The sequence below is a fragment of the Brevibacillus sp. BC25 genome, assembly GCF_000282075.1.
Lineage (GTDB): Bacteria > Bacillota > Bacilli > Brevibacillales > Brevibacillaceae > Brevibacillus.
Genome location: NZ_AKIX01000006.1, coordinates 1 through 57,671 on the forward strand (window position 1 = coordinate 1; position 57,671 = coordinate 57,671).

General features: G+C 48.5%; 53 protein-coding genes and 1 other annotated feature (1 of these 54 running past the window's edge). Of the genes, 18 read left to right on the top strand and 35 right to left on the bottom strand.

What is annotated here, in order from left to right; translation table 11 throughout:
* Positions 1-487 (top strand): DUF92 domain-containing protein (locus PMI05_RS00800; RefSeq protein WP_007716009.1); only part of this gene is annotated, 487 nt, incomplete at its 5' end.
* A gap of 69 nt (positions 488-556) precedes the next feature.
* Here PMI05_RS00800 and PMI05_RS00805 read toward each other — a convergent pair.
* Positions 557-1,759 carry an MFS transporter gene (locus PMI05_RS00805; RefSeq protein WP_007716012.1) on the bottom strand — a complete coding sequence of 401 codons (1,203 nt, stop codon included), beginning with the start codon at positions 1,757-1,759 and terminating at the stop codon, positions 557-559.
* A gap of 133 nt (positions 1,760-1,892) precedes the next feature.
* Between PMI05_RS00805 and PMI05_RS00810 the strand changes: the two genes are divergently transcribed.
* Complete coding sequence (locus tag PMI05_RS00810) at positions 1,893-2,777, top strand: LysR family transcriptional regulator (protein WP_007716015.1); 885 nt, start codon at positions 1,893-1,895, stop codon at positions 2,775-2,777.
* Positions 2,778-2,789: 12 nt separating this feature from the next.
* Here PMI05_RS00810 and PMI05_RS00815 read toward each other — a convergent pair whose 3' ends face one another.
* Positions 2,790-4,172 (bottom strand): MFS transporter, encoded by a 1,383-nt coding sequence (locus PMI05_RS00815; RefSeq protein ID WP_007716018.1) that lies wholly within the window; start codon positions 4,170-4,172, stop codon positions 2,790-2,792.
* A gap of 112 nt (positions 4,173-4,284) precedes the next feature.
* Between PMI05_RS00815 and PMI05_RS00820 the strand changes: the two genes are divergently transcribed.
* Entirely contained in the window at positions 4,285-5,172 is an 888-nt protein-coding gene (locus PMI05_RS00820) for a LysR family transcriptional regulator (RefSeq protein WP_007716021.1), read from the top strand.
* Positions 5,173-5,507: 335 nt separating this feature from the next.
* Here PMI05_RS00820 and PMI05_RS00825 read toward each other — a convergent pair whose 3' ends face one another.
* From PMI05_RS00825 to PMI05_RS00855, 7 genes are all read right to left on the bottom strand, one after another.
* A complete protein-coding gene (locus PMI05_RS00825) occupies positions 5,508-6,398 on the bottom strand; it encodes an ABC transporter ATP-binding protein (RefSeq protein ID WP_007716028.1) in 891 nt (296 codons plus the stop codon).
* A 4-nt stretch (positions 6,399-6,402) separates the two neighbouring features.
* Positions 6,403-9,285: an ABC transporter permease gene (locus PMI05_RS00830; RefSeq protein ID WP_238543229.1), complete on the bottom strand. Its 2,883-nt coding sequence runs from the start codon at positions 9,283-9,285 to the stop codon at positions 6,403-6,405.
* 18 nt (positions 9,286-9,303) lie between these two features.
* On the bottom strand, positions 9,304-10,482 hold the full coding sequence (locus PMI05_RS00835) for an efflux RND transporter periplasmic adaptor subunit (RefSeq protein WP_007716032.1): 1,179 nt from the start codon (positions 10,480-10,482) through the stop codon (positions 9,304-9,306).
* Positions 10,445-11,119, bottom strand: a complete 675-nt coding sequence (locus PMI05_RS00840) for an ABC transporter ATP-binding protein (protein WP_007716035.1) — start codon at positions 11,117-11,119, stop codon at positions 10,445-10,447. Before PMI05_RS00840 ends, PMI05_RS00835 begins: the two co-directional genes overlap by 38 nt.
* 196 nt (positions 11,120-11,315) lie before the next feature.
* The gene (locus PMI05_RS00845) at positions 11,316-12,533 is read right to left on the bottom strand and encodes an amidohydrolase family protein (protein WP_007716037.1); all 1,218 of its coding nucleotides are present in this window, start codon (positions 12,531-12,533) and stop codon (positions 11,316-11,318) included.
* A 34-nt stretch (positions 12,534-12,567) separates the two neighbouring features.
* Positions 12,568-13,791 (bottom strand): amidohydrolase, encoded by a 1,224-nt coding sequence (locus PMI05_RS00850; protein WP_007716040.1) that lies wholly within the window; start codon positions 13,789-13,791, stop codon positions 12,568-12,570.
* Between the two features lie 16 nt (positions 13,792-13,807).
* On the bottom strand, positions 13,808-15,043 hold the full coding sequence (locus tag PMI05_RS00855; RefSeq protein WP_007716042.1) for an amidohydrolase: 1,236 nt from the start codon (positions 15,041-15,043) through the stop codon (positions 13,808-13,810).
* 180 nt (positions 15,044-15,223) lie between these two features.
* Between PMI05_RS00855 and nikC the strand changes: the two genes are divergently transcribed.
* The 10 genes from nikC (at position 15,224) to PMI05_RS00905 (ending at position 24,455) form a co-directional block, all read left to right on the top strand.
* Positions 15,224-16,123: a nickel transporter permease gene (gene nikC / locus PMI05_RS00860; RefSeq protein ID WP_007716045.1), complete on the top strand. Its 900-nt coding sequence runs from the start codon at positions 15,224-15,226 to the stop codon at positions 16,121-16,123.
* A gap of 13 nt (positions 16,124-16,136) precedes the next feature.
* Entirely contained in the window at positions 16,137-17,057 is a 921-nt protein-coding gene (gene nikB / locus PMI05_RS00865) for a nickel ABC transporter permease (protein WP_007716047.1), read from the top strand.
* A gap of 12 nt (positions 17,058-17,069) precedes the next feature.
* The gene (locus PMI05_RS00870) at positions 17,070-18,092 is read left to right on the top strand and encodes an ABC transporter ATP-binding protein (RefSeq protein ID WP_007716049.1); all 1,023 of its coding nucleotides are present in this window, start codon (positions 17,070-17,072) and stop codon (positions 18,090-18,092) included.
* Between the two features lie 2 nt (positions 18,093-18,094).
* Positions 18,095-19,090 (top strand): ABC transporter ATP-binding protein, encoded by a 996-nt coding sequence (locus PMI05_RS00875; protein WP_007716053.1) that lies wholly within the window; start codon positions 18,095-18,097, stop codon positions 19,088-19,090.
* Between the two features lie 95 nt (positions 19,091-19,185).
* The gene (locus tag PMI05_RS00880; protein ID WP_007716056.1) at positions 19,186-19,974 is read left to right on the top strand and encodes a sensor histidine kinase; all 789 of its coding nucleotides are present in this window, start codon (positions 19,186-19,188) and stop codon (positions 19,972-19,974) included.
* Between the two features lie 4 nt (positions 19,975-19,978).
* Positions 19,979-20,683 (top strand): AraC family transcriptional regulator, encoded by a 705-nt coding sequence (locus PMI05_RS00885; protein ID WP_007716058.1) that lies wholly within the window; start codon positions 19,979-19,981, stop codon positions 20,681-20,683.
* Positions 20,680-22,008, top strand: a complete 1,329-nt coding sequence (locus tag PMI05_RS00890; RefSeq protein ID WP_007716060.1) for a transporter — start codon at positions 20,680-20,682, stop codon at positions 22,006-22,008. The genes PMI05_RS00885 and PMI05_RS00890 overlap by 4 nt, the downstream gene beginning before the upstream one ends.
* Positions 22,009-22,030: 22 nt before the next feature.
* Positions 22,031-22,924 carry a DMT family transporter gene (locus PMI05_RS00895; protein ID WP_007716062.1) on the top strand — a complete coding sequence of 298 codons (894 nt, stop codon included), beginning with the start codon at positions 22,031-22,033 and terminating at the stop codon, positions 22,922-22,924.
* A 133-nt stretch (positions 22,925-23,057) separates the two neighbouring features.
* Positions 23,058-23,504: a hypothetical protein gene (locus tag PMI05_RS00900; protein ID WP_007716070.1), complete on the top strand. Its 447-nt coding sequence runs from the start codon at positions 23,058-23,060 to the stop codon at positions 23,502-23,504.
* 72 nt (positions 23,505-23,576) lie between these two features.
* Positions 23,577-24,455, top strand: a complete 879-nt coding sequence (locus PMI05_RS00905) for a phosphotransferase family protein (protein ID WP_007716079.1) — start codon at positions 23,577-23,579, stop codon at positions 24,453-24,455.
* Here PMI05_RS00905 and PMI05_RS00910 read toward each other — a convergent pair.
* From PMI05_RS00910 to PMI05_RS00920, 3 genes are read right to left on the bottom strand one after another with little or no spacing between them, the layout of a single operon-like run.
* The gene (locus tag PMI05_RS00910) at positions 24,452-25,285 is read right to left on the bottom strand and encodes a carbohydrate ABC transporter permease (RefSeq protein WP_007716080.1); all 834 of its coding nucleotides are present in this window, start codon (positions 25,283-25,285) and stop codon (positions 24,452-24,454) included. The two genes, PMI05_RS00905 and PMI05_RS00910, sit on opposite strands and share 4 nt — an antisense overlap.
* Positions 25,285-26,235 carry a carbohydrate ABC transporter permease gene (locus tag PMI05_RS00915; protein ID WP_007716081.1) on the bottom strand — a complete coding sequence of 317 codons (951 nt, stop codon included), beginning with the start codon at positions 26,233-26,235 and terminating at the stop codon, positions 25,285-25,287. The genes PMI05_RS00910 and PMI05_RS00915 overlap by 1 nt, the downstream gene beginning before the upstream one ends.
* A gap of 18 nt (positions 26,236-26,253) precedes the next feature.
* Entirely contained in the window at positions 26,254-27,573 is a 1,320-nt protein-coding gene (locus PMI05_RS00920; protein ID WP_007716082.1) for a sugar ABC transporter substrate-binding protein, read from the bottom strand.
* Positions 27,574-27,781: 208 nt separating this feature from the next.
* Between PMI05_RS00920 and PMI05_RS00925 the strand changes: the two genes are divergently transcribed.
* A complete protein-coding gene (locus PMI05_RS00925) occupies positions 27,782-28,207 on the top strand; it encodes a MarR family winged helix-turn-helix transcriptional regulator (RefSeq protein WP_007716083.1) in 426 nt (141 codons plus the stop codon).
* Positions 28,208-28,293: 86 nt separating this feature from the next.
* Positions 28,294-28,629 (top strand): DoxX family protein, encoded by a 336-nt coding sequence (locus tag PMI05_RS00930; RefSeq protein WP_007716085.1) that lies wholly within the window; start codon positions 28,294-28,296, stop codon positions 28,627-28,629.
* A gap of 108 nt (positions 28,630-28,737) precedes the next feature.
* On the opposite strand, the gene PMI05_RS00935 is transcribed toward PMI05_RS00930, so the two are convergent.
* The 8 genes from PMI05_RS00935 to PMI05_RS00970 all read right to left on the bottom strand — a co-directional run bounded on the left by PMI05_RS00935 (position 28,738) and on the right by PMI05_RS00970 (position 38,968).
* Positions 28,738-30,063, bottom strand: coding sequence for a serine hydrolase (locus PMI05_RS00935; protein ID WP_007716091.1), 1,326 nt, complete (start codon positions 30,061-30,063; stop codon positions 28,738-28,740).
* A gap of 88 nt (positions 30,064-30,151) precedes the next feature.
* Positions 30,152-32,089 carry a sigma-54-dependent Fis family transcriptional regulator gene (locus tag PMI05_RS00940; protein WP_007716094.1) on the bottom strand — a complete coding sequence of 646 codons (1,938 nt, stop codon included), beginning with the start codon at positions 32,087-32,089 and terminating at the stop codon, positions 30,152-30,154.
* A gap of 336 nt (positions 32,090-32,425) precedes the next feature.
* The gene (locus PMI05_RS00945) at positions 32,426-33,886 is read right to left on the bottom strand and encodes an aldehyde dehydrogenase family protein (protein WP_007716104.1); all 1,461 of its coding nucleotides are present in this window, start codon (positions 33,884-33,886) and stop codon (positions 32,426-32,428) included.
* Positions 33,887-33,904: 18 nt separating this feature from the next.
* A complete protein-coding gene (locus tag PMI05_RS00950) occupies positions 33,905-35,002 on the bottom strand; it encodes an NAD(P)-dependent alcohol dehydrogenase (protein WP_007716108.1) in 1,098 nt (365 codons plus the stop codon).
* 425 nt (positions 35,003-35,427) lie between these two features.
* Positions 35,428-35,952 (bottom strand): hypothetical protein, encoded by a 525-nt coding sequence (locus tag PMI05_RS00955; protein WP_007716111.1) that lies wholly within the window; start codon positions 35,950-35,952, stop codon positions 35,428-35,430.
* Between the two features lie 105 nt (positions 35,953-36,057).
* Positions 36,058-36,867: an alpha/beta fold hydrolase gene (locus PMI05_RS00960; protein WP_007716114.1), complete on the bottom strand. Its 810-nt coding sequence runs from the start codon at positions 36,865-36,867 to the stop codon at positions 36,058-36,060.
* 72 nt (positions 36,868-36,939) lie between these two features.
* Positions 36,940-37,998: a P1 family peptidase gene (locus PMI05_RS00965; protein WP_007716117.1), complete on the bottom strand. Its 1,059-nt coding sequence runs from the start codon at positions 37,996-37,998 to the stop codon at positions 36,940-36,942.
* Positions 37,999-38,032: 34 nt separating this feature from the next.
* Positions 38,033-38,968, bottom strand: a complete 936-nt coding sequence (locus tag PMI05_RS00970) for a dipeptidase (protein WP_007716120.1) — start codon at positions 38,966-38,968, stop codon at positions 38,033-38,035.
* Positions 38,969-39,215: 247 nt separating this feature from the next.
* Between PMI05_RS00970 and PMI05_RS00975 the strand changes: the two genes are divergently transcribed.
* Entirely contained in the window at positions 39,216-40,109 is an 894-nt protein-coding gene (locus PMI05_RS00975; RefSeq protein WP_007716122.1) for a LysR family transcriptional regulator, read from the top strand.
* A gap of 48 nt (positions 40,110-40,157) precedes the next feature.
* Positions 40,158-41,723: a hypothetical protein gene (locus PMI05_RS00980; RefSeq protein ID WP_007716125.1), complete on the top strand. Its 1,566-nt coding sequence runs from the start codon at positions 40,158-40,160 to the stop codon at positions 41,721-41,723.
* Positions 41,724-41,746: 23 nt separating this feature from the next.
* Here the strand turns inward: PMI05_RS00980 and PMI05_RS00985 are convergent, their stop codons facing one another.
* Positions 41,747-42,385, bottom strand: coding sequence for a DUF2306 domain-containing protein (locus PMI05_RS00985; RefSeq protein ID WP_007716127.1), 639 nt, complete (start codon positions 42,383-42,385; stop codon positions 41,747-41,749).
* A gap of 149 nt (positions 42,386-42,534) precedes the next feature.
* Between PMI05_RS00985 and PMI05_RS00990 the strand changes: the two genes are divergently transcribed.
* Positions 42,535-43,125: a TetR/AcrR family transcriptional regulator gene (locus PMI05_RS00990; RefSeq protein ID WP_007716128.1), complete on the top strand. Its 591-nt coding sequence runs from the start codon at positions 42,535-42,537 to the stop codon at positions 43,123-43,125.
* A 79-nt stretch (positions 43,126-43,204) separates the two neighbouring features.
* On the opposite strand, the gene PMI05_RS00995 is transcribed toward PMI05_RS00990, so the two are convergent.
* From PMI05_RS00995 to PMI05_RS01060, 14 genes are all read right to left on the bottom strand, one after another.
* Positions 43,205-44,179: a Gfo/Idh/MocA family protein gene (locus tag PMI05_RS00995; protein WP_007716131.1), complete on the bottom strand. Its 975-nt coding sequence runs from the start codon at positions 44,177-44,179 to the stop codon at positions 43,205-43,207.
* A gap of 215 nt (positions 44,180-44,394) precedes the next feature.
* Positions 44,395-47,475: an isoleucine--tRNA ligase gene (gene ileS, locus PMI05_RS01000; RefSeq protein ID WP_039959937.1), complete on the bottom strand. Its 3,081-nt coding sequence runs from the start codon at positions 47,473-47,475 to the stop codon at positions 44,395-44,397.
* 69 nt (positions 47,476-47,544) lie between these two features.
* Positions 47,545-47,803, bottom strand: a binding site (T-box leader).
* Between the two features lie 55 nt (positions 47,804-47,858).
* Positions 47,859-49,064, bottom strand: a complete 1,206-nt coding sequence (locus PMI05_RS01005; RefSeq protein ID WP_007716137.1) for an MFS transporter — start codon at positions 49,062-49,064, stop codon at positions 47,859-47,861.
* A 32-nt stretch (positions 49,065-49,096) separates the two neighbouring features.
* Positions 49,097-49,660, bottom strand: a complete 564-nt coding sequence (locus PMI05_RS01010; protein WP_007716140.1) for a thioredoxin family protein — start codon at positions 49,658-49,660, stop codon at positions 49,097-49,099.
* Positions 49,661-49,689: 29 nt separating this feature from the next.
* Positions 49,690-50,079 (bottom strand): IDEAL domain-containing protein, encoded by a 390-nt coding sequence (locus PMI05_RS01015; RefSeq protein WP_007716141.1) that lies wholly within the window; start codon positions 50,077-50,079, stop codon positions 49,690-49,692.
* 62 nt (positions 50,080-50,141) lie between these two features.
* Entirely contained in the window at positions 50,142-50,579 is a 438-nt protein-coding gene (locus PMI05_RS01020) for an Rrf2 family transcriptional regulator (protein ID WP_007716142.1), read from the bottom strand.
* A 232-nt stretch (positions 50,580-50,811) separates the two neighbouring features.
* Positions 50,812-51,075: a GNAT family N-acetyltransferase gene (locus tag PMI05_RS01025; RefSeq protein ID WP_369751178.1), complete on the bottom strand. Its 264-nt coding sequence runs from the start codon at positions 51,073-51,075 to the stop codon at positions 50,812-50,814.
* A gap of 58 nt (positions 51,076-51,133) precedes the next feature.
* Entirely contained in the window at positions 51,134-52,114 is a 981-nt protein-coding gene (locus PMI05_RS01030) for an NADPH:quinone oxidoreductase family protein (RefSeq protein WP_007716147.1), read from the bottom strand.
* A gap of 32 nt (positions 52,115-52,146) precedes the next feature.
* Positions 52,147-52,734 carry a DUF1802 family protein gene (locus PMI05_RS01035; RefSeq protein WP_007716148.1) on the bottom strand — a complete coding sequence of 196 codons (588 nt, stop codon included), beginning with the start codon at positions 52,732-52,734 and terminating at the stop codon, positions 52,147-52,149.
* A gap of 62 nt (positions 52,735-52,796) precedes the next feature.
* Positions 52,797-53,834 (bottom strand): multifunctional transcriptional regulator/nicotinamide-nucleotide adenylyltransferase/ribosylnicotinamide kinase NadR, encoded by a 1,038-nt coding sequence (gene nadR, locus PMI05_RS01040; protein WP_007716149.1) that lies wholly within the window; start codon positions 53,832-53,834, stop codon positions 52,797-52,799.
* Positions 53,822-54,535, bottom strand: coding sequence for a nicotinamide riboside transporter PnuC (gene pnuC / locus PMI05_RS01045; protein ID WP_007716154.1), 714 nt, complete (start codon positions 54,533-54,535; stop codon positions 53,822-53,824). Before pnuC ends, nadR begins: the two co-directional genes overlap by 13 nt.
* Entirely contained in the window at positions 54,532-55,392 is an 861-nt protein-coding gene (locus tag PMI05_RS01050; RefSeq protein ID WP_007716156.1) for a TIGR02452 family protein, read from the bottom strand. The genes pnuC and PMI05_RS01050 overlap by 4 nt, the downstream gene beginning before the upstream one ends.
* Positions 55,393-55,416: 24 nt before the next feature.
* Positions 55,417-56,325 (bottom strand): NUDIX domain-containing protein, encoded by a 909-nt coding sequence (locus PMI05_RS01055; protein WP_007716157.1) that lies wholly within the window; start codon positions 56,323-56,325, stop codon positions 55,417-55,419.
* 453 nt (positions 56,326-56,778) lie between these two features.
* Positions 56,779-57,671 carry the 3' portion of a cation:dicarboxylate symporter family transporter gene (locus tag PMI05_RS01060; RefSeq protein WP_007716158.1) on the bottom strand. 382 nt of this gene lie beyond the right edge of the window, so only the last 893 of its 1,275 coding nucleotides appear in the window; the start codon falls outside the window, past its right edge; it ends in the stop codon at positions 56,779-56,781.

Genomic DNA, 57,671 nt, shown 5'->3' on the forward strand with positions numbered 1-57,671 from the left:
CCCAGCCGATACATGGGCGACAGAAATCGGTGGCTTGAGCCGGAAGCCTCCGAGATCGATCAAGACGGGTCAGCGTGTTCCGCCCGGCACTTCCGGCGGCGTTTCTAGCCTGGGCATGGGTGCTTCGCTTGCAGGTGGACTATTTATCGGCGGTGTAGCGTGGTTGCTGCTTGCGATACCCGGTCAACCCGCGCCGGATGTGATCACATCTGCCTTTAGACTGGCAGCTTGGATCGGGATAGCAGGACTGGCGGGCCTCGTAGGGTCACTGGTTGATTCGTGGATCGGTGCGACATGGCAGCAAATGTACCGTTGCGGCGCTTGCGGTCGTGAAATCGAGCAGGCTCTTCACTGTGGCAAGCCAGCCGTACGAATCCGCGGTCGTGCTGGTTGGAACAACGATGCCGTCAATGTCGCTGGCTCGCTTGCAGGTGGTGCTTTCGCCGTCTTATTGGCGCTAGCAATCGGCTTATCGTTTGACCTATAAAGAAACGGAAAGACTTCGTATCACCAAACGATACTGAGTTTTTCCGTTTCTTTATTTTGGGGCACAAGTCTAGGCTATTTTCGTCACTTTCTTCGTGTTCTGTACCATTTTTGAGACGTACGCCCAAAGGATGAAGCCAATTAGGAGAAAGCCGACATTCATGCTGATGACGCCTCCCCATCCATATGCGGACCAAAACAATCCTCCGAGTGTTCCTCCTACACTTGAACCCGTATAGTAGAAAAACAAGTACAAAGAAGAGGCTTGTGCTTTGTTCTGTAAAGCAAGCTGTCCTACCCAACTGCTTGCTACGGCATGCGCTCCAAAAAATCCAAACGTAAAAAATCCAAGTCCTGCTATCTTCATCATGAGATTCGCTTCCCACGTCAAACAGACACCGATCAATGCAAGGAATAAGCTTGTGAATAACAGCCTTTGCTTACCGTGACGATCTACTAATTTTCCTGTCCAGACAGAGCTGAACATTCCGATGATCATAATTAAAAATGTCCAACTTATATATGTTGGGCTGAGCGAATAGGGCTTTTCGAGCAATACATAAGCGATGTAATTGAACAACGCTACATTACTTCCTAGAAGTATAAAGCCGATGACAAATAAACAAATGAGACTTGGAACCTTTAGATGGTCCATTAAAGACAGACCTAACTTTCTCATTACGAATGGGCGTGCTTTGAAATTTTGTGAGGGTGGTAAGGTGTTCCAAAAAATAAGTGTGGCAGCCAAACTGATGAGACCAATCCCCCCTATTGCGATCTGCCAGCCGAAGTAGTCACTCATCATTCCTGAGAAAACCCGGCCAAACACAGCCCCAATTGAATTGCCGCATATATAGAGACCCATAGCCGCTCCCAGACTTTTGGATTCGATTTCTTCTCCAAGATAGGCCATTGCGATGGAGGGTAAACCCGCCAATGAAATTCCTTCAATCGTTCGCAATACCAGGAGAACATGAAAATCCGAACTGAATGCTGTGAGAATACAAAACACAGACGAAGCGAGCATGGAAACGATCATGATTGGCTTGCGTCCCCATACTTCTGACAGCGACCCAAAAATGAGCATACTGACGGCAAGAACCATCGTTGTAATGGAAAGGGAAAGGCTTGCTGTCGTTGGACTAACCGAAAATTCTTTCGAAAATTCTGGCATCAATGGCTGTACGCAGTAAAGAATAGCAAACGTATTGAAACCAGCGGCAAAGAAAGCAAAGCTGGTTTTGCGGAAGAGTGGCGTGCCTTGTTGTATCATGTGATCACCATATCATTTCAGGATGATTATGGTTTCATGGTATCACCATTTATCTATGATGTATAATTCATTATAATCATGTTTTCCATGCATTTATGTAATGAAAAATCCGAACAGAAGGTGGTGCTTTCGAATGGAATGGCAACAGTTCGAATATTTTCAAACCCTGGCAAGAATCCAACACGTGACACATGCTGCCGAAGCTCTCTCAATTTCCCAGTCTGCCCTTAGTCGTTCGATTGCCCGATTTGAGGATGAAATAGGCGTCCCCTTGTTTGACCGTCAAGGACGTTCGATTCGGCTCAATAAATATGGTCATCTCTTTTTAAAGCGAGTCGAAAATATGATGAAGGAATTTCATGAAGGAAAACAAGAAATCATGGATTTACTTGATCCAGATAAGGGAGAAGTGTCTCTTGGGTTTCTGCACACGTTAAGTACCAGTCGTATCCCTGATTTACTGGCTTCTTTTCGCTCCCACTACCCAAGCATTCATTTTCGACTCGGACAAGGTCCCTCCCATACGCTTATGAATCAGTTGCAAGGAGGAGAATTTGATCTTTGTCTACTTGCTCCTATGGATATGAAATCTCCCTTTGTATGGAAGCCGCTTTGGAATGAAGAACTTTTTGTGATTGTCCCCAAAGACCACAAGTATGCAAATCGCACCTCGATTACTTTGGAAGAGATTGCAGATGAATCATTTATCCATTTAAAACAAGGGTACTCCCTTCGCATCACCGTTGAGCAATTGTTTCAAGTAGCGGGAATTAAACCTCCCATTACATTTGAAGGAGAAGAAGCAGATACCGTTGCAGGACTGGTCGCTGCTGGACTGGGAATCTCCCTTTTGCCCAATTTAAAGGGAACGGACCAGAGTAAGATCACACAAATCCCTGTCAAAAGTCCGAAGTGCCAACGAACTATTGGAATTGCTTGGGTAGAAGGGAGATATTTATCACCTGCCACTGAAAAATTTAAACAATTTGTTATGAACCATGCCTGCGATTTTGAATAGGGATGGGTGAAACTACGACTCTCCCCATTGCCTTGATTCCCGTCGCCAACTCATGAGTACCAAAGACAACGCGATTGTCGTGAGGATAATGCCAAGCACTTGCAAACCCTCGGCGCTAAACTTATCTCCCATTACAATGCCGATTAATAATGAAGAGAGAATGGTTCCCAGGTATCTGGATGTTTGAAATAATCCGGATGCTACACCGATGATTTCTTTTGGAGAACTTTTGAACAAGGCTGCTTGCATTCCGACATTGTTTAACCCGTTGCTAATACCGAATGCCGCTAACGCCACACACACACTGATCACATGTGAATCTTGCTTTAACGTCACCAGCCACAATGACCCAAATGTCATAAGCATGGCGGATGTGAACAATGCCGGCCGAGGTCCTGATTGATCAATCCACCGTCCTGCTAGTGGAGACACAATGAGTGAGCATAAACCTAAGCTGAGCATGAGCATTCCTGTATGAAACTCGCTGACATGACGAACCATTTGCAAGTAGGACGGAAGCCCGAAAAAGAGCGAATAAAAAAGGACGTTAACGAGCATGAATTCAATATTGACCCACGTCATCGCAGGGTACTTGGCGAATGTCCGGAAAGGAATAAACGGAGACGTCGTTTTTAACTCATGTCGTACGAAAGCCCCCAGTGTAACGAGGCCGATCCCTCCAACCATGATATGCCACCATGAGACATGCCCCGATGATTTTGCTGAAAGCAATCCAACGAGCAGTGCAACCAGACCGACTGCGAAGAGCACGATTCCTGTTGCATCAATCAACTCTAACCATTTTCGAAAGGACATGTTATGTGTAACAGATGCTGCCGATTCATCCTTTGGAATCATTCTCCAGGCTAACAGCAAGCTCGCCACCACGAACGGAATATTAATGAGAAAGATAGCAGACCAATCCCAATAATGAATCAATACCCCGCCAATAAAAGGTCCAATCGCTGCTGCTCCGGATAGGAATATGGACAGTACGGAAAGCGCAGTTGCTTGTTTCTCCGTAATATGAATTCGTACAATGGCCATTCCAACCGCAACCATCATGCTTGTTCCGATCGATTGCACAATTCGGAACACAATGAGCCACCCAAAGCTTGGTGATAATGGAGCCAATAACGAGGTAACGAAAGATACGACAAGCCCGGTAAGAAATATCTTCCTGCGGCCGAACAAATCACTTGCCTTTCCCATGACAGGTTGAGTGATCGCACTCGCAATGTAGAACGAGAAAATAATCCACGAAACAACCGTGAAATCAAGACTGTACACACTTTGCAGCCTTGCAATCGCTACAGAAATCATCGAAGAATTTAATGGGTTCAACAATATCCCTAGTCCAACGGAAATCATCAACCACCTGTTGTGAGCCCCCATTTCCAGCCCTCCTTAAAGCGTTTTGATGATATCGTACTGGAAACCAAACATTTACTCCAACGCATTTCATGTTATGATTTCATTGATTGAAAGGAATGAATGGAGGAGCTAAATGGAACTTCTTCAACTGCAATACTTTCTTACCGTAGCTCGTATGGAGCATGTGACCGAAGCTGCACGAAGTCTGCATGTGACCCAATCGTCTCTAAGCAAAACGATTCAACGATTAGAGGAGGATCTGGGAGTCCCGCTATTTGATCGAAAAGGGAGAAAGCTACGTCTGAATGAATTCGGAAGCAAATTCCTTTGCCGTGTGGAAAGAGCTTTATTTGAATTAGAACAGGGGAAGCTGGAGCTTAGCGATTTGTCCAACCCGGAACATGGCACACTTGAATTGGCGGTGACTACTGCAAGCACGCTACCCAATATCCTTCGAGAGTTTCGGAAAAAGCGGCCCGATATCCAATTTCATGTACAAATGCTGACCACCCAGGAAATGGTTACGCTTCTTCATAGAGGCGAAGTCGATTTTGGCTTGTCCTCCCCTCCTATCCAAGACGATGACATTGAATGCCAAATCGTCTTCATTGACCCTATCCTCGTAGCTGTTCCAATGGGACATCGACTAGCAGACCGAAGTATCGTATCTTTGACAGAGCTGAAGGATGAATCGTTTGTCGGCGTAAAGAAAGGGTACGGTACACGCGATTTCGTAGACGCTATATGCCAGTCAGCTGGATTCGCACCTACATATGTGTATGAGGGAGATGAACCTGCAAGGCTAATCCAGCTGGTGGAAGCAGAAATTGGCATAGCCTTCATACCAAGCACAGCAAGAAATTCTCGTGAACAAATCAAGTATCTCCGAGTAGAGAATCACGAATTGGTACGGGAAATCGCATTATTATGGCACAGGAGTCGGTACATTTCGCGAGCTGCTCAAGAATTCCGTGAGGTTGTTGTCGATTATTTTAGGGATGTATGCAAACTTGAGAGGTGATAAATCATGAAACTTCACGATTGTCCTACTTGTAATACCAACAGTCAAGAATGTATGGTCGTCATCGAGAATGCGTTGCACCCTACAGCTGAGAGATTAAAGTGCAGGATATGTTCCTGGAGTGGAAAGTGGTCGGACATGAAAGTGCGCGAGATCCCTGACGAACCAATCCCGGGCGTCGAACCGATTACCGACTATGGTGTGCTACATTCAGATCAAATTCGACTTCGCTATACAGGAGGTTGTTGCCCTCATTGTGGGGGAAATGATCCTTTATGCTGGTGCCATGCATTTTAGGTGCAGGAAAATGAACAAAAAAAACAGACACGTCACATTCACGTGTCTGTTTTGATAGAGGATACAGGCGTCGTCAGGATGATGCGATCTTTTTCCAGCTCGATTCGGAGCTTGCCGTCCGCCTGAATCGCCTGGAGGTACTCCATTGGGATCTGCAGCCTCCCCACTTGATCAAGCACCGCCAATTCCTCATGAGTGTCCTCGTTAGCTGACTCATCCGAAGACTCGGAAGTGTTTTCTTCCGTTCCTCCTTTTCGCCGCAACAACTCGCTGGACGTTTTCCCATCCCTAATTGCTACGACGCGATCCACTTTGCGCGCCAGCTCCAAGTCATGAGTGACGATGACGACCGTTAGCCCGAACGAACGGTTCAGCTCTTGAAACAAATCGAGAATGATAGCTGCCGTTCGAGTGTCTACACTGCCAGTCGGCTCATCTGCCAAAAGAAGCTTGGGCTCGTTCGCCAACGCGATCGCGATGGCTACCCGCTGTTGCTCCCCTCCAGAAAGTTCGCTCAGCTTGTTCTTTTTTCGGTGGCCCAGCCCCACCAGTTCCAACAACTCGTGGGCCCGCTCCCTTTTTCGCTTTCCCCGCAAAAGCATTGGCATCTCCACATTTTGCAGAGCAGATAGATAAGGGATCAGATTGCGGGCGTTGTTCTGCCAGACAAAGCCTACGGTCTGCAAGCGATACTGAACCAGCTCGGAAGTTGTCAATCGAAATAAATCAGCTCCCGCGACGGAAAGTTTTCCTGCCGAGGGACGATCCAGCCCTCCCAGCATGTTCAGAAGTGTTGATTTGCCGCTGCCGCTATTCCCGATGATCCCCATCAGCTCTCCAGCCTCTACACGCAAATCCAACCCTTGCAGCGCCACCACTTCCAGATCATTCGCCTTGTAGATTTTAACCAAATTTTCGCATACGATCATCTGATTAGTCCTCCCCCAGCTTTACGGCTTGATGGATCTGCATCCGTGACAGCAGAATACCGACGACCCCGATTCCGATAACGAGCGTCACAGCAATGAACGTATAAATGATTTGTTCATCTTGCGGCATCGAAATGACGGTAAAGGGAGGAACTTGCTTATCGGCATGCAAATAGAGACTGAGTGCAGGTAAAAACAGGCTATTTGCCAGCTTGCCCGCTGTCATTCCCATCGCAAAAGCGACGCCAAACGTCAAGAGCTGCTCCCACGCGAGGATGGCAAGAAGCTGTTTGAATGACATTCCCATCGCACGGAACACGCCGTATTGCAATTTTCTGGCTCCCAGTGTAAGCACCCAGTACATCACGTAGCCGATAAAGGTGACCAGCATGGAAAGCAGGAATCCGAGCGTCAGCGATCCGTTCAGCCCCAAATAAAATGCGTTGTTTTTCATCTGGATGACTTGCTGTCTGGCATTATTCAGCATGGCGAGCTTGACTCCCTCTTGTGACAGACCCTTGTAAAGCGATTCAGAAGACGAGCCCTCTTTCATTTTGATCCAAACCTCATACGGCTCCAGACGAATCTTGTCTTGTACGAACGGGAGATTGGCGACTGCTAAATACTGTTCTTCCATTCTGCTTCCGTATGTGCTTTTTACAGACGTAGGATTCCAGCCCGGCCAGTAATCCACGATGGCATACACAATCATTTCAACCCTGCGAGAATCTCCCCAACCGAGCAGGATGGTTTGTCCCTCCACCACGTGCAGTTTGTCAGCGAGGCTGCGAGACAACAATAGGGCACGCGGTTCTTTTGCTATCAAATTCAAATAATCGTGGAAGTGATGCGGCAGCAAGTCAGACTTCATCCAAGCGGTCTTTGCAAACTCTTTGGGGTCGATCCCCATCAAGGTGATGTCTTTCACAGGATCGCCCTGAAAAGAAGCCTCCGCCAGGCCGTTCACAAAGACTTTTGTTGCATGCTCAACCTCAGGCAGTCGACTGTACACTTCGAAATCCGGCTCTACATACTGAACGGGAGGAGCTGCAGGCGCTTGTTCCACTTCTGCACCCTCACCTTCTTCCGCATTCTTTGCTCCCCGATAGACCGTTACTTCCGGTTTGTCGCTCTGCCACTCTGCCTTCAAACGAATATCCGCACCGATTAGGTAACGGATCCTCTCCTCTGCATTTTGATTGATCGTCCGTGCCATGCTTGCACTAAACATTCCTACTGCAACCGTAATCGTCACAAACAGCATGAGAAAATGATACTGCCGTGGAGCTCTCCCTACCTGAACCAGCGTGGTATGCAGAGAAAGCGGGAAGAAGGAACGTCCTGCCCAAGACATCAGACGCAGGAGCCACGGATACAAACGGAGAAGCAGCAGGCCAAGACCGAGCGAAAACAGAACGGGCACAAAAAAGAGAAGGAAATCGATCGAGATGGCCGAGGCTCCTTCGCTCGTTTTTGCTGCGGTTTCAGCAGCGTTTTGATAGGAATACCATCCATACCACGAGACCGCAAGCAGCAATACATCGAGAAACAACCGATGCCAAATCGCTCGTCCACTCATTCTCGCCATGTTTTGCTTGTGCGTGACGATATTTTGCCTGGTTGCCAGAAACACAGAAATCAAAACGAGTGTGATACAGGCAAGCACCATCCACGCAGCATACACGAAAACTTCGCGACTAATGGTGACATCCAAACCTTTGCGATCGACGAATTCGAGAAATCCATTCGAGACGCCGAGTATCTTGCTAAGCTGTATCCCCACAAATGGACCGATCAGAAAAGCGCATAACCCCAAAATGGCGATCTCCATGAAATAAATAGAAAAAATCTGCATTCTGCTGGCTCCCCTGCTGCCCAACACAGCGATTTCCGTTCGTTGCCTTTCCACAATTAATCCCGAAACCATCACGAGATAAAGGCCCAGCATAATGAAAATGGGGATGTAGAGCGACCAGAGAATGGTTTTGAATTGCTTCTCTTGCTCATTGTACTTGCCCACGAGACTAGCCGCCGGAAACTGAACGTTGATCTCCGCTTTTTTCAATCCATGCTGTTGCAGCTTCCCTTCGATTCCGGCCACCAATGAATTCAGCTTCTCTGTATCACTGATCCGAAATGATTGGTAGTGAAGAGCCGTATACATTTGGGTTGAAATGACCAGATTTTTCTCTTCCAAAAACACACTCCGAAAAAGCCGTTCATCCAATACGAAGCCACTGGAGTATTCACTGGTCGAAGCAAACCAATAAGGATCGTTCCCCTCTTTTTCCTTGAAAACACCGACCGGCTTGATTCGCACCTTGAGTCCTTCTACCTGGTTCGTGGTCAGCTCATACAAGCTACCTAGCACCATCCTGCGGTCCTTTAACGCTTTTTCCGTTACCAGTGCTTCGTACACGCCATCGACGGGGGTTGCAGCAGGCAGGCGACCGTCAACAAGCGTCATATGCTGCGCAAGTCCGCTCAGCGAATAGATCCGCGAACTGTCGGAACTGAGCGGGCTCTTCGATTGTATGTTTTCCTGAATGGCATTAAACGGAATGGTCCGCAAAACTGTCACTTCTGCATACACCGGGACATCCAGTTTAGCGATTACTTCGTTTTGCAAATGAGCGGTCATTTCGTCTACAAGAACCGCCCCATTCTTTCCCAGTTTGTTTTGATTGACCGCGATTAGCAAGCCACCGGGGAAACGCTTCACATTCTTCTGGTATTCCTCCATATCCTTGGTCAACATGCGTTGGAGTACCCCTGACGTGAATGCGGGTATACTCGATACCAATCCGACAGCGACGATCAGCCCGATCAACAGACTGCCGACCAGCCAGCGGTTATTCATCATTTTCCGCAAGATCATTTGCAGCATCGCCACGAAATTGTCCCCCTATTCCAAAATAACCAGTTGGCCTGCCGAAAGACCTTTGCGAATCTCAACCTCCGTCTGGGTCATGATACCGGTCTCTACGTCCACTTCCTTCTTGCTATTCCCGTTGAGCACCCGAACGTACTTCCTACCTGATAATTCATGAAGTGCTTTTCTCGGTATAAAAAGCGTCTGATCCTGCTTGTCCACAATCACTTCAATACTGACTCCTGTCCCGATCTCCAAGCCCTTGGGAGCGATTTTCGGTGTAATGAGTAGACTTCTCTGATACAGCTTCGTCAAATCCTCTGGTAAATTGGAAGGGACATGCAGGGGCGTCTGAACAACTGTCCCCTCGCCTTTTTCGCCGTCTTTTCCCGAGAGAATTACTTTCATCCCTTCCCTAACATCTTGCAGCGCCTCTTTCTCGTGAGCGGTATACACCACGAACAGCTTGTTCGGGTCGCCTATCGTTACCAACTTTTGATGCGCTTCCACCTCATCTCCCACCTGCTCGTTGCTTGTAAAAAGCACGATGCCATCAAAGGGCGAGATCAGCTTGGTCTCGTTCCAACGCTGTTGCAGGTTCTTCAGGTCCATCTCTTTTTGCTTCACGTTTAGCCTGGCACGCTCCACCACGTACTGCCGCTTCTTGGGATCCTGCAATTTCGCCAAGTCTAGCTGAGTCTTTTCCAATTCGATCTTGGCTAGCTTGGTCTCGTTTACCTTGGCGTACATCTCTGCCTTCAAAACGTCCAGCTTGGCGGATTCGACTTCGTAGTGATTATCCTGCTGAGCTTCAAGCAGCTCCAGCTTTGCCTTCTCCACTTCATACCGGGCCGATTCGATCTCCCTCTCCATTTCAGCCGCATCCAGTTCAGCAAGTACCTGTCCTTTTTTCACCTGATCGCCGCCTTGGACAGAGAACATCTTCAGCCGCAGTCCCTTCGGCTCTGGGAAAGAGAGCTCCGCCGTTTTCACGGTCGTGAAGGAGGCGTTTCCTTTCACACTTTTTACTATCGTCCCTTGTAAAACTTCTGCCACCTCGTATTTGATAGGCGACGGCTCCACTAATGGCGGAGCCAGAACCTCCTCTTCCTTAGGGAATAGGGAACAGCCCGTCAACAAAAGGAAAACGCTCAAGCACGCCCATTTTATTTTGCTATTCCTTGATACGACCGTCCTCCAATTCATAGACATCGTCCGCCACCTCCATTACACCAGGATCATGTGTCGTCATGACAATGCTCATAGCACCTTCATCGACCAGTTGGCGAAACAAACGGCTAATTTGCTGACCCGTTTTACTATCCAGCTCAGCTGTTGGCTCATCCGCCAATAGTAGTGTCGGCCTGTTCGCAACTGCTCTGGCAATCGCACAGCGTTGCTGTTCTCCACCGGACATTTCAAACGGCCGATGATGCGCCCGTTTGGACAGCCCAACGATATCGAGCGATTCGCGAACACGCTCCCTCCATTCGGCAGCAGGTACCCCTGACAGCCGGAGTCCAAACTCGACGTTTTCAGCGGCTGACATCAGCGGAAGCAAGCCAAACGACTGGAAAATAAAGCCCATATTCTTTCGCCTGATCCTCGTTCGCTCATGATCCGATAGCTGGCCGATTTCTCGTCCCTGAAAGTACACGCTTCCTACCGTCGGACGATCGAGACCACCCAAAAGGTTTAATAGAGTCGTTTTTCCTGATCCTGATCTGCCTTTCAGTACGAGCAATCGTCCTGATTCTACGCGCATTTTTACGCCCGCAAGAGCTCTGACGGCAGTTGTCCCTCTACCAAACGTGCGTTCTACATTTTTTGTCTCTGCAATGAACAACAAAATGACACCCCCGAAAATATATCTGAAAAATGCAAGTTTTGTTAATAGTAACTCAAACAAAAACTATTGTTTAGTAAAATTGGAATAAACTAATATAAACGAAAATAAATACCGCGTTTTGGCCACTATTGCCACTTACAAAAAGAAAAAAGGCAAAACCCTGTGGTTCTGCCTTTTTCTTATTTCATTTTCGATTTTACAAAGCCCCAGAAACGACATTCCCGCGGAACATCACTGCTTGACGCTTCGCACGGCGTGCAACTGCTTCTGCTGCCGAGGATGCATGAACGAACACGATATCTGCCTCTTCGCCAACATTCGGCCACATGCGGTTGCCCTCTTTATCCAGCGGCGTTTTCCCGCCTGTAATGAAGCCCAGTGCTTGGGACAGGGAACGCTCATCCTGCATGCGGAAGCGCTCTGCCAAGCGACCTGCTTTTTCCAAGCTGTCGCCTTGTCCAAATGGCGACCAGTGATCGGTAATACTGTCGTCTCCGAGAGAAACCGAAACGCCTTTCTCATGCAGCAATGGGATCGGAATTGTTCCTCTGTTCACTGGTACAGTGGAAGTGATCGAAATGCCCAAGCCAGCGAGCATTTCAGCTACGTCACCTGCTTCTTCCAAGCTGATGTCAGCAAGAGAGTTGGCATGGCTAATGGTAACGCGACCTTGCCACCCTGCTTCTTCGGTCATTTTTGCCAAACGCTTGAATGTAAACACCCCGAGATGATCTGGGTCATGCAAATGAACGTCGATTGGTGCATTCGCTTCGACTGCCAGCTCAAAAATGGTAGCGAGCGATTTCTCGATGTTTTGATCCACTGTCGCCGGGTCTACACCACCAACGTAAGTCGCGCCCATTTTCAAGGCTTGGCGGATGTTCTCCACTTGGTTGCTTCGCAGAAGACCTTGCTGCGGGAAGGCAACGACCTCGCACTGCAATCTGCCGCTAAAGGTCTCCAGTGCTGCCATAGTCGCTTCCAGGTTTTTAAGTCCGATGTACGGATCGATATTACAATGGGAACGAATATGAGTGGAGCCTGCGGACAGCAGCAATTCCAGCATTTTTTCTGCGCGCTCTTGTGCTGTTGGCAACAGCTTCGGCATGAGCTGGCTCTCTTCTTCCAGTCGACCCAAGATGTTTTTCACTGGTGTCACGGCTTTCCAAGGGCCGCCATAGTACGTTTTATCGATGTGGATGTGCATATCCCTAAATGACGGCAGTGCCAATAGACCGCTGGCATCCTTCGTTGGCAGCTCGGTTTGTGGAGCAGCTCCACTCACGATCTGTGAAATTCGTCCGTCTTCTATTAATAGATGCGCCACTTCAGTATCTGTAGCAACCACCTTGTCATTTTCTTTGCGGTATCCGCTCTCCAAGCGGACGTTGGTAATCCAATAGGCTGTAGACATCTATCCATGACATCCTTTCTATTTAAAAGTAGTACTACCACTCACCCGCTACCCGGTTGCCTTGGAAAAGAACGACCTTGCGCTTCGCACGTCTCGCAACAGCTTCTGCTGAACTCGTCGCTTCGACCGCCATCAGGCTCGCCTCATCTCCAGCCAATGGCCACAGGCGATTCCCGGTTTCATCGAGAGTGATCCGCCCTTCTGTCACGAAGCCGAGTGCTACGCCTAACGATCTTTCATCCGTCAAGCGGAAGCGTTCAGCCAGTCGTCCTGCTTTTTCCAACAAGTCTCCGCTGCCAAAGGGTGTCCAATTGTCTGTCAAGCTATCATTGCCAAGCATGACCGCTACGCCTTCTTGATGCAGCAACGGAATCGGAATGGTCGGGCGATTGATCGGCACTGTCGATGCAATGGAGATACCAAGAGAGGCCAGTCGTTGCGCCATCTCTCTGGCTTCCTCCTGCGAAACATCGCCTAATCCCATCGCGTGACTAATCGTGACACGTCCTTGCCAGCCTGCCTCTTCAGTCAGAGTAGCAAGGCGCTTCATCGTAAACACGCCGAGATGCCCCGGATCATGCAAATGCATGTCAATGTCGGCATCTGCTTCGACTGCCAGCTCTAGCATCGTTTGCAGAGAACGCTCGATGTCGCCGTCTACTCCACCTGGATCGACGCCGCCTACATGAGTGGCGCCTTGACGCAGTGCCTCACGTACCATGTCGCGCGCTTGTGTACGTAGCATGCCATAATGCGGGAAAGCAACGATTTCGTGGGAGACACGGTCTGCATACGTCTCAAACGCACTCTTCATTCCTTCCAAAAACCCAAGACCAACCTGCGGGTCTACATGACAATGCGTTCTTACATGCGTAACCCCTGTTTCCACCAGCAGCGAGAGAATATTTTCTGCTCCTGTCTGAGCCTGCTTGAGATACATCGGCAATAGCCCTCTGTCCTCAGCGTGGCGTTCGAACAAGTTTTTTACGGGAGTTGTTGCCTTCCATGGGCTGCCGTAATACGTTTTTTCCAGATGAATGTGCTTCTCGGCCATAGACGGCAAGATCAGTAAGCCCTTCGCGTCCTTTTTAGGCAGCCCATCCTCCAAAATTTCACTAGAAGGGACAATGCGTGTGATTTTTCCATACTCAATGAGCAAATCGCACAGCTCTGTCCGCGTTCCACTGATCACGCCTTCTTCCCACTCATACCCGACTTCCAATCGAGCGTTGACGATCCAATAAGGAGAAGATTTCACCGGCTTTTCACCCCTCTTAAACGTTCACTTCTTCCACTTGACCAGAAGCGAGATTGCCTTTGAAGAATACAGCGTGTCGATCTGCACGGCGCGCGATCGCTTCTGCCGAGCAAGTCGCATCCACGAGGATCAGGCTAGCGTCTTCACCTTGTGCAGGCCACAGCTGTGTTCCGTTGGCATCCAGCGTCGTTTTGCCACCCGTGATAAAACGCAACGATTGAGACAGCGATAGCTCGTCCAGCCAACGATTGCGTTCTGCCAGTCGCCAGAGGCGCTCCAATACATCGCCATTTCCATATGGTTGCCATGTGTCAAAAATGTTGTCGCAGCCGACCGCAACGTCTACGCCATTTTGGTGCAATAGCTGCACTGGTGGAATGACGCGGCTAAATGGCACGCTGGTGATGATCGTAATGCCTGCTTCCCGCAGGATCGTCGCCATCTCCTCTGCTTCTGGCACAGGGATGTCTCCGAGCGCAAACGCATGGCTGATAGCTACGCGACCTTGCCAGCCAGCGTCTACGGTCATTGCAGCCAGTCGTTTCATTGTGTAGGTTCCCAAATGTCCTGGGTCATGCAAATGCAAGTCCACACCTGCGTTTGCTTCTACAGCCAGCTCCATCATTTGGTGCAAGGATTCTTCTATATCGCCATCCACATTAGCTGGGTCTACGCCACCTACATGAGTCGCGCCTTGACGCAATGCCTCACGCAAGAGTGCTTTTGCATCTGTACGCAACAAGCCATGCTGCGGAAACGCCACGATCTCGTGGGTTACTCGATCCGCGTAGGTTGCTAATGCTGCTTTTACTGATTCCAAATTGGAGATTCCCACTTCCGGGTAAATGTCCACATGTGTACGCACGTGTGTCGATCCATAGGACAAGAGGATCTCCAACAGATTCTCCGCACGCTCTTGTGTAGTTGTCGGCAATCCTGGCAGTGTCCGCTTTTCAATTTCGCAGCGTTCAATGATATTGGACACAGGAATGACGGCCCGCCATGGTTCTCCCTGAAGCGTCTTGTCCAAATGAACATGCTTCTCTACGAAAGATGGGAGTGCCAATAAGCCTTTTGCATCCTTTTGCAAAATACCGTCTGTAAGCTTCTCAGTCGCTGGTACAATACGCGCGAATTTTCCGTCTTTTACCAAAATGTGAAACAAGGATGCCTCTGTCCCCGTGACGACACCGTTTTCCCGACGGTAGCCCGTCTCCAAACGAACATTGGTCAACCAATAGGTAACGCCCATCCATTATCCACCCTCTCTTTGTCTCTCTCCATTCCTTTCTCCCCCATTATCTAGGAAGCTGAAAGACTTGATTTGCACAATCTTTACGTCTATTTTCACTATTTTTACGACTTGTTCAAATTGCCTTTACTTCGTACATTTTTCTGATAACTTTGACGTAAGCAAAGGAGGGGTTACACCATGAAGGTTGAGATCGCACCAACCAATCAAGCTCTTCCGCCGAAAGCAGCGGCTGCACGCCCTAGCAGATGGCGGACTTTTTACAGGAAACTACGAAAAAACAAACTTGCCATGGTAGGTGGCTGTATCGTGATTTTTTACATCGCGATTGCCCTGTTGGCACCATTCATCGCTCCCTACGATCCATATGAGATTGACTTGGTTAACAAGTTGAAGCCACCATCTGCTGAACACTGGATGGGTACCGATGACAAAGGTCGGGATGTAATGAGCCGTCTTTTATACGGAACACAGCTCTCGATGTCCGTCGGATTCGTCGCTGTATTTATTGGCGCATTTTTCGGAATTATTCTTGGATTGCTATCTGGTTACTACGGAGGTTGGGTAGATACGGTGATCTCCCGTATCATCGATGTACTTCTCGCATTCCCGGGAATCTTGCTATCTCTGGCAATCGTGAGTGCCTTAGGACCGAGTCTCTTTAACGTCATGATCGCCGTTGGTATTTTCTCAATCCCTGTATTTGCACGGATTGTTCGCGGTTCTACCCTGACTGTGAAAAAGCTGGAGTACATTGATGCGATCCGCTCACTCGGTGCCAATGACTTCACGATTATCTTTAGACACATTTTTCCAAACATTTTGTCTCCTATTATTGTACAGGCAACGATGCGTCTAGCTACCGCGATTCTTTCCGCCGCTGGCCTTTCGTTCCTCGGTTTGGGGGCACAGCCTCCTCTGCCGGAATGGGGAGCCATGCTCAGTAACGGACGCGACTTCTTGTTTACCGCTCCACACCTGGCGATGTTCCCTGGTATTGCCATCGCTACTCTTGTTCTCGGCTTCAACATCTTTGGGGACGGCCTCAGGGACGCTCTCGATCCACGAATGAAAACATAGGAGGGAATGCTACATGTTTGTTTACATTATCCGTCGCCTGCTGCAGATGATTCCCGTCCTGCTCGGTGTCATTCTGGTCGTCTTTTTGATCATGCAAATGGTTCCTGGCGACCCTGCGGTATTGCTCGCTGGTGAAGGCGCTTCTGAAGAAACGATTGCGAATATGCGTACACAGCTCGGCTTGGATCAACCGATCATGGTTCAATACGCGCAATATGTGATGAACGTGTTCCAAGGTGATCTAGGTACATCACTTCGCTCCAATCTACCTGTATGGGATGAAATCATGGCGCGCTTGCCTGCTACGATCGAGCTCGCCGTTGCCAGTATTTTTGTAACAGTTGTACTCGGAATGATCGCAGGTATCATTTCTGCTACCAAGCAATACTCTGCTGCTGATATCACGATCATGGTCATTGCCTTGCTCGGTGTATCCCTGCCTAGCTTTTGGCTCGGCTTGAGCTTGATGTACGCATTCTCAGTCAAACTGCAAATCTTTCCGGTTGCAGGCTGGGGCACATGGAAGCACATGATTTTGCCAGCAATCACACTCGGTACCGCTGGGGCTGCCATCGTTGCTCGTATGACTCGCTCCAGTATGCTCGACGTCGTACGTCAAGACTACATCCGCACTGCGAAAGCAAAAGGCTTGCGTGAAACAGTCATCATTTACAAGCATGCTTTGAAAAATGCGTTGATTCCGATTATTACCGTCGTTGGCTTGCAGTTCGGTTTCCTTTTGGGTGGTACGGTTCTCGTAGAATCTGTATTTGCCATCAACGGCTTGGGGCGTCTGATCGTCGATGCGATCCGCATGCGTGATTTGCCTGTCGTACAAGGCGGCGTACTGATCGCTTCCATTATATTCGTGTTCGTGAACCTGCTCGTCGATGTATTGTATCGCTACTTCAATAAACGAATTGATCTGAACTAAGGAGGGATCACCATGCCGGAACAACAAGATATCATCCTGGACGTTCGCAATCTGCAAACGCATTTTTTCACAGACGATGGCGTCAGTAAAGCAGTGGACGGCGTTGATTTCTCTCTAAATAGAGGAGAGACACTAGGTCTGGTAGGAGAATCGGGCTGTGGAAAAAGTATCACTTCCCTCTCGATCCTGCGTTTGATTGCCAGCCCTCCGGGAAAAATTGTAGGAGGAGAAATCCTTTTCAAAGGGCAAGACCTGACGAAGAAATCCGAGTCAGACATGCGCTCGATCCGCGGCAACGAGATTTCGATGATTTTCCAAGAGCCAATGACCTCGCTTAATCCGGTTTATTCGGTTGGGGAACAAATCGCAGAGGTATTGCGTCTGCACCAAAACATGGGACGTAAAGAAGCGTGGGACAAAGCAGTCGACATGCTGCGTTTGGTCGGTATTCCTTCCCCGGAAAAACGCGCGACTCAAGAGCCACATGAATTGTCTGGTGGTATGCGCCAACGCGTCATGATCGCGATGGCTCTCGCCTGCCGCCCGGAAATTTTGATCGCGGATGAACCGACGACAGCTTTGGACGTTACCATTCAGGCTCAGATTCTAGAGCTGATGAAAAAGCTGCAAGTCGAAATGGGCATGAGTATTATCATGATTACCCACGATCTTGGCGTCGTTGCTGAAACATGCGATCGCGTTGCGGTCATGTACGCAGGAAAAGTCGTAGAGTACACGACTGCACAAAACCTGTTCGCGAATCCACGCCATCCCTATACAGTAGGGCTGATGAACTCCCTCCCCCGTCTGGATGAGGACGTGGAAGAGCTGCAAGCGATTAAAGGGAACGTTCCAAGTCCGTTCCACATGCCAGTTGGATGCCGATTTGCTCCACGTTGCCCGCATGCAACAGAGCTGTGCAATACGAAGCTTCCTGAGCTCTTGGAGTATGCAGACGGAAGCAAAGTACGCTGCTGGATGTATACGTCTGAGTGGGACGGCGGCACCAAGACTGCTACGGAAGTGGGGGTATGACCATGATGACGACACAAGCGAATCCAACGAAAAAACCACTGCTCGAAGTTAAAAATCTCAAGCAGCACTTCCCGATCAAAGGCGGCATTTTAGGTCGTACCGTCAACCATGTAAAAGCTGTGGATGACATCAGCTTCACGATCCATGAAGGAGAAACACTGAGTATTGTAGGCGAATCCGGTTGTGGGAAATCCACTACCGGTCGTGCCATCCTCCGTCTGGATGAACCGACGAGCGGAACGGTATTATTCGAGGGACAAGATCTGCTGGCGATGTCCAAGAAACAAATGCGCGACATGCGCAAGCATTTGCAAGTCATTTTCCAGGACCCATTTGCTTCGCTCAACCCGCGCCAATCTGTATCCGCTATTCTCGGGGAAGCGTTGGCGATCCAAAATATCGTACCTGCGCATCAACGCCGCGAGCGCATTATCGAGCTGCTCGGCTATGTAGGCTTGCGTCCGGATCAAATTGACCGTTTCCCGCATGAGTTCAGCGGCGGACAACGCCAACGGATCGGGATTGCCCGTGCACTCGCGATGCAACCGAAGCTGATCATTTGTGACGAAGCCGTATCGGCACTCGACGTATCCATTCAGGCTCAAGTGCTGAATCTCCTGAAATCGTTGCAAAGACAGTTCAAGCTGACGTATTTGTTTATCTCCCATGACCTCGGCGTCGTTCGTCACATCTCGGATCGCGTCATGGTGATGTACCTCGGTAAAGTGGTAGAGATCGCGGATAAAAAGTCGCTGTTCGACAACCCGCAGCATCCTTACACACAGGCACTCTTGTCTGCGATCCCGGTGCCGGACGTTAATAAAAAGCAGGAGCGAATCATTTTGCGCGGAGATGTACCTTCTCCCATCAATCCTCCGCAGGGCTGCCGCTTCCATACGCGTTGCCCGTATGCGATTGATCGCTGCAAAACAGAAATGCCCGGACTCACGACTTTACACGAAACACATCAAGTAGCTTGCCACATCGTCCAAGTCTAGTCATAGAGAGATTAAAATTTTCTAAAAACGCAAGAGATCACGAAGCAGCATGATATGATGGTAACTGCAAAATCTATCCATACAGAAGGGATCTCATGATAAGCTTCGAAGGTTTCACATTGCTCATTCTGCTGTTTATTTTGGCTCCTATCATAGGAGCTATTGCTTTATTGTTTCTGTTCATTTTCGAGAAGCGGATTGATCTGTTAGAAAACAAGAATCTAAAGATCGAGCTGGAAAAAGAGCTCCAGCAAGCGCTTTACAATCAGTTGAATCAACAAATCCAGCCTCACTTCTTGTTTAATACGCTAAATGTCATTCTGAGTCTGGCGCGATTGAACCGAACGAAGGAACTGGTGAGAGCGCTCGAAGTCCTCTCCCAGTTTCTCAAATTTAAATACAAATCCACAGAGCCGTTGATTTCATTGGCGCGGGAAATTACGTACACGGAACAATATTTGGAGATTCAAAAGCTGCGTTTCGGCGATCGGCTCCGTATTCAGCTAGATTGTGCAGAGGATCTCTTGCAAGCATCCATTCCGCCCTTTGTCTTGCAGACGCTCGTGGAAAACGCATTTAAGCATGGATTGGAACGAAAAATGGGCGAAGCTACCTTAGAAATCCGCATAAGCCGAAAAGATGACGATGTCCTGCTTACGGTCATCGACAACGGTTCTTCCGGACTCACAGCATTCCAGAATGAAAGTGAGATCGAAACTGAACAGCCACATGAGGAGAGCGGTCACGGGTTGGACAACATCCGCAGGCGGCTCAACCTTTGTTTTGGTGATCATGCACATCTGGAGCTTGTTCCGATATCTGAGGGAGGAACTCTTGTGTCTGTCAGGTGGCCCTGTACGTATGAACAAATCGATCTGAGGTGAGAAGATGAACGTACTACTCGTGGATGACGAACCGTTGGAGCTGGACCAACTCGAGTATTTGATTCAGCCCATGTTCCCCTTGTGGAAATTCTACAAGGCCGCAGATGGTAGTCAAGCCATGGCGATCAGCCAGAAGGTTCCTCTTCATCTCGCCTTTCTGGACATTAATCTTCCGGGGAAATCCGGGCTGGTGCTTGGCGAAGAGCTGAGAGCCCAGCACAAAGACATCGAGCTCATCATTGTAACGGCTTATCAAGATTTTCATTATGCCAAGCAATCGATCCGCCTCGGTGTCGTGGATTACATCACGAAGCCCGTCATTGAGAGCGAGCTGGTCGACATTCTGAAAAAGTATCAAAAGAGCCCTGCCCTCTCTGCTTATACCCGAATTATTTCTGATGCGATGAACATCATTCATCAAAAATTCGCGGAGAAGCTGAATTTGGCTGATCTGGCCGCAGAGGTCCATATCAATCCGACGTATTTGAGCCGCCGTTTTCATGAAGAAGTAGGCGTCTCGTTCTCTGAGTATTTAATGCAGTACCGCATTCAAATGTCGAAGAAGTTCCTGATCGCTCATCCTGATTGGAGCATATCCACGGTTGCCGAGCAGACTGGCTTTAACAGCCAACACTATTTCAGCACCATTTTTCGCAAGGTAGTGGGGAAAACCCCGAAAGAATACCGGGACAAGGGGAATGCATCTTGACCTACTTATCGTTTCGCGAATACGTGGTAGGTGCAGCAAAGATCGGCATTGGGCTTGGGGTCGTCTCGATCCTCGCCCGCTGGGTGACCGGAAACACGATCTTCGGTTCACCGGAAGCACTCGTCAAATACGGGATATTTGGCGGGATCGGCTTCGCTTTGATGGGAGCATTTGCCCTCAGTATGTTTGGACTGCTTGGGCGTAAAGTCCGCCGTGAGTTATCAGAAGGGATGACCATCGGGGATTACATGCGGGACAAGCTACATCCGTTTGGTTACTGGCTGATGATCATCATCCTGTTGATTACCACGATTGAAGCGATGTTCGTCCAGGGAATGGCCGGGGGCGTATTGCTGAACATCTTGTTTGGCTTACCGATCCCTCTTGGCTTACTCTGTTTTTTTGGATTTTGTGTGCTGTTTGCAGGCATCGGAGGTATCCGCTCGATCCATCGTTTTGCCATCGTGCAAATTGTTATTACGTTTGCGGCCATCATCCTGATTCCCGTCTACTTTTTCGTCGGAAAAGGTGTCGAGCACGTCTACAACGGACTGCGCCTTTACCATCCTTACCTTCTGGTGCTCAACAACAACGAGGGTCTTTTTTTTATCATTACCGGGCTGTTGATTGGGTTTGGTCAAGTGTTTGTCGATCAGGCATCGTGGCAGCGGCTCTATATGATGGAAGAGAAAAAGATCGTCCCTACCTTTCTGGTGTCCGGACTAATTTTTGCCACCGTACCACTGGCGTTTTCCTCGCTGATCATCATCGTTCTTTTTACGGGCGGCTTTGATGATATTTACTCGCTGTTGTTTGATCTCGTACGCAAGATTGACACGATGATATTGCTTGTATTATTTGTCCTCTGTGCCTTTGGTGCGATCATGTCCGCTTTTGGTGCAGGTCTTCATTCCATGATCAGTCTGATGGTCAACAACGTCTATCAGCTGTTCCGCCCAGACGCTTCTGAACGGCAAAAAATCCGTTTAGGCTACATCCTTGCCATTACCATCGGCGCGCTTTCGTATGGTTTGACGATCTACTTCCAGCCGACCTTGCTGGATTTGCTGTTCTTCTTTGGCATTATTTATGCCTCGCTATTTTTGCCTATCGTCGTCATCGTGTTGACGAAGGGAAAGGCACCTACTTTCATTTTGATCAGCGCAGTATTGGGATTCGTCGCAGGCTATAGCAGCCGGATGTACGTCGATCCGATGATGGCAATCTGGATTGCCTCCTTATGTACAGCTCTGGTCTTAACGGCCTACTTGTGCATGACCTGGCTATGGAAACGGTACATCCGAACGCCGGATCACACTCGCTGACCCACAGGAAGGAACGAATCCTATGCTACGCTCCTACTTGCTGCTTATTTTTTGCGTAACCGCTTGGGGCAGCAATTTCGTCTTCGGGAAAATGCTCGTCGCCGAGTTTTCTCCGCTCTTTTTGTCGGCTATGCGTCTCTTGTTTATCGTGTTGTTTCTACTCATCTGGTCCAGAGGTCGTCTAAAAATGCCAAAGCTCTCGCGTATGGACTGGATCTTGCTCGCGGTACTGGGAGTTGTCGGCGTATTCATCAACCAGTGGTCCTTCTATAAAGGGCTCGTTACAGCTGATCCGACCACCTCTGCCCTGATTCTGGCGCTGACGCCGATTACAACGGCTCTCTTGGCTGCCTTGTTCTTGAAAGAATCGCTGACTGGCCGCATGGCAATCGGTTCGGTGATCGGAACATCAGGCGTATTATTCGTCATTTATACAGGGGCAGATCTGCATTTTGATGTCGGTATCCTCTGGATTGTATTGACGATGCTGACGTTCGCTACCTCGATCATACTCGTCAGGTTGTTGGGACATCGACTCCCTCCACTTGTGACGACACTCATATCCAATTTGATCGGCTTCGGATCAATGCTGCCTTTTGTCCTGATCAGCATCCCTACGGCCACGGTAAGCACCAGCCTCTCATCCTGGCTTCTCTTGTTTGTCACCGCTGTCGTCATGCACGGCATTGTGACCTTAATCTGGAACAGTCAACTACAGAAGGTGGGCGCTGCCAAAGCCGCGATGTTTGCCAATCTGGAACCGTTTATTGCCATGCTTTTTGGCTTATTATTGCTGGCAAAACCTGTAACAGCCGTACAGTTTTTCGGTGCGATTCTCATCATCGCGGGCGTGACCTTGACCACAACTTCCAAGGAGCCGCGTGAAAAGAAGAAGCTCTCCTCGTTTTCATCCTGAGCAAAGCAGTTCGCCGCATTTTTCACAGTAAAACAGTCGGAATTGTAGTTGAGAAGTACAATTTCATTGCTTTATACTAGAAGAAAGCGGGCGAGTCTGTACCGTTACATCGTGATAAGAGGAGGGACAGTCCATGTCTACCGTAAAACTATCCCAGTGGGAAACGATGCTGTTAGAGGCAGCCCGTGCCCATGGATTCGTCGATGAAGAAATCATCCACAAGCTGAGAACAGGTGACTCTGCGCCTTTTTCGGACGTGGAGGGCGGTAAGTACGATTACACCCATCTCTTTGAGCTGTCCAAAAATGATCCCTCTACGCTGGAAGCTGCGATTCGCGAAGGCTACCAGATCAAGTTCACCACTTTTAACGGGATCAAATTTTTGCTGAACAAACGATACAACATCCAGGCGGAAAGCGATTATCAAGTCGAGGAAACAGCGCTGCACCACGTTCGCTTACCAGACGATGCATTGGCGTGGATGCGCAGGACAATCTCCCATAACTGGCGAATTGTTGAACTAGAAAAGCTCGCGGACACCAAAGAAACGCTCGTCAGATTTGAACTGGCAGCATCGTAAATACGAAAGAGCACTTTCCTTTGGGGAGAGTGCTCTTTTTTCGAAATGCGGGGTATTGGAAGGAGAATCATGATGACAACGCAAGCGTATATCCAACATATTCAAGCAACGTATCCAGAATGGACCATCACTTCCGCCTACTTTAACGAGATGGGCCAAAACAATGATGTGCTCATCGTCAATGACGCGCACGTGTTTCGCTTCCCGAAATATACCGCCGGAATCGAGCAACTGAAGGTCGAAACGAACATTTTACGTACGGTAAAACCATATCTCTCCCTGCCGATTCCGGCTCCAATCTATTTGTCCTTTGCCGAGGAACTACCTGGGAGGGTGTTTGCCGGATATCCGCTACTGGAAGGTGAACCTTTTACCCGAGAAGCTTTTCAAGCAGCCTCTCATCAAAATTCGATACCGACTGTCGCTGCCCAGCTGGCACAATTTCTTCATGAACTACACCAGCTACCCGTCTCCTCCTTGCTCCCAGAGCTTATCCCTGGCGATTTTGACATGGCCAAGCAGTTGACTGAGCTGTATGAACAGATTGTATCGCAATTGTTCCCAGCCATGCGTGAGCAAGCGAAAAAGGATGTAGCAGAGCGGTTTGAAGCATACCTGACTGACCCCGCTCACTTTGATTTTCAGCCTTGCTTGACTCACGGAGATTTCGGCACAGGGAATATCTTGTACTCCCCGGCAAAACAACGCATCACAGGCATCATCGACTTTGGCGGTTCGGGTGTTGGCGATCCAGCATACGACCTCGCAGGACTCTGCGCAAGCTACGGGGAACCGTTTTTGCAGTATTTCACTCCGGTGTACCCCCAGCTTGAGCAGGTGATGACAAGGATGAGATTTTACCGCAGTACATTTGCCTTGGAGGAAGCACTATTCGGTTTGGAAAACGACGATGAGACAGCGTACCAAGCCGGCATGCGGGACTACTTCTAGCCTTTTACGGCACCCTGCGTGAGCCCTTCCACCAAGTACTTTTGGCAAAAGGCAAACAGCAGCATCGTCGGGATGACTGACAGCACCGTAGCTGCCGACATCGCTCCCCACTCGATGTCATACTTTTTGATGAAGGCATTCATCGCGACGGGAATCGTTTTGACCGACTCTTCATCAATGAACAGAACTGCCATAATCAGCTCGTTCCAGCATTGCACAAAGGCGAAAATAAACGTGGCCGCAATTCCGGGGAGCATGATCGGCACGATGACGCGAAACAGGGCACTCAACCGGGAACAGCCGTCCATCATCGCTGCTTCCTCCAAGGCGTTGGGTATCCGTTGGAAAAAGCCAGACATGATGATTGTACAAAATGGAATCAGCATGACCGTGTAGATGAGCATCAACGAAAACAGGCTGTTTAAGATGTGCATCTTGGACATCATCATGTACAACGGCGCCATGCCAATGAACATCGGGATCATTTGGGTGACGAGAAATCCGAACATCACCTGCCGCTTCCCTTTAAACGAAAAGCGGGCCAACACGTAACCGCCGAGCATCGAGATGAACACGACCATAGCCGAAGCGACCAAGGAAACGAGAAAGCTGTTCCAGATATATACCTGAAAGTGGGAAATCTGAAAGATCTCCAAGTAGTTGATCAGTGTCACCTGTTCCGGCCAATATTGAATCGGGAGCGAAAAGATATCCTTTTGACCTTTGAGCGACGTAATAATAATCCAATACAGCGGGAAAATCGCGAATGCAAGAAACAAGGTCAATACAATCGCTCTGCCAGTCCTCCACCCTAGATGTTCACGGTGCATCAGAAGTCCCCTCCCTTCTCTACTTTGGTCGCTTTCACGTAAAAGATCGTGAATAACATCAAAATCAGCACGATGATGACACCCACTGCCGAGGCTTGCCCGTAGTCTTGTCCAAAGATGACTTTATCGATCATGTAGGTAGCGAATATATGCGTGGAGCCTGCTGGAGCTCCATTTGTCATCGCGTAAATAATGTCCGGGAAGTTGAGAATCCAGATGACCCGCAACAGGATCGTCACCAGCATCGTAGGCATGATATACGGCAAAGTCACTCTCCAAAACTGCTGAATCCGTCCCGCTCCATCCATCGCCGCCGCTTCGTACAGCTCCTCTGGGATCGATTGCAACGCAGCCAGAATCATGATGGCAAAAAACGCGACGCCATACCAAATATTCGCGATAATGACAGCAGCCATCGCCCAAGTGCCATCCGCCAAAAAGGAGATCGGCGCATCGATCAGACCTGTTTTCAAGAGCAAATCGTTAATGACGCCAAACTGAGCATTGAACATCCACCGCCAAATCAACCCAATCAGAAAGCCGGACATCGCCCACGGGAAAAAGACAAATGCCTGGTAAATCCCTCTCCCGCGAAATTTTTTGCGCATCAAGAGCGCCAGCATGAAGCCAAACAGCAATTGAAAAACGAGCGAGAAAAACACCCAGTAAAAGCTGTTCATGGCAACTCGCGGGAAGTCTGGGCTTGTCAGAACGTTCACGAAGTTGTCCAGCCCGATGAACTGAATATTCATCAAATCAAAGAGCGTGTAGTTCTGAAAAGACATGATGATTCCACGCACGAGTGGATAATACGTAAAGACCGAAACAAACAAAAGGGCGGGCAATAGGCACAAAAATATAAAGCGACCTTCTTTGGATATCTGGAACGATTTCTTCCCTTCCGGCACAACCTGCTTCGTCGTCATGACGATGGGTTTTTGTGTGTCCAAGCTACCATCCCCCCACGTCTACTTTCGCTCGGCTTTTTCTTTCATCCAGTATTGATCCCATTTTTTCAATAGGTCCTCTGCGGTGAGCTGATCGAGCAAAAAGCTTTGAATATCTTTATCCGCCGTGCTTTGCCAAGCTCCCCAGCCTTTGTAATCCACAGGACGTGAAACATCGAGGAACTTCGTTGGCTGCTGGCTCATCTCAATAAACGGCTGGAAGTAACCTGACTTGTAAAACTCATCTTCTGCCGCGCTTTTCACGACGGGAATCGTGGAAGTCTTTTTCGCAAAATGAGTGCTCTGTTCAGGATCAGAGAGGAATTCAATCAGCTTCCACGCCTCTTCCTTGTGCTTCGAGTACGAAGCCATCCCCCAGCCTGGTCCACCGACTACTTGTTGCGCGACACCTGAAGGACCAATCGGAATCGGAGCGGTCGCCCACGTCCCTTCCTGCATCTTCTCCTTGGCTCCATCGATGACGTCAGGGTCTTGAATCAGCATGGCAGTCGAACCCGCTACAAAGCCCTGTACCATCTCCTGAAAGCCCCAGCTCACCGAATCTTTTGGTGAGGCTTCCTTGTAAAGCTGTTTGTAATATTGCATCGCTTCCAGTGATTGCGGCGTGGAGAAGAGCGTGCGTCCATCCTTCATGAAAAAGGCTGAGTCAGGGTCGACCTCTGTCCCGTTATAGGCCCACATGGTGATCAACGCGTAATCCCACCCAGTCGCACCTCCCCGGAAGCTGTACCCGTAGCGATTTTTGGCTGGGTCCGTCAGCTTTTTAGCTGCGACCAAGAGCTCATCCCACGTCTTCGGCACCTCGATCCCTGCTTCCTTAAACCAATCCGTCCGATAATACAAGACGCGCTGGTACAGTCCATTCGGAATGTAATAAGGGGTTTTGTCCACCCAAGTGGCTCGACGTTTGGCTACATCAGTCAACTGATCGTAATTTTGCCATTTGTCTGTGTAGGGCTTCAAATTTTCAATAAAGCCGTTCATCGAAAACTGCTTGGCATTGAATTCGCGAACCTCTAGTACGTCCAGCTCTTCTTTTGCCATCAGCATCTGTGTGATCTTCTGATCCGCTCCTTCAAATGGAGGTGAAATCAGATCGACTTTGATCCCCGGATTCTTCGCTTCAAACTGGGCTAGCATTTCTTTTAACAGCACAGTTCGTTGTGGGCTAGTAATGCTCTCGACCATTTTTAGCGTGACGCCATTCGCACCTGACGACGCTGCTGAGTCTGGAGTGGCCGCTGGCTGACTACAGCCTACAAGCAATGCTGTCGCCATCGTTAATTGGAGCGCCACAGAAATCCAGGAACGAAATCCCATACACGAACCCCCTCATGATCTTTTTGTAAGACAGTTCGTATTGTACTAAATATTCTGAATTATGAGTTTTAATATTTTTACCAGTTTTTTCGTTTTCTTTACTCTTTTTTCAGTGAGGCTTTCCCGACACTATTTATTTGACTAACTGGATCAAATAAGTTAGCATTTTATATGCTACAGCATGTAAACGAAGGAGTTTGGATTTTCTATGGAATTATTCAATCTGACTGGATTTCTTCTTCACCGTACAGATATGAAAATGACGAACTATTTTAAGAAGAGGTTAAAACAATTTGAGATCACGCCAGAGCAATGGGGAATTCTGAGTGTAATGGATGTGGAAAGGGCGATAACACAAAAGGATCTTTCGGATGCTATTGACCGCGATCAAACCACAGTCGTCAGAATGATTTACTCGCTTGAAAAAAAGGGAATCGTCATTCGCACTTTAAATGACGCGGATAAACGCTCTCATAACTTGTTGCTGAGTGACAAAGGGATGGAGCTAAAATCAAAGCTTCTACCCGTCGTTACCGAAGCGCATAACCATGTAACGCAAAACCTTACCGATGTAGAGATTGCGGAATTGCATGCATTGCTCGACAAACTATATCAAGTAGTAAAAGATGAATAAATGGAGATGCAGATACTTTCTCCATCAAATACATGCTATAGCATACATTTAGTTTAATACGGAATAACGAAAGTGAGGAAGCCGTCATGATCCTAATCGTTTTGCAAGTCATTGTTGCGATCTTCTTTATGTTTACAGGTACAAAAATTATTTCCGGTAAAATGGCGAATGAGTTTGATCGATTTGGACTCCCTCCCCTCTTTAACTTCTTAACTGGCTTTATTGAAATCATCAGTTCCATTGGCTTGATTATTGGAATATGGTTTTCGGTCGCTGCATTACTATCAGGATTACTTTTAGGCGTGACCATGTTGGTAGCTGCCTTCATCCTACTTGTGATTGCTAGAGATCCTTTTCCGAAAGCAATACCGGCGCTTGTTCTTTGCTTTCTGTCCTTTCTAATCTCGACGTATCATTTTTAGTCTAGGCAGGGGAATACCAACCATACTGAGGATACAGACATAACAGCGGCGAGTCCAAGACTTTATTACCATGTCTTAGGTCGCCGCTGCTTCATTTATTGGGTCAGTCTAGAACTTGTTTTCATTCCTACAAAGCATCCTCAGCCCCATGAGGACCGCCCATGCATGCTGCTGTTTTTTGAAAAAGAAGCGCAGCGGTTGACCGTTTTGTACATCGATCAGCGTATCGTGGCTGCTGGCCCGTAACTCGTACTCCATACCAGCTACCTCTGCAACAGGAGCATCGTCTCGAAGGAAGAGTCGCAATCTTCCGCCTTCCCTTGAAGTGTACGTCCCGACGAGCTTCTCTAGCTCTTCTCTCGTTGGCGAATAAAGCGGGGCTTCGTCTTCTTTATGTGCAAGCGGTAAACCAAGGGCAGCATTCACAGCAGCCAGCCATACATTGCGGATCGGCACGTTTTCCAGGTTAGAAAGAACGGTGACAACTAGACCTTTTTCTGGTACAAACCCGAAGTTCGACGACACCCCGGGCTGACCGCCCCCATGCTCAACTAGCGTTATTCCTGCATAATTGGGCGTTGTTTTGAGCGCATATCCGTACCAGGCGTCTTTTGTCAGTCGATGAACCGGATGCCACATGGCTCTAAGCGAGGCTCCATCTGCTACTTGCTTCTCTTTATAGCGACCGGTATTGATATAGAGCTGACCGTACTTCAGCAAATCAACGACATTGGAGCGGATGCCTCCCCCCACTTCATAGTTGCCGAGCGTGGGCCACGGCACTTTTTTTAGTTGTTGCTCCTCTCCTTTGACATAAGGGACGGAAACATCGGAAAAGCGAGCGACTTCTTCCAGGTTATAGGTCGAGCGGTTCATTTCGAGCGGCGCTAGCAGGCGTTCTGTTACATAGGTACGGTAGCGCTGCCCAGTGACACGCTCGATAATTGCTCCCAGCAGGAGAAACATGTCGTTACTGTAACTGATATACTCACCCGGCGCACCAAGGGGGGCAAATTGGACTTCGTTCAAATAGGCAATATGCTCGGGGAGTCTCGTCAATTCTTCACGGCGCAGCAGCGGTGGAACACCTGAAGTGTGAGAGAGCAAATGGTGAATCGTGATGTTGTCAGTATGTATGTTCGCCTTTACTTGTAAATCAGGCAAATAGCTGCGAATCGAGCCGTCAACAGTCAGCTTGCCTTCTGCCACGAGCTGCATGATGGTTGCAGCCGTAAACGATTTGGTAACCGAAGCAATGCCGAAAATAGTATCAGGTGTTACTGGCTGATTCGTCCCCAGATCGGTGACACCAAAACCTTTTTGATAGATCGTCTCACCATCCAGGGAGATGCCAATGGAGAGCCCCGGCACCTTTTCCTTTTCCATGAACTGCTGCACAAATGCTTCCAGAGCTGAAACGCTTGCGTGGTCCATTCCATTCCCCTGCCTTTGGTTATAAGATTCTAGCTAGCAAAAAGAGTGTTCCAAAAGCCATTCAACATGCCTTAGGAACACTCCTTTTCTACGTGATCTCATATTTTTTCATTTTATTGTACAGCGTGCCCCGGGAAATCCCCAGCAGCTTGGCTGCCTTTGTGTAGTTGTAGCGGCTATCGTTCAATGCTTCCACGATTTGCATACGTTCATCATCTAGCGGCGTGGGCTGCAAAAGTCGGCTACTGTCTTCGATTATCCCTGTTGACTCCTGGATCATATCCGGTATATGCCATGGGAAGATTCGGTCATCCTCCGCAAAGACGACGGCATGCTCGATCGCATTTTTCAGCTCTCGGACATTTCCCGGCCAATCGTACAGTCGCAGTGCGTCCATCGTGTCGGGCATCAAGCGGTATGCAAAAGATCCGTGCCTGTGTGCGCCCAAAAAGTGTTCGGCCATTGGGTCGATGTCTTCTTTTCGCTCGCGCAGTGGAGGGACTTTTAGTTCTATCGAATTCAACCGGTAGTAAAGATCCAAACGGAATTGTCCGGCGTCAGCCATTCTTTTCAGATCCTTATTGCTGGCAGCGACGATCCGAATGTCTAAAGGACGAGCTTTGTATTCTCCAATGCGGGTCACTTGCTTCTCCTGCAATACGCGCAGCAGCATCGCCTGAATGGGTAATGGGAGCTCCGCGATTTCATCCAGGAACAAGGTGCCCCCGTCCGCAACTTCAAACAGCCCCACTTTCCCTTCCTTCAAGCCGCCCGTAAACGTCCCCGGCGCATAGCCAAACAATTCGCTCGCGACCAGATCATGGGCAAAAGCGGCGCAGTTTACCGCAACAAAAGGCTTATGTCTACGCAAGCTATGGTCGTGAATGTACTGGGATAGCACTTCTTTCCCCGTTCCGCTTTCCCCAATTAAGAGCACAGACATATCACGCCCAGCTACCTTGTCCAATTTTTGCAGCAACCCAAGCCACTGAGGTGACTCTCCCACCATTTCTTTCGCAGTTCCCTTGATAGGCAGTCCACGGTTTTGGGATGGATTGTCGGCAAATTCAACGATTTTCGCAGAACGCGCAGGTTGGCGGCGCATTTGAACCAGCGCACCGATCATCCGATTTTTGTAGTACACGAGCTGAAGTCTCCCTGTAGCAGGATCGGGAGAAAATGGCAAAGGCCGCTCAGCCGCAACGATTGTGGATAACACGGAAAGGTCGGATTGCTCCTGACAGGATTGGAAGAAGCGCTGCCAGTCGAGTCTGTTGCACCACTCCTGCTGATCGCTCGTAGTCGGATCATTGCTCCGTACGATCTGCCCTTCCAAATCAATGGCCACCAGTAAATCATTGGTCATGGACAGCTCTTTTTCTAAAAACGTATTTTCGAGATACAGTCGATGAATTTGAAGCTGATTGAAAATCTCCATTTCCATGCTTTTCGCAACCGTTTGCGTTAAAACCAAAGCATGGGCAGGAAAGTCTTCTGCAAAGCTCGTCAAATCCAATACGCCAATCACCTGTTTCGTGATCGGATGAAAAATCGGCACACCCGCGCAGGAAATGTTTTGCCAGCTCTCACAAAAGTGCTGTGCATCATGGATGACGACTGGCTGCCCCGCCACGAGGGTGGTGCCGAACGCAGTCGTTCCGCATAGCTCCTCGCTCCACACTCCGCCTGGAACTGCATTGAAGCTGGTTAACAACTCCATCAATTGGTGGTCGGCATTGACATGTAGTAATCTCGCTTTATGATCTGCTAGCATGATGGAGTATTTTGTATGAATGAAAGATTGGATCTTTGGAATAATCGATTGATATGCATGGTATAACAAGCTGGATTCCTGTAGCATGTGGACATCCATTTGGTTGAGTACTTCAGGCGTTTTTCGCAAATTCGGATCGATTTTATAGGACAGGCTCCTGCTCCACGACTCTGAAATACTGACGGGAACATCAGCCTTCACTTGTCCGGCAGAGAGAAACGTATCTCTGGCCTTTATCCGATTTTTGTACATAGCCTACCCTCCCATCTAGTTATCTCTCCTTCTTTTATTATACCTCTATGTCGGGCTGTAGTGGTGGGGAGAAAAAAGAAGAAAACGCTCAAGTTCTTGGGATACCTGCTACGGGGTCATCCCTGCCCAGCTCCATGGAAAAAAAGAAACCCGCGTCCAAAGTCGCGCATCTACGAAGCGTCTCAGAGGTGGACGCTAAAGGCAGGTTTCCTTTTTCCCATTGCGGGGCGTAGGCCGAAGCGTAGACTGGAAATGCGCTTCTTCCCCCGCTACAGCTACAAAAAACAAAACAAATCCCTTCGGTCTTTTGAACCGAGGGGATTTGACATTTCGTAATTAAAACGGAAACGGACGAGTTTCCTTCTGAACGGATACCCAGCGTGGAGACGTAAACTCATGCAGAGACCAGTCGCTGCCATGGCGTCCCAAGCCGGATGATTTTTCTCCACCAAATGGTACGTTCGGCTCGGTGTTGATGCTTTGATCGTTGATATGCATCATACCTGTTTCGATTTGCAGAGCGACTTCTACGCCATGCTCCAAATCGCGTGTAAACAAAGATCCGCTCAAGCCAAAATCTGTTTCGTTTGCGATGCGGATTGCTTCCTCTTCGCTGTCCACTGGCAAAATATTGGCAACAGGACCGAAAACTTCATTCTTAGCTGTCGCCATATCATTCGTGACATCTGCCAGAATCACCGGCTCCATCAATGTGCCTTTTACTTCACCGCGTTTGATGACACGCGCACCTTCCGCGATTGCTTGATCGACTAAGCCTTGAATTTTATCCACTTGTCTTTCGTTAATAAGCGGACCGACAAAGGTATTCGGGTCTGCTGGATTGCCCGCTTGGATGACGGAAGCTTTTTTCGCGAAAGCGTCAACAAATTGATTATAGATTTTGCGATGAACGATAATACGGTTCAACGCCATGCAAACTTGTCCTTGGTGGAGGAATTTCCCGAAGACAGCCGCACTTGCTGCTTGCTCGACATCTGCATCTTCCAGGACGATCATCACGTTGTTGCCGCCTAATTCCAAAGAAGCTTTCTTCAAGTTTCTGCCGCAGATTTCGCCGATTCGCCGACCAGCAGCGGAAGAGCCTGTGAAGGAAATGACTTTTGGAATCGGATTTTCGATCATGGCATCGCCGATTTCCGCAATATCTGCAACGACTACGTTAAACAAGCCTTTTGGCAGTCCTACTTCTTCGAGCAGCTTCGCGATGACCAATCCACCGGAGATGTACGTTTGCAGATCTGGCTTGACCACCACACCGTTACCAGTAGCCAAAGCAGGGATGATGGCTCGGATAGACAAGTACAGCGGGAAGTTAAACGGGCTGATTACACCTACGACCCCGACTGGCAGATAGTAGACGCGGTTTTCTTTGCCCGGAATGAAGGAAGGCAGGATTTCCCCTTTCATCCGTAATGGCAAGGACGCGTATTCCTTGATATCGCCGACTACAAAATCAACTTCCGCATTCGCTTTTGCAAATGTGCTGCCTGTCTCGGATACCAAAATATTCACGAGCAGCTCACGATTTTTTTCTACTACATCTGCCATTTTATGAATGATGCCAGAGCGCACGTACGCATTCGTTTTTGCCCACTCTTTTTGTGCTGCTTTTGCAGATTGGTACGCCTGCTCTACATCTTCAACCGTAGCCAGCTTGATGCTCACCAGCTCCGATTGATCGTATGGGTTGCGGTTGGTATAGTTATTCTGGCTCTTGCCTTCTCGCCATTCGCCATCAATGAATTGTTTTGTGTACTCGTTGAAAATGTTGCTCATATGAAGTGTCCTCCTAGCTTAGTCCATCTTGATGATTGCTTTGATTGTTTTACCGCTATGAGAATCGGCTACCGCTTGGTTGATTTCATCGAAACGATAGAATTTTACCAGCTTGTCCATCGGGAATTTCCCTTGCTTGTACAAATTGATCAACTGCGGAATGAAGATGCGCGGTACGCAAGCTCCTTCTACTACGCCAGTAATAGTTTTGTTGAGCAGGAGCAAGTCGTTCGTATCGATTTTCTCATCGGTTCCGAGTGGCGGTGCCCCGATTTGCGCTACGACTCCGCAGAATGTGAGTGCATCGACAGCTTGACGTAATACGCCTGGTCGACCAGCAGTTTCAGCTGCATAGTTTACGCCGCCATTGGTAATTTTCTTGATCTCTTCTACCGGATCAACGTTTCGCGCATTAATGACATGGGTCGCACCCAGTTCTTTTGCCAGCTCAAGACGGTTAGCATGCACATCGACCGCAATGATCGTGCCGCAGCCGATTGCATTCGCAGCCATGATCGCGCTAAGACCAACCGCTCCTGCACCAAACACGGCAATGCTTGATCCTGCCTCTGGCTTCAGCCTGTTTATGACCGTACCACTACCTGTTTGAATACCGCAGCCAAGTGGTCCCAAAAGAGCCAAATCTACATCTTTATCTACTTTCACCAGATTGCGCTCGTTTACAATCGTGTACGTTCCGAAGGAGGACTGACCGAAAAAGTTGGACAACCCTTTCTCTTCGCAGTGATGTCTTTTGGTCCCATCTTCCATATTGCCAAGGAAATTCAGCTCGAAAAATCTTTCACATACATACGGGCGTCCACTCAAGCAATAGTGGCATTTTCCGCAATGGGCAAAACCGAGCACCACATGATCGCCTGGCTGTACATAAGTAACACCCTCGCCTACCTTTTCAACTACTCCCGCACCTTCATGGCCCAGAACGGCAGGAAGCGGAACAGGATATTCTTGATCACGCGCAATCATATCTGTGTGGCAAATTCCAGAAGCTACGACGCGAATCAGAACTTCTCCGCTCTTAGGTTCATCGAGTTGAATCGTTTCAATACGAAATTCTTCACCTTTTGAGTGAGTAACAGCAGCTTTCATTTGCATAAAATATCCCTCCGGTGATTTCTTCGCACCACTCGATCATTTTTCGAGGATTAACCTACCAGATTCATTTATGATTTCGTAAAGAGACATGAATATAACACCTTGCTGTAGGAAATGAAGAAAAATCCAATCGAGTGTTGTGCGTCGAGAGTAAAGTATTAGCTTCTCTTCTCCGAGGATTATTCTATTAGCAATTTTCATGCCAAATATATTTTTCAACTGAAAATGAACGTAATCCGGACTCTATCCGTACTTTTTCTACGCGTACATTTGTTGATTGCCTTTGAACGAATTGAACAAATTGTCTAGCTCACGTTGAACAAATTGTTCAAAGTAAGACAAAAAACAAAGGCATCGCCCTCTTGTTTGCAAGAATGGGCAATGCCTTTTGATTTTCTCTCGGTATTTCTAGCTGAGAGCGACCGTTATTTTGCTTTCCCCCATTCTACCTCCTCCCATTCAAATGAATAGGCCAGGACATCGATACATGAATCATGCGCGCATAATACCCAATGCTTTACTCGGGAGGATGTAAAGCCAAAAGCTTCTTTTACTGTTGACTCAACAACTTCGTAAAATCCTGGATTTGGGCAAATATCAGTTTTGTCCCATTCGTCACCCAAAGACAGTCTCCCATCATAGTACGGATCGAGCATGCTGAAATCATATCGCTCGTAGCCCTCCATTTTACCGTACATCGTAAAAAGACAAATCGGCTGGAAAGTAATTTTAATGATAGCATTACCCGCTTTATTGTATTCGTCGTCTGGGATGTCATCCCCATATTGGTCTTGTAGCTTAGTCATGACCTCTTCGTAGCGCTTTTTATTAAATCCACACATCATTTCCACGCTTACTTCCCGCTCCTCATAACCAGTAAAACTCGCAAAATCATGTGAAGAACTTATCATCCAGGGAACCTTGACAGGTGCAACCTTCATTTTGGTCATCGAGTTACCTCCGAAACTATTACTAATCGTATCGCTACTTTTCGAAAAGAAATAGCCGATATCCTGCACCAAGGCAGAAATATCGGCTTTCTAAACCTCTCCATATCAAGCGTTAATAAACTCCATCAGCTTCTTATTGAAATCATCCGCCTGACAAATCGGCAAACCGTGTCCACTGTTATCAAACGGAAACAGCTTCGACCCTTTGATTTGCTGCTGAGTGAGCTCAGCACTTTTAAATGGAATCAACTGATCGTGAATCCCATGAAAGATTCCGGTTGGCACACGGATTTGACTCAAGTCATTGATTACATTCTCTCTCGATGCTGCTTGCATGATTTTGATGAGCGCATAAGAAGCGGAGTCCAGCCCCATTTTGACAAACCACTGGAGCGTAGCAGTCCCTAAATTGCGATTAAAAAACTGCAAAGAAACCGTGTTTAATAACTCAGGTAAATTGGCGTACATCTGACTGATCAGCCCATCCGCTTGCTCCTTCGAGACGCCGTATGGAGAACCCGGCATTTTCACAAAGGAAGGAGAAACCGCATCCACTAACGCTAGCTTGGAAATATGGCGCCCCTCATAACGAGACATATACCGAATCGAAATGGCTCCACCCACTGAAAAACCTAGCAAGACGGCATCCCTTATCTTTAATGCCTCCAAAACGACATAGATGTCATCTGCTAAGCGATCATACGTATAGCCGCTCCACGGTTTGTCCGATTGACCGTTGCCGCGTATGTCCATAGCAACACAGCGGAACCCGTGCTGGGGAAGTACGTTGAATTGGTAGGAATACATGTTATGGTTGAGCGGCCAGCCGTGAACGAAAAAAATCGTTTTGCTATTCGGGCCAGGATTGAGGTCTTCAACGAAAACCGTGACACCCTTTTCGACTTCAATGTACATAACCCTACCTCCTGTTTCAGACCATGCACCTCTTTACACTCAAGGTATGTCACCAGTTGTAGGGTTATGTTACTACTCTCCTCTGTCCTGACTCGGATACGCATGAACGATGCGTCCTTTTCGTCCCGTAGTCGTGACTGCTTGCGAAAGAGAATGGTAGATGGCTTCCTCTGTCGCTTCTGCCGCAGCAGCAAACAGTTCGTTCATAATCGGGTGATCCTCGCGTAATTGCACGCGCGTTTCCGTAACGGCTGTTGTCTGATGTGGGATTTTTTGCGCTGTGGAAAAAGCGATGACGATGTCGCCGCTCCCGTGCCCAAAATGGCTCCCCGTTCGTCCCAAGCCGATTCCTGCACGCTTTGCTACCCGAAGCAGTTGTCGATCACTGAGCGGCGCATCTGTCGCCAGTACGATGATGATGGAGCCATCCTCGGACTTCTCTACTGCGTTTTCATTGCTTTTACAGCTTGTGAACAGATTTGCTCCCAAGAAATCATTCTTGTTGCCAAAGTTGCTGAGTACCAAAGCCCCCAATGTATAGGCCTGCTCCTCAGCCACAACGATACGAGAAGACGAGCCGATACCACCTTTATAACCAAAGGCAATCATCCCCGTCCCTGCCCCGACAGCTCCTTCTTCTACGCCTTGGTCCGTTGCGTTCAGAATCGCTTCTCTAGCATCTTCCGGGCGCACGACACAGCGGCGGATGGAATTGAGATGACCATCGTTGCATTCGCCCACGACAATGTTGATCGTCCCGGTCGTGTCCCCGATCTCTTCGTTCGTATCCAGCATGTATAGCAGAGTTCCTTGTGTAACCGCGGGAACGGAAAACGTATTCGTGAGCATGAGCGGCGATTCCAATACCCCCAGCTCATTTACTTGCACGAGTCCCGTCGTTTTGCCGAATCCATTGATCACATAGCTGGCTGCGGTTACCTTTTCACGAAACAAGCTACCGCTATGGGGCAAAATAGCTGTCACTCCTGTGCAGGCATAGTCGTCGTTGTCCAGCTCATGCTGGATCGTCACATGTCCCACTCGGACTCCAGCTACATCCGTAATGTCATTTTTCTCACCGACCGGAAGCCTACCGATTGTCGCACCGAGCTGCCGAATTTTTTTCGTCATGCATTCCATTCCTTTCGTAAGGCTGTGCCGATCGTTACATGGGACGATTACGCAGAAAGTTCTCATAGGCAAACCCGCGCACTTCTTCTTCCTTATAATGCTTGAGTAGCTCGTTGATCAGGTTTTGGCTCTGACCCGCATGCTCCAAGCCCACGACCTTTGCGGTAATTCCGTCGAAGTCAGAGCCGAGCCCGATATGACGCACGCCACCGAGTGAACAAAAATGATCGATATGCTTGATCAGATCATCTATCGTGGTTGGTGTCGTTTCATTGATAAACTGAGTGCAGTAGACGACGTGTACATTCGCGCCTTTGGCAAATAACGCTTTTGCCTGTTCATCCGTCAGATTACGTGGATGGTCGCAGATCGCTCGTGCATTTGAATGACTCGCGATCGGGTATGTAGCCAGCTCAATCGTATCCCAGAAGCTGCCCTCCCCTAGATGTGAGACGTCCGTCAACATCTTATGCTCATTGTGGAACTGAATGATTTCCTTGCCAAAGGTCGTCAGTCCGGCATTCCTCGGTTCCAGCGCACCATCCGCAGCGAGATTCGCGAAGTTCCAGGTGAGGCCCACAGAGCGAACCCCTAACTGATACAAAATGTGTAGCTTCTTCAAATCGTTGCCGATTGGCTCTACACCTTCCAACGTCAGCAATGCTCCGATCTCACCCTCTTGCAAATGGTCGAGATCGCTCCAATCACGAATTTGTTTCATTTCTGGATGCTTTCCGAGAACCTCTGAATAAAAGTAATGAATTTGATCCAAAGCTTTTTGAAAACGTTGCTCCGTGGACAATTCAGGTGATGTCCAGATCGCATAGCACTGCAGCTTTACCCCGCCATCGTGTAGCCGTTTTCTGTTGACGTCCAGCTCGTCCGCATCCGCAAAGGACAGAGCCCCATTTTTTTCCCAAATTTTCAGAAGTGCATCACAGTGCAAATCGATAATCGGCATCTTGGTCATCTTTATCCACCCCTTGTGCTAATTTCCTTTGAGAACACTACCTATTCTGTTAATTTTAAGGTAATGTATTTTGGAGAGCGAATCCAATAAATTATTGCTATAAGTCACTTAAGAAAACATGATCGAGGCATGTCCGAGGAGGAGCAGCCGCGTTTTTGCGGAAAGTTTAAACATGTTCGCTTTTACACTGTGAAGCACGTAAACTTTTCTACACGATTTAAAAATTCACATAATGGAGCCACTACTCATGAATATGGAGCAAATTGAAGCATTCATCTTTGTCGCCCTGACCGGGAGCTTCAGCAAAACGGCTGATTTGCTCTATCTGTCACAGCCCACGGTCAGCATGCGGATCAAGGCACTCGAAACTACTATGGGCTGTAAGCTCTTTCAACGTACGGGTCATACGATTTCTCTTACAAAGGAAGGCGATCTGTTCCTTCCCTATGCGAAAAACATCATGCACATGCTGCAAGAGGGACAGCAAGCGATTCAGCGATCGCAAGGCGATGTAGAGGGAGAATTGACCATCTCCACCGTTTTTGTCTCCGCCTTTTACATTTTGCCTGACCTCGTCCAGCAATTCCAACAGCTGTACCCTAAAATCAAGCTGACGATCCTCACCGGACATTCCCATCAGGTGCTCGATATGGTTCTGAACCACGAGGTGTCATTCGGAATTGCTCGTGCCGTTACCCATCCACAGATTAACCGGATTCAACTGATGCCGGATGACATGGTCTTAGCGATTTATCCCGATCATCCGTTTGGATTCCGCCATCAGGTCTCCATTGAAGAAGTCGCACGTGAACGACTGATCTTGTTCAATCGGGGCTCGCTTGACTGGAAGCTGATCAACAATGCGTTCAGCCATTTTCAGCTACAAAACAATGTCGTCATGGAGGCTGACAACATCGAGGTCGTGAAGCGGATGGTTAAACAACGGCTGGGCATCGCCTTTTTGCCTCGCTTTGCCATCTCCAAAGACTTGAGCGAAGGCGAGCTGCAGGAAGTAGACGTCCTGAATCTGCCGCAAATCAACCGGAACTTCGAGCTAATATACCTCAAGGATACACCTGTTCACGGGATTATGCGTACGTTTATCGACTTTTTGATGCAGAGCAAAGCCTTACAGCAGTAGGTTAGCCACCACATTCTATTCATTCAGATCCCCTGGAGGTGATTTCCCATGTCGTCTCATCTATTCGAACACGTAGCCAAAACACCTAATCTGCAGCAGCCCGTCTACAAAACGATGCCCCCGCCTTCTGCATCCCTCAAGCAAGATAGCCCGTCACACCTTATCCAGCTGCAGAAGTCGATTGGAAATCGTGCACTGATTCAATTAATGAAATCCCAGAGGCAGGGGATCGTGCCTAACAAACAGCCAATTCAACGCTTTAAAGACGAAGATGACTATAATAAGGCTCGTCGAACAACCGCAGAAAAGGCTAGAAGCGAAGCTTTTCAAAATGATGAGATGCAAATGGATCATACCATCTCACAGCATTCGCTTATCACCTTGAGCGAGTTATTAGCGGATATCCAGCAATTGCCGAATGAAACATTTAAGGCAGCCAAGCAATCCTACGCTCAACTTATAAACGAAGTGAAAGAAGTGTCCGATAACGATGAAAAATGCACGAGGATTCAATTGGTAAATTTCTATAAGAACTTGGTGCCTGGATTTAACGAAACGACTGGGAATCCCGGTTCAAAATTCGATCCTCAAATTGAGATGGTAAGCATGGCTGAGGAGTCGACAATCATCGCCAGAGAAAAGGCAGTCTCTGAACAATTAAGAAAAATCGATTCGTTAATACGTAGGCTCTACCATTTGACCGCGCTGTTTCCAAACACAAAGAAAAATAATGATCTGGCCGAAGAGATGGATGAAGAGCTTTCCAAAACAATGAATGACATAAAGACATGCTTGGAGAAAGTGCGTCAGGAGTTTACGAAAGAACCAGGCTATGATGAAACCATCTGGTACAAATCTGAAACGAAAAATGTGAAGCGTGTCCCTGCAGAATGGCTAAAAACAGGAGCAAGCAAGTTAGAGGATTTGGGCTCAGAGCAGGATTTATTAGGGTATGGAAAAGACAAAACAGCGAAACAAAACTCGCAAGACGCACAAGACCTACCAGATTCTTTCAAGGAAGCGACCTTTACTTGGGATTACCAGCTCACCAAATTTGATGAAAAAATCAAAGTGAAAGTAGTCATTTCCGAAAAATGCTGGAAGCACATTTACGCTCGGCATAAGCTGGAATACTTCGCGGGCGATGTGCAGGCGATCAATACATTTTGGAAAGACAATCCACATGAAAAAATTACCCAAGCTCTCCTAGAGCCCGAGATCAACCTTCTCATTGAAAGATCGAATCTCTCATTACGAGATTTACAAGACGGTGATACAGATGCGATAAACGAAACAGCACACCATTTGTTCTTCCAAGGAAATATGGAAGTGGTGGAGGAAGTACAAAACATCGCCGAACCTGTAGAGAACCCCCAACCAGTAAGCAAAAGTAAAAACAAAATGAGGAATCAAAAAAAATCCCCCAAAACCAAAACTGTAATCAAGCCCCCCATTAAAAGCATCCGCATCACATTGGAATCCGTTGCACCGGAAAGCCCCGAGCTAGCCTACGCAGTTGAACCGACTCTTCTGCAAAATGAATATTACCAAAAACGAGGGTTACAGAGACTATTTCCCCCGAAACAAGGAAGCGAGAGCGTCGAAGAAAAGTAACAATTGAAAAAGCTGAGTCGCTCTCATGCTTTTTTCGGTGCGCGCAATTTCGTACGAATGATCATCTCCGCTGTCACGACAAGTCCAATCAGGGCGACATATACACCGATTGTGTAGCTGAGCTCATACGGCAATCCTACTACCTTCTCTGCGAGCAGCTTCACGAGATGAATCAGCATGTTGGTGAACAAGAAGACGAAACTCCGGACCATCCATTCCTTATGCTTCATGACTTGGCGCTTTTTAATTTTGACGAGCGCCGTAATAGTGATGGCCGGCCAGATGATGTTCAATAAATGGAAGGGCCAACTCGCCACTTTTCCGCCCGTTACATAAGGGGCCATATAACCGGATGTAACTACTACAACCAGCACACTAAAAAGATAAACATAGCCTGTTACTTTATGTAGCTTGCGGTTCTCTGCGAGCAGCTTGTCCGAAAAGTTAGCCACCCCACAAACCAGGGCAATCAGGGCGAAAAACAAATGGACATACATGACCGTAAGCCAGATCGATGTGTTCATTCGCTCTTTGTTGTAATCAGATTTGTGACTGAGAAAGCCTTTCGCTTCTGGATCGATGATAAAGTTTTGCACGAGCGCATACGTGATCGCTATACAAGCGACGAAAATGACAATCGAATACGGTTTGATACGGTTCATCTTGTCACACAACCCTTTGTTCGATTTTAGATACCGGACGGTTCGGTCTCTTTTGATTTTACATGAATGCCTTCTTTCGTACACGAGAGAAATGTTACAATAACTTGGACGAATATAGACCGTGTTGGCCGAATGAAAGGACTATCGCAATGCGAAAAGGCGAAAAAACAAAGCTGCATATTATCCAGAAGTCAGCAGAGCTGTTTAATCAAAACGGTTATACAGGAACCTCCATGCAAGACATCATGGATGCCACGGGACTTACCAAAGGCGCCCTCTACAGAGGTTTTGCCAGTAAAGATGAAATTGCAATCGAGGCCTTCAAATATGCTGGTGAAATATTGAATGAACATTTTGCGGCTGCGCTAGAAAAACAGGACACAGCCACTGCAAAACTCGTAGCCATGGCAAAGGTATATTCTGATGCAGTAAACAATCCCCCGCTCCAAGGCGGCTGCCCGCTTCTCAACACAGCCGTCGAAAGCGACCATTCGTTCCCTGTTCTTCGCGATTATGCCGTCGCCGCTTACCAAGAGACCATTTCGTTTATGCAGGGATTGCTGGAGGAAGGAATCGCCCAGGGAGAATTTCATTCCGAAATAGACACAGAAGCAGTCGCTTCGGTTATCTTCTCTTCCATTGAAGGAGCCATAATGGCAAGCAGACTCACCCGCGATAACAAGCATGTTCATTTTGCCATCAAGCATATTGAGCAGCTTTTACAGACATACAAGCCATAGCAAAAAGAAAAGAGCAGTCGCGTGGGATATAATACCCCTGCCTACCTGCTCTTTTTTCGTGGAATTTTCCTGCTAATTTCTATTTGATGTAGTGTACTTTTTCATGTCCGAGCAATGCTTCCAGCACTTGCTGTACTTTTACGCCTGTCTCAAACGTAACCAGTCTAGCGTCCCCACCGTTAATGGCAATGGACAGCTCATCCAACAACAGGGAGAGACGGTCTTGCTGTGGAATTTCAGCCGGAACGAGCGCTTCGCCGTATCCACCCACAAACAGATTGCTCCAGTTCACGACACTCAGCGTCCCTTTTGACCCATACACGCGATAATCCAAATGCTCTTGATGCGCAATACCCGCCAAGCCATTGATCGTAACCGGGGTACCATCTGTCAGACGAAGGAAAGCCGATACACCTGTCTCGCATAGCGCAGGATCTGCTGGATAATCTACCTCTGAGCGTACTACATGCAGGTCTCCGAAGAGCGCGTAAGTCAGGTGAGTGAAATGAGGGAGCACTTCACGGATGAAACCGCCTTGCTCACGACCAGCCAGCCAAGGTGTTTGCTGCCATGGACGCGGCCACTGGTGAAAATGCGTCAGGATATCGATGCGTCGGATATCTCCGATTTCTTCGAGTCTGCGGGAGAGCTCAGGAAAAACACCTTGATAGTAGAGTGGGAAGTTCATCGCATGGACAACCCCTGCGTTATTTGCTGCTTCCATCATTTCTTGCGCTTCTGTCAACGAATTAGCCAGCGGCTTTTCGCAGAGCAAATGCTTTTTATGCGCCAGTACATCCAATGCAATCGCGTGATGGAATTTGGGAGGTACCGCCAAATAGATGACGTCCAGCTCTACCTTTTTCAATAATTCCTTATAATCTGTGTACCAAGGCACACCACCGGACTTTTGCGCGGCTTCCTGTGCTCTTTCCGCAGATACATCACTCACTGCGGCTACTCGAAATTTTTCGTGGGTACGGATCGCGTTCATCATGCGTTCGCCCATGACGCCTGCGCCAATCACCCCAACGTTCCATTTCACTTGGTCCATCTGCATTTCCTCGCTTCCTGGTGAATGTTCGTCTTCGTGCCTCTACCCCTTTCTCCATTTGTCTGAACATTCCTTCTGAAAAGCTCAGATTGTCAGCTGCGGACGATTATGAAGACGTTTGGTTTGACCCAGAGATGTTACATGACTGAAGAAAACAGCTAGGGAACCGGTGTACCAACCATGTTCTCTAGCTGTTTGTTTATCCAACCGCTTTGTTACCCGATGTGCAAACCAAATGTTTTGTCTCCGAACGAAACGGTCTCCATGTCTGCTTTTTTCGCAAAAGACACATCCGAAACAAGTACACTCTCACGCAAAACATGATCAAAACGCTCCAATGCTGCTCGTAGCTCATCGTCCACATCCATTGTGAGCTGGACACGTTTATCGATGGGCAGATCTAGCTTTTTGCGTGCATCCTGAATAACACGGATGACTTCACGAACCAAGCCTTCTTGCTCAAGCTCTTCTGTGAGTGTCGTATTCAAGGCCACATGGAGCTGATAGCCGGATGCAGAAGCGAAGCCTTGCTTCCCTTGCTTTTCCACGAGCAACTCATCTAGTGTAAGCCGCACGCTCTCGCCTGCGACCTCTACATCCAGGTAGCCATTGTCCACCGCTTTCTGTGCATCGGTTGCGTTCAATTCTTTTAAATACCCTTGGATTGGCCCAACGAGCTTGCCGTATTTTTTCCCAGCTACCTTCAGGTTGAGCTTGAAATGATACGTCACGAAGCTACTGTCACTTTGCTCCACCCGAATGTTTTTCACATTGATCTCGTCTTGGATAATGCCAGCAAATTGCTCGAGGTTAAATGGCTGCTCCATCGATACGATCAGCTCGGACAGAGGCTGTCTGGTCTTGAGTCCAGTTTCGTTGCGGACATTTCGCGCCAGCTCCACGATGTTTCGAGCCGTTTCCATGTCCCGCTCAAGGATTGCGTCGATTGCTTCTTTGTTCACCTTCGGATAGTTAGTCAAATGAACACTGCCTTCTCCGCCCAGATTACCATACATATCTTCTGCGATCAGCGGTGCGTATGGTGCGATCATCTTCGCCAGCGTCAGCAACACTTCCCGCAGGGTCTGGTAAGCAGATACTTTGTCAGGAGTCATACCGCTGCTCCAGAAACGATCCCGCGAACGACGGATGTACCAGTTGCTCAGCTCGTCGACGAACGCTTCGATATGCCCAGCCGGATTCATGAAATCGTAGGTTTCCAGACCTTTTTCCACGTGCTGCAAGGTGGTATTCAAGCGGGATAGTATCCAACGATCCAATTCGTTCACAGGTGGTTGTGGCAGATGGTCTTCAGGCTTGAATGCATCGATCAAGGCGTATAACGAATAAAAAGCATGGGTGTTATGGATCGTATCGATCACTTTGTACTTCGCCTCGGCGACGATCCGCTTAGAGAACCGCTTGCTGCTCCACGGCGCACTGTCAGACAAGAGTGCCCACCGGAACGCATCCGCCCCGAATTCCTCGATAACCTCCCACGGATCGATCCCGTTTCCTTTGCTTTTGGACATCTTTTGACCGTGTTCATCCAAAACGTGACCGGTAGAGATGACTGCCTTGTAAGGTGCTTTTCCGTTATACAAAGTTGAAACGGCCAATAAGCTGAAGAACCAGCCCCGCGTCTGATCGATTCCTTCCGAAATGATGTCGCCAGGGTACTGCTCCTGGAATACCTTTTCGTCGCCGAATGGATGATGGTACTGAGCAAACGGCATCGAACCGCTGTCGAACCACACATCAATGACCTCAGGGGTCCGCTCCATCGTACCGCCGCAAGAGCAACGCAGCTTCACCTCATCCACAAACGGCTTGTGCAGCTCCAGATTCTCGTCGAGTGGCGCCACAGACTTCTCACGCAACTCTTTTACACTGCCTGGCGCATATTCGCAGCCACAATCCTGACAAAGCCATAAATTGAGCGGCGTCCCCCAATACCGATTGCGGCTGATATTCCAGTCTACAAGCTCTTCGAGGAATTTCCCGAAGCGCCCTTCGCGCAAATGGCCTGGATACCAGTCGATCTTGCTATTGTTTTCGATCAGCTGATCCTTGATCGCTGTCGTTTTGATGAACCAGCTCTCCATCGCGTAGTAGAGCAGCGGCGATTTGCAGCGCCAGCAAAACGGATAGCTATGCTCGTAGCGCTCCTTGGAAAACAACAATCCGCGATGAGACAGATCCTTTACGATATCGACGTCGCAATCCTTAACGAAGCGACCCGCGAAATCTGAAATTTGATCGGTATAGCGGCCAGCCAAATTCACGACGTTCACGAAATCAAGTCCATGCTGACGGGTCGTGCGATAGTCATCCTCCCCGTGCGCTGGCGCAGTATGCACGATACCAGTTCCGCTCGAATCACTGACATAGTCCGCATCGACGACGATATGCCCATGGTTTACCTTGATATAGCCAAAAGGCGGCTCATACGGAGTACCGACGAATTCTGCTCCTTTGTGCGTGGACAAAACCTCGTAGTCTTCCTTGAACACTTTCTCCACGAGATTTTTTGCTACGACGTACACTTCATCCTTGTGCTTCACCCGCACGTAATCGAGCTCTTTGTTAACAACCAAAGCCACGTTTGCTGGAAGAGTCCATGGTGTCGTCGTCCACGCGAGGAAGATGTCATCGTTTGTCTTGCTTTTGAATTTGACCGTCGCACTCAAGTCCTTCACGTCTTCATAGCCTTGCGCCACTTCATGGGAGCTGAGCGTCGTCTGGCAATCCGGGCAATACGGGCTGACACGATGTCCTTTGTACAGTAGTTCTTTCTTATGAATTTCAGAAAGGATGTGCCAGACGCTTTCGATGTAGTCGTTGGTCAAGGTGACGTATGGATGCTCCATATCTGTCCAGTAAGCGATGCCTTCCGTCAGCTCGCGCCATTGCTTTTCGTACTCAAATACGCTGTTTTTGCACTCCTCGACGAACTTGGCCACTCCGTAGTTTTCGATCTCCTGCTTGCCGGAAATGCCGAGACGCTTTTCCACTCCAAGTTCAACTGGGAGGCCGTGCGTATCCCAGCCTGCTTTGCGGACGACGCGGTAGCCGGACATCGTTTTGTAACGTCCGATGAAATCCTTGATGACCCGTCCGAGCACGTGGCCGATATGCGGCTGTCCGTTGGCGGTCGGTGGACCTTCATAAAAGACGAAGTTTGGCTTTCCTAACCGATTGTCCATCGACTTGCGGAATGTGTCGTCTTCCCTCCACTGATCCAGAATGCGTAACTCTCGTGTCCTTGCTTTTTCTTTTACGTCTACTTTCCTCATCATGTACACTCCTTCTTCTGTAGTTTGCGTAGAAGTGTAGGTTCATAGAACGCAAAAAAATCCCGCCCCCTAAGGGACGAGATTTGATCTCGCGATACCACCCTTGTTCCGAAATCTTCATGCAAGCATGTCATTTCGGCACCTCTACTACGTACCATCATACGCGTCCCTGGTAACGGTGGGATTCCGGGTCAGCTTACTCCTAATGCTTCAGCTTTCCTTCTCGGAGAGGATTTTCGGCTAAGTCTTGAACGTTGGCTTTCAGCACTAGGGCCAACTCTCTGGGGAACAAGGGGATTAGCTTACTCTTTCTCGTCAATGAATTTGTTGGTGTTATTATTGTTACTTTACTTTTTACACTGATTTCAAAAAACTGTCAAGGGTTAGGCCACGACGCGCTTCACGCTGCGACGGCTTTCCACCTGCGACAAGAACAAGCTAAGAACCAGGATAATCGCGCCGAACAAATATGGTGCGTTCAAATGAACCCCGTACAGCGTTCCTGCCACTGCTGGCCCAAAAATATTCCCCAGACTCATATAGGCATTGTTCATCCCTGCTACGAAGCCCTGTTCATCCCCTGCTCGTTTGGAGATCAGCGTGTTGATCGCTGGACGCATAATCGACGTCAGGGTAAAGAAGATAACCGTCATAATCAGCATATACCAGAAGTTACCGGACAATAGCATCATCACCATCGATACAGCAGACAAGAAGAACGTCACGTTAATGAGCTTCTTCTCGCCAAAACGAGTAATGAGCTTGCCGATCAGCGCTGCCTGCACAATCGTACCGGCAAGTGCTCCCACTGTGATAATGATAGAAATATCACGCGGAGTATATGCGAACTTCGCATCGACGAACAGCGGGAAGATAACTTCGAAGTTCGCCAAGCCAAACGTCATCGTAAAGACCAGCACCAGCATGATGAAGTACGACGATTGAAACGACTTGCCGAGCTGTACGAAGATGTTTTCCTGCTTCGCTTTGGCGTTTCGTGCCGCGAGCTGCTTTTCCTTAGGAAGTGATTCAGACAAGAAGAAGATGGAACCGAGTGTGGCTACTGCACCAACTGCCGCGGAAATATAGAACGGCATACGCAAGCCAAGCTCTGCCAAAAATCCGCCAATACCTGGCCCGATAACAAATCCGAGCGACATAGCAGCTCCGAGCATCCCCAGTCCTTTTCCACGTTTATCCTCTGTCGTAATGTCAGCTACATACGCCAGCATGGACGGAATCATCGCTGCTGCCCCGATCCCGCCGATCAGACGAGAAAGATAGAGCACCCAAGTCTGTTCAGCCAAGGCAAAGACCAGATTGGAGATCGTAAACAGGACGAGTCCCATTACAATCATGATTTTTCGTCCGTACTTATCCGACCATTCCCCCGCAATCGGAGAAAAAAGAAATTGGGTCACACCAAAGGCCGCCACCAAGTATCCAGCCGTCTCCCCACCCGCGCCGAACTCTTTGAGAAACTCGGGCAAAATCGGAATAATCAAGCCAATTCCCAGCATGGCGATAAACATGTTGATCATCAGGAAGAGAATCGGTCGCTGACTATTCTCTTGTGCATTCATATTCATTTATCCAGTCCTATCCTTATAGATTTTTCTCTTTAGCCTTGCAGCTTCGCTTTCAAACTTTCAATCACCGTGCGCCAAATGGCAGGGTCTGTTGAAATCTGTTGCTTGAAGTTGCGGTACAGCTCCTTTTGCTTTTCCTCAAAATCAGGAGCGTCTGCAGCCGGCAATCCTGCACGGGCAGTCGTAATCATTTCCTGCACTTCTGGAGAACGCGGTCCCCAAACTCTTGCCTCATAGCCATCCTGGTCGAGGAAAATAAAGATCGGGATCGCACGTGCTGTGCCATTGGTCAGGTATTGATCCATCAGCTCCAGATTTTCGTCGCGGATGAGAAAGCGCAATTCGATGTTGCTTTCCTCGGCAATTCGCTGAATGACAGGAACGCACAAGGAAGCATCCCCACACCAGTCTGCTGTCAGCACGACCCCTTTCCAGTTGCGCTGGGAGAGATCCTTCCAAACAGCTAGATCCTCGTCAGTAAATGTGAGCTGATCGTATACGCGGGACAGCTCTTCTTTGTTGACGTTCATGCTTTCTTTGTACGCCGCAAAGCTCATTCCTTTTTCAAACCAACTGTTCTGATTCACGTTAGACATACTCCGTACTCCTCCTGTATAGTGAAAAATTATTGCTCCCAAATAGCAGAAGTTCCCAAGCGATTGCGAATGGAAGAGCTTCTTGTTTTGCGGGCTTCTTTCCCTGACGTCTGTTTCATGGTGCTTGCCTTGGCAGTCAGGTCCATAAACCACTCTCTATCTTTGGTTGCGAGGGCGAGGTCGATCAAATCATGCATGTGCTCTTCATCATTAAAAGAACCTACTGGAATGCGTTCCATCCACTGTCTTGGAATCACCACCAGCTTGCCGATTGTCTCTTCGTTGTCGCATTGAACCACATAAACCTTCGCGGTACCTCGCAATGAATCATCTGTTTCGACGAAGCCTTGAACTAACTCGCCGAATTTGGTTTTGCCCAATACCCATTCTCCGACTTCCAATAACTCATCTCGATTCATTCCCTTGCACCTCCTAATTGTAACGGAAATTATTACAGTTTCCACGTTAAAAATTTGTATGGTTACTGTTGCGAATTATCCTGACATCCTTGACGGACTTTATCTAGTACGGTCTGGATCGTGATTTGTTCCAAATACTTCGTAAAGTACATCTCTGCTTCGGTAAAAATCTGATCCATGACTCCGTGCATATTCGCAGATACCTGACATGCTTCTTGCGGATCGCCCGAACACCAGTGCGGCTTCAGTGTACCATTCGAGATCGAACGATATATCTCGGCCAAGGTGACCTCATTCGGGTCACATGCGAGTATATAACCGCCGCCAATTCCCTCTTTGGTCTTCACAAATCCGTTCTTACGCAGAATGCTCATGATTTTGCGAATTCTGGCAGGATTCGTACATACATTTTTTGCGATGAGCTCACTGCTTGCCATATGCTCTGGGATATGAGCCAACAAAGCCAAGCTGTGAACAGCTATGGTAAATTCACTATTCACGTCACAGACGGCCTCCTTGCGAAGAGTACTGTAATAATAATTCGTACAGTTACGAATGTCAACAATTGTGCGGGGGGAAACTTTTTAAAAAGCCGGAGGCTTTCATACTGCGGTGGCGGTGGGAAGCGCAGGCACATGTTTTCCAGTCGCCTTTTTCCTCACTTCGTTCGGGCGGTCTCCTTCCAAACATGTACCTGCGCTTTTCGGACAGCAATTGCTTCTACGGGGCTTTTTAAAAGAGGTTTTTAATAAAAAGGATTTCATCGCGGATGGGGATGCCGTTGTCAGCGATAAGGGGGATTTCTGGTTTGATTTGGCGGGCCTTGTCTACAGCATTGATGTACAGCTCGTGAAGCTGATAGCCTCTTTTTTGGTAAAAGCCCATGGCTTGCAGGTTATCGTTGGTGGTGACGAGCTTCATGCGGTGGCAGCCTTTTTCTTTCACATTCCCACTGGAGATGACCATTTGCGGACTTCCCCAGTGTTTAGCATTCACCTCTCCAAAATGATAAAGAGAAAGCCCTTGCTTATGAGTCAGCAAGGGCTCTATATCATTACGAACGCACATCCAGCAGTACTTTTCCCGTACTCACCCTGCTCTCGACCAACCCATGGGCACTCGCTGCGTCTTCCAATGCAAAATGCTTGCAGATCTTGATGTCGAGCTGGCCATTCGCCAAATACTCCAACACTTGCTTGGCTGTATCCTGCAGCAAGTGTGGACGCAGCTTGCGTGTCGTACCAAAGCTGAAACCTAATACAGAACGGCAGCTTGCGTGCAGATCGATCGTCTTGATCTGACCGATTTCGCCGCTGGCATTGCCGAAATGGACGAGTCGGCCGTACCAAGCGAGGCACTCGAGACTACGCTCGCTCACCGTTCCGGAAATCGAGTCCAAAATGACATCGGCTCCCGCACCATCCGTCAGCGCATGTACCTTTTCCACAAAGTCTTCGCGATCATTGCAAATCACGTGGTCGGCACCGGCTGACAAGGCAATTTCCGCCTTTGCTTCATTACCGACTGTACCGATGACTCGTCCTGCTCCGAGCAGCTTGGCTAATTGAATCGCCGTCGTTCCGATTCCGCCTGCCGCAGCGTGAATCAGTACGGTTTCCCCTTTGGTAATACGGGCAACCTTCGCCAGTAGCTGGTACGAAGTAAATGACACGACTGGGCAAGCGGCTGCTGTTTCCGTACTGATTTGATCTGGCAGTGCAAAGGTCAAGCTCTCATCCGCCACGATATACTCGGCGTATGATCCGTTGGCCGGAAATGCGATGACTCTTTGCCCCACCTTCAGGCTTTGCACCTCTGCCCCCACCTGTTCAATCACGCCAGTCGCATCGAGTCCCGGGATAAACGGCAGCATGGATGCTCCCTTTTTTCCATATCTGGATTTGATATCGGCAAAATTGACACTGGTCATCTCGACGCGGATCAGGACCTGTGTAGGTGACATGGTCGGCATCTCAACTTCCGCATATTTCATCGTTTCCGGCCCGCCTAATTCCGTTACCAAGATCGCTTTCATGAGAACCCTCCAGGCAAGATTGAAATGGAATGTTAGTTTTGCAGAATAGTCATGATTGCGGCTTTTTTCGCTGCGAACTCCTCGTCCGAAAGCACAGGGGTAAACGCAGCTCGCGGAATGTCCACCAATAGATCATGCCAAGATTTGCAGCCTTGATAAGCAGCGTCAATCGGGATTTCTACAGGCTGCTCTATTCGATACATCCGCACGAACAAAATGTGCAGCGGCTGTTTTTTCTTCCAATGCAAGCGCACATCTGCGAAATTATCCGTCCAGATGTGGAAGGGCGAAAGCGCACGCAGCTTGGCTTCGTCCATCAACTCAACATCGTCGGTTACTTCGGCAAAATATTCGATCGTCACGGTCTTCTTGTCCATTGTCCAGCCTTCAAGGGTCGCGTCTAGCAGATGTTGGTAGTCTGCCTTTACCATGTCGCGCTTCTGGTGCTCATAGGTCGGATACAAATAAAATTGATTGTTTTCCAAGCGGAATTCTCGTGTTTCTTCGTATAATCCACCCTTGCGGATCGTGATGATCTGCTCACCTTCTCCAAGTGCTTTGACGGCGACTGCCCATTCCTTCAAGCTAAGGGGGGATAGCGGCTGTACGATCGACTGCATGCAGCACGGCTCCCTTCTACTGTCAGAATCGTTTGATGACTTTAGTCTAGCCCAATTCCAGCTCATTGAGAAGTCGTCTTCAACAGTTGATCGACATGCTGCATAGCTCCTTGCAGTCTCTCGGCATAATTTCCTCGCAGTGTCACGTACGTAATTCCCCGCTCATCCAACATCTGGCGCAGCTTTTCATGATTGTGCAGGCGTACTTGCTCCTCTCCGTGCACACGCAGCCCATCATCCACCCACGCGACATCTGGCTCCATGAACAGCCACAAATCATACGCTTGCTCGTCAGCAACCTGATCGAGAACAGGGAAGGTTTGCCCGGTGTACAGTTCGGAATAAAACTGGGTGACAATCGCTTCGGTATCGATGAACAAGAGCTTGTTGGCTTTCTGGAGCGCTTCGTACTCTTTCATTTTGTGACCATACGCGATATAAGGGAAATACTCCGGTGTCAAAATCGTATCGCAGCCCCCGACCTCTTCGCAGATTGTGCGTCCATACTCCTCGACAAACACGGTATTGTAGATTTTCGCAAGATAACGGGTCAAAGTCGATTTCCCGCAGCTCTCTGTTCCTACCACCACTACCTTTTTAACGAAATAGGGCTGAACAACAGACGGGATGTGCTGCCAATGAGCGTAGACCCCTTCGTTGCGAATTTTGGTAGCGGAAATCGGCACTTGGCTGCGTGATTCATCGAGAATGATGTGCGCTGCCTCCGGGTATAAACGGCGAAAAATCGGATCGTAGGAGGGCTCGGAGCTGAAAACTAGATCAATTTTTTTCCCAATCTTGCGCTTGATGTCCGCTGCTCCCGCCTCCCAATCGTAGCTCTCGTCACTATCCGCACGATCCTCGACTGCAAGTACTCGGACATTTTCCATGTCCTTGACGAGCGTGGACAACCATCTCAATCGCACTTCATAGGGAATTGGCTTGATTCCTGCCTCCTCACACAGCTTTTGGTCGCGAGTAGGGCTGTGCGAGAGAACGACATACAGCTCGTCGCAGCGGCAGGCCGCCTGTGTAATCGCGTATACATGTCCTTGATGTAGTGGCAAAAATTTGCCGCCAATGAAGCCTACGCCCCCCATGTCTGCTCCTCCCTTTGCTTGCGGTACTGCCGAACCCAGTTCATCAATCCGTAGATGGCATTCACCAAATAAGCGGACCACATGACCAGCATCGAGATATCGCTTCCGTCCTTCAAAAACGCTACCAGCCACATGTAGATCGTGAACAAATCAATGATGATCCAGACCACCCACTGCTCGACCAAACGCTTCACCATGAAGAGCATGGCGATGACGGAAAGAACAGCCGTCAAGGAATCGACAAAAGGCAAGGCCCCGCCCATTTGCTTCAATACAAACCCGTAGGCAATCGTTGCGATGATACTCAAGATCGTCCACCAAATGCGTGCTCGGCTGGACAAAATGGTAATCTTAACGTCATTTTGCTTGACTTCGGACACGCGGTTTTTACGCCACAGGTAGAGTCCAATGAATTGCATCGGCAAAAAATAGAGAAGATTCAGCATTACTTCGCCATAGTACTTTTGCCCATAGGCGACGAACGCGTACAAAACCACATTGATGATACCCGGGTAGTAACTCCACGTCTTTCCTTTGGCGACGAGCACGACACTCAGCATCCCTGTTAAGGAGGCGATCAAGCCGATTAATGTATCATCCAGTGCGAAATACAAGTAAAGGGTAACGAGTGTAAACGAGATGAGCCAAATTTTTTCAAACCAATTCCAGTCTGCTAAAAAGCCGGTGCTTTTCGCATTCATGCGAATCTCTCCTTGAACGCTCGCAGGTTTTCCTGGCGCGCAGAATTGTCGTAGACGGCAAAAACAATGTGGTCAAAAAGCTGTGCATACTGTTCGTCGATCAAAACAGTAGCAAAGTAATCTGCTACGTCCTCCGCTTTGTTGCGAAATACTCCGCAGCCGTACGCTCCCAAAATGATCGTCCGGTGGTTATGAATGGCTGCTGCCCGTAAAATTTTCCGGATGCGCTCCTTCATGACAGGACCAATCTTCGCGATATTTTCAGGCTCTCGCTCACGAACAACCCCAGCATTCACGGCAGGCGCCGTAATAAAAGACAAGAGGTACGGATCATACAAAAGCTGATCGCTTTGATCGCGGAGCACAGGGACCCGCGGTGAATAAATCATGTAGTCAGAATAAAAGCAGGTTTTTAACTGGCGATGATAGGTGTACATTTCCTGCATTTGCACGATGCAAGGATACAGCCCAGAGGAACGCGCCAAGCTCTCTTCCTGCGCCTGGCTTCCCCCGAGGAAGCCTCCGCCCGGATTTTTGGCGGAAGCAAAATTCAAGCATACGGCATCAGCTCGCTTCTTGTGAACGACGAGGCGCTTGGCAGCATCCAGGCTGGATTCGGAGGTAACCTCGACCTTGGCACGCAGCTGTGCAGCCGTTGTTTGATGCGGTGGCAGTTGCACTGTGTCTGCTGCCAAATCATGTGGACGATACAGAACGGATTGGCTGATGGCAGCAGCTAGATCCTCCGTAATGCTCTTCTTTTCTCCCGCTTTGTTCACATAGTAGCCCTGCTCTATGATTTGCAGCGTCTCCTGCGCAATTCGTACGCGAACGCTTCGATTGTGTCCCTGATTCATTGTGATTTCCTCCCTGGTACGGGGCTACGTCTGATCCATCCATTCCGGGTTAAAGCGGAAATACTTGGATGGTCGGTGCCCGGCATGTTTTCGATATTGATTCGTTTCCAACACTTTGTCGGCTACCTTCCTACGAAATGCCGCAGCCAACAGTTCACGTCCCAAAATCACTTCGTACACCTGTTGCAGATCGCTTAATGTGAACAGCTCCGGCATTAAAGCAAAAGCGATGTCTGTGTATTCAATCTTGTTACGCAATCGCTCCAGTGCGTATTGAATGATTTTGGCGTGATCAAATGCGATATTGTTCGTCTCTACAATTTCGCGGGTCTCGCGTATAGTGCGACCTGTTACTGTTTTCGTGATCTTAATGGTGGCAGATAGCTCTTCGCTCTCATGCACAAGTCGCAGCTCCAGCCACTTTTCAGTTATGGAGCCGTCAATAGTCGCCGTCTTTGTTTCTTTCAGCCATTTGTCCTCGATGCGGTACCACTCGGCTTCATCTGCATCATCCCCTGCCTGCAGCTGTAAAGACGAGCTGTCTACCAAGGCCATGTACGACGTGCTGATGACCCATGTCCGCGGATCTCTGCCCGCATCGCCCCAGGTATAGAGCTGCTCCAAATAAATGTCGTCTACGTTTGTTTCCGTACGCAGCTCGCGTCTGGCTGCCTCCTCGAGACTCTCCTCAGGTGTAACAAACCCGCCTGGCAACGCCCATTGGCCAATATACGGATGCTCACCACGCTTCACGAGCAATATTTTCAACGACTTGGGAGAGAGCTTGCGATAATTCTCCTCCAGCTCATCCATCACGGTGAATACCAGCATATCGACTGTCACAGACGGCCGCTCGAATTGGCTGACATCATAAGCCTCCAAGTACTCCTTCTCAGTTTGACCTTGTTTATTTACATGTGATTTTTCTTTCATCCAATCGCCTCTTTTAGCTACTGAATTGTTGTTGTTTTTTGTTATTAACAAAATGTTATTATCAAGTTGTTGGTATCATATTACTCTTTCCTGTTTTTGGTGTCAATAAAAATTACCCACTTCAAGCGAGAGTTTTTATTGTCTTAAAAAGCCGCGTAGAAAAAGCGCATTTCCAGTCCAAGCGCCTCTGGAGCCCGCCCTAGCGTAGTAATAAATGGCGGGGGTTTTCAGCTTTTATCACATACAAAAACGCTCTAGCCTTTTCTGGTTTGAAGCGCTCCCGCCATTTATTACGAAGCGGACAGTCTTCACCCCTTGTAGGGCGGAGGCCGAAGCGTAGACTGGAAATGCGCTTCTTCCCACCACCCTAGCCACTTTTTAAAACAAAACAAAAAGCCCCCTGCCAGCTAAATTCACTGACAGGAGGCTTCTTAAAATTATTAATAGCTTAGATTAAGCAGCACTTGGATCGGCTTTTACTGCCTGAACATAATCGTCTGCTTTCTTTTTGTCGAACTGACCTTCCCAACGAGAGATCACGATTGCTGCCAACGCATTACCTACTACGTTAACAACTGTACGAGCCATGTCCATCAAACGGTCTACACCGGCGATGAAAGCAAGACCTTCTACTGGGAGACCTACAGAGCCGAGCGTAGCCAACAATACTACGAACGATACTCCCGGTACACCAGCGATCCCTTTGGACGTAACCATCAGTACAAGCATCAGCGTGATCTGTGTGCTGATTGGCATGTGAATACCATACATTTGCGCAATGAACAGAGCAGCCAGTGCCTGGTACAGCGTGGAACCATCCAGGTTGAAGGAGTAGCCTGTCGGAATAACAAAGGACGTGATCGCCTTCGGACAGCCCATCTTCTCCATTTTTTCCATAATTTTAGGTAGTACAGTCTCGGAGCTGGAAGTGGAGTAAGCCAACAACAGCTCGTCCTTCAGTACACGCAGAATGGAAGTGATTTTGACTCCGCTGATACGTGCGATGATGCCCATTACCACCAAAATGAAGAACAACATGGCAACGTGAACCAGAATAACCAGTTTGCCTAATGGAATGAGCGATGACAAACCAAACTTGGAAACGGTAACACCAATCAGTGCGAAAACACCAAACGGAGCAAAACGCATGATTGTGTTTACAACCCAGAACATCGCGTCCGCAACTCCATTGAAGAAGTTGAGAACAGGCCTTCCTTTTTCCCCTGCCGCTGCTACACCAAGTCCAAACAGAACGGAGAAGAAAATAATGGCTAACATGTCGCCACGAGCGAGTGCATCAAACACATTGGTTGGCACAATATTGACGAATGTTTCCACCATGCCGT

Bases quoted from the DNA above. Each gene is read 5' to 3' on its own strand.
- nikB (WP_007716047.1), top strand. From the start codon at position 16,137: ATGTTTGTTTACATTATCCGTCGCCTGCTGCAGATGATTCCCGTCCTG.
- PMI05_RS01005 (WP_007716137.1), bottom strand. From the start codon at position 49,064: ATGAATATGAATGCACAAGAGAATAGTCAGCGACCGATTCTCTTCCTG.
- pnuC (WP_007716154.1), bottom strand. From the start codon at position 54,535: ATGAATGCGAAAAGCACCGGCTTTTTAGCAGACTGGAATTGGTTTGAA.
- PMI05_RS00930 (WP_007716085.1), top strand. From the start codon at position 28,294: ATGATCCTAATCGTTTTGCAAGTCATTGTTGCGATCTTCTTTATGTTT.
- PMI05_RS00970 (WP_007716120.1), bottom strand. From the start codon at position 38,968: ATGACCAAGATGCCGATTATCGATTTGCACTGTGATGCACTTCTGAAA.
- PMI05_RS00885 (WP_007716058.1), top strand. From the start codon at position 19,979: ATGAACGTACTACTCGTGGATGACGAACCGTTGGAGCTGGACCAACTC.
- PMI05_RS00955 (WP_007716111.1), bottom strand. From the start codon at position 35,952: ATGACCAAAATGAAGGTTGCACCTGTCAAGGTTCCCTGGATGATAAGT.
- PMI05_RS00985 (WP_007716127.1), bottom strand. From the start codon at position 42,385: ATGAACCGTATCAAACCGTATTCGATTGTCATTTTCGTCGCTTGTATA.
- PMI05_RS00835 (WP_007716032.1), bottom strand. From the start codon at position 10,482: ATGTCTATGAATTGGAGGACGGTCGTATCAAGGAATAGCAAAATAAAA.
- PMI05_RS00975 (WP_007716122.1), top strand. From the start codon at position 39,216: ATGAATATGGAGCAAATTGAAGCATTCATCTTTGTCGCCCTGACCGGG.
- PMI05_RS00895 (WP_007716062.1), top strand. From the start codon at position 22,031: ATGCTACGCTCCTACTTGCTGCTTATTTTTTGCGTAACCGCTTGGGGC.
- PMI05_RS00995 (WP_007716131.1), bottom strand. From the start codon at position 44,179: ATGGACCAAGTGAAATGGAACGTTGGGGTGATTGGCGCAGGCGTCATG.
- PMI05_RS00945 (WP_007716104.1), bottom strand. From the start codon at position 33,886: ATGAGCAACATTTTCAACGAGTACACAAAACAATTCATTGATGGCGAA.
- PMI05_RS01035 (WP_007716148.1), bottom strand. From the start codon at position 52,734: ATGCAGTCGATCGTACAGCCGCTATCCCCCCTTAGCTTGAAGGAATGG.
- PMI05_RS00870 (WP_007716049.1), top strand. From the start codon at position 17,070: ATGCCGGAACAACAAGATATCATCCTGGACGTTCGCAATCTGCAAACG.
- PMI05_RS01015 (WP_007716141.1), bottom strand. From the start codon at position 50,079: ATGAATCGAGATGAGTTATTGGAAGTCGGAGAATGGGTATTGGGCAAA.
- PMI05_RS00810 (WP_007716015.1), top strand. From the start codon at position 1,893: ATGGAATGGCAACAGTTCGAATATTTTCAAACCCTGGCAAGAATCCAA.
- PMI05_RS01050 (WP_007716156.1), bottom strand. From the start codon at position 55,392: ATGAATCAGGGACACAATCGAAGCGTTCGCGTACGAATTGCGCAGGAG.
- PMI05_RS00920 (WP_007716082.1), bottom strand. From the start codon at position 27,573: ATGGGATTTCGTTCCTGGATTTCTGTGGCGCTCCAATTAACGATGGCG.
- PMI05_RS00905 (WP_007716079.1), top strand. From the start codon at position 23,577: ATGACAACGCAAGCGTATATCCAACATATTCAAGCAACGTATCCAGAA.
- PMI05_RS00940 (WP_007716094.1), bottom strand. From the start codon at position 32,089: ATGTACAAAAATCGGATAAAGGCCAGAGATACGTTTCTCTCTGCCGGA.
- PMI05_RS00960 (WP_007716114.1), bottom strand. From the start codon at position 36,867: ATGTACATTGAAGTCGAAAAGGGTGTCACGGTTTTCGTTGAAGACCTC.
- PMI05_RS01055 (WP_007716157.1), bottom strand. From the start codon at position 56,325: ATGAAAGAAAAATCACATGTAAATAAACAAGGTCAAACTGAGAAGGAG.
- PMI05_RS00815 (WP_007716018.1), bottom strand. From the start codon at position 4,172: ATGGGGGCTCACAACAGGTGGTTGATGATTTCCGTTGGACTAGGGATA.
- PMI05_RS01010 (WP_007716140.1), bottom strand. From the start codon at position 49,660: ATGTCTAACGTGAATCAGAACAGTTGGTTTGAAAAAGGAATGAGCTTT.
- PMI05_RS00880 (WP_007716056.1), top strand. From the start codon at position 19,186: ATGATAAGCTTCGAAGGTTTCACATTGCTCATTCTGCTGTTTATTTTG.
- PMI05_RS00990 (WP_007716128.1), top strand. From the start codon at position 42,535: ATGCGAAAAGGCGAAAAAACAAAGCTGCATATTATCCAGAAGTCAGCA.
- PMI05_RS00820 (WP_007716021.1), top strand. From the start codon at position 4,285: ATGGAACTTCTTCAACTGCAATACTTTCTTACCGTAGCTCGTATGGAG.
- PMI05_RS00830 (WP_238543229.1), bottom strand. From the start codon at position 9,285: ATGCTGCAAATGATCTTGCGGAAAATGATGAATAACCGCTGGCTGGTC.
- PMI05_RS00910 (WP_007716080.1), bottom strand. From the start codon at position 25,285: ATGCACCGTGAACATCTAGGGTGGAGGACTGGCAGAGCGATTGTATTG.
- PMI05_RS00845 (WP_007716037.1), bottom strand. From the start codon at position 12,533: ATGTCTACAGCCTATTGGATTACCAACGTCCGCTTGGAGAGCGGATAC.
- PMI05_RS00935 (WP_007716091.1), bottom strand. From the start codon at position 30,063: ATGGACCACGCAAGCGTTTCAGCTCTGGAAGCATTTGTGCAGCAGTTC.
- PMI05_RS00900 (WP_007716070.1), top strand. From the start codon at position 23,058: ATGTCTACCGTAAAACTATCCCAGTGGGAAACGATGCTGTTAGAGGCA.
- PMI05_RS00875 (WP_007716053.1), top strand. From the start codon at position 18,095: ATGATGACGACACAAGCGAATCCAACGAAAAAACCACTGCTCGAAGTT.
- nikC (WP_007716045.1), top strand. From the start codon at position 15,224: ATGAAGGTTGAGATCGCACCAACCAATCAAGCTCTTCCGCCGAAAGCA.
- PMI05_RS01030 (WP_007716147.1), bottom strand. From the start codon at position 52,114: ATGAAAGCGATCTTGGTAACGGAATTAGGCGGGCCGGAAACGATGAAA.
- PMI05_RS00805 (WP_007716012.1), bottom strand. From the start codon at position 1,759: ATGATACAACAAGGCACGCCACTCTTCCGCAAAACCAGCTTTGCTTTC.
- PMI05_RS00965 (WP_007716117.1), bottom strand. From the start codon at position 37,998: ATGACGAAAAAAATTCGGCAGCTCGGTGCGACAATCGGTAGGCTTCCG.
- ileS (WP_039959937.1), bottom strand. From the start codon at position 47,475: ATGAGGAAAGTAGACGTAAAAGAAAAAGCAAGGACACGAGAGTTACGC.
- PMI05_RS00855 (WP_007716042.1), bottom strand. From the start codon at position 15,043: ATGGGCGTTACCTATTGGTTGACCAATGTTCGTTTGGAGACGGGCTAC.
- PMI05_RS00980 (WP_007716125.1), top strand. From the start codon at position 40,158: ATGTCGTCTCATCTATTCGAACACGTAGCCAAAACACCTAATCTGCAG.
- nadR (WP_007716149.1), bottom strand. From the start codon at position 53,834: ATGGGGGGCGTAGGCTTCATTGGCGGCAAATTTTTGCCACTACATCAA.
- PMI05_RS00825 (WP_007716028.1), bottom strand. From the start codon at position 6,398: ATGATCGTATGCGAAAATTTGGTTAAAATCTACAAGGCGAATGATCTG.
- PMI05_RS00925 (WP_007716083.1), top strand. From the start codon at position 27,782: ATGGAATTATTCAATCTGACTGGATTTCTTCTTCACCGTACAGATATG.
- PMI05_RS00950 (WP_007716108.1), bottom strand. From the start codon at position 35,002: ATGCAAATGAAAGCTGCTGTTACTCACTCAAAAGGTGAAGAATTTCGT.